General features: G+C 68.8%; 56 protein-coding genes and 2 pseudogenes. 18 read left to right on the forward strand and 40 right to left on the reverse strand.

Annotated features, from left to right (window positions below; translation table 11 throughout):
* From DM816_RS06950 to DM816_RS06965, 4 genes and pseudogenes are all read right to left on the reverse strand, one after another.
* A pseudogene (locus DM816_RS06950) lies at nt 1–181 on the reverse strand (hypothetical protein); the annotation flags it as partial.
* Between the two features lie 102 nt (nt 182–283).
* Nucleotides 284–658 (reverse strand): hypothetical protein, encoded by a 375-nt coding sequence (locus tag DM816_RS06955; protein ID WP_117209316.1) that lies wholly within the window; start codon nt 656–658, stop codon nt 284–286.
* A 97-nt stretch (nt 659–755) separates the two neighbouring features.
* Entirely contained in the window at nt 756–1283 is a 528-nt protein-coding gene (locus DM816_RS06960; protein WP_162907195.1) for a hypothetical protein, read from the reverse strand.
* Nucleotides 1284–1317: 34 nt separating this feature from the next.
* Entirely contained in the window at nt 1318–1662 is a 345-nt protein-coding gene (locus tag DM816_RS06965) for a hypothetical protein (RefSeq protein ID WP_117209318.1), read from the reverse strand.
* A 338-nt stretch (nt 1663–2000) separates the two neighbouring features.
* Between DM816_RS06965 and DM816_RS06970 the strand changes: the two genes are divergently transcribed.
* Nucleotides 2001–3575, forward strand: a complete 1575-nt coding sequence (locus DM816_RS06970) for an MrcB family domain-containing protein (RefSeq protein ID WP_117209319.1) — start codon at nt 2001–2003, stop codon at nt 3573–3575.
* Nucleotides 3576–3680: 105 nt separating this feature from the next.
* Nucleotides 3681–4775: a hypothetical protein gene (locus tag DM816_RS06975; RefSeq protein WP_117209320.1), complete on the forward strand. Its 1095-nt coding sequence runs from the start codon at nt 3681–3683 to the stop codon at nt 4773–4775.
* On the opposite strand, the gene DM816_RS06980 is transcribed toward DM816_RS06975, so the two are convergent.
* Nucleotides 4757–5776, reverse strand: a complete 1020-nt coding sequence (locus DM816_RS06980; RefSeq protein ID WP_117209321.1) for a 5'-3' exonuclease — start codon at nt 5774–5776, stop codon at nt 4757–4759. The two genes, DM816_RS06975 and DM816_RS06980, sit on opposite strands and share 19 nt — an antisense overlap.
* A 409-nt stretch (nt 5777–6185) precedes the next feature.
* On the opposite strand from DM816_RS06980, the gene DM816_RS44235 reads away from it, so the two are divergent.
* From DM816_RS44235 to DM816_RS06995, 3 genes are read left to right on the forward strand one after another with little or no spacing between them, the layout of a single operon-like run.
* Nucleotides 6186–6332: a hypothetical protein gene (locus DM816_RS44235; protein ID WP_246001660.1), complete on the forward strand. Its 147-nt coding sequence runs from the start codon at nt 6186–6188 to the stop codon at nt 6330–6332.
* Nucleotides 6319–7470: a purine-cytosine permease family protein gene (locus DM816_RS06990; protein WP_117209322.1), complete on the forward strand. Its 1152-nt coding sequence runs from the start codon at nt 6319–6321 to the stop codon at nt 7468–7470. The genes DM816_RS44235 and DM816_RS06990 overlap by 14 nt, the downstream gene beginning before the upstream one ends.
* Nucleotides 7442–8089, forward strand: a complete 648-nt coding sequence (locus tag DM816_RS06995; protein WP_117209323.1) for a phosphotransferase — start codon at nt 7442–7444, stop codon at nt 8087–8089. Before DM816_RS06990 ends, DM816_RS06995 begins: the two co-directional genes overlap by 29 nt.
* 357 nt (nt 8090–8446) lie before the next feature.
* Here the strand turns inward: DM816_RS06995 and DM816_RS07000 are convergent, their stop codons facing one another.
* From DM816_RS07000 to DM816_RS07010, 3 genes are all read right to left on the reverse strand, one after another.
* Entirely contained in the window at nt 8447–9031 is a 585-nt protein-coding gene (locus DM816_RS07000) for a hypothetical protein (protein WP_162907196.1), read from the reverse strand.
* Nucleotides 9032–9333: 302 nt separating this feature from the next.
* The gene (locus tag DM816_RS07005; protein ID WP_117209325.1) at nt 9334–9555 is read right to left on the reverse strand and encodes a DUF397 domain-containing protein; all 222 of its coding nucleotides are present in this window, start codon (nt 9553–9555) and stop codon (nt 9334–9336) included.
* Between the two features lie 29 nt (nt 9556–9584).
* Entirely contained in the window at nt 9585–10511 is a 927-nt protein-coding gene (locus DM816_RS07010) for a helix-turn-helix domain-containing protein (RefSeq protein ID WP_117209326.1), read from the reverse strand.
* A 249-nt stretch (nt 10512–10760) separates the two neighbouring features.
* Here DM816_RS07010 and DM816_RS07015 point away from each other — a divergent pair, with 249 nt between their 5' ends.
* On the forward strand, nt 10761–11222 hold the full coding sequence (locus tag DM816_RS07015) for a DUF6232 family protein (protein WP_117209327.1): 462 nt from the start codon (nt 10761–10763) through the stop codon (nt 11220–11222).
* Here DM816_RS07015 and DM816_RS07020 read toward each other — a convergent pair.
* The gene (locus DM816_RS07020) at nt 11183–12571 is read right to left on the reverse strand and encodes a hypothetical protein (protein WP_117209328.1); all 1389 of its coding nucleotides are present in this window, start codon (nt 12569–12571) and stop codon (nt 11183–11185) included. The genes DM816_RS07015 and DM816_RS07020 overlap by 40 nt on opposite strands.
* Nucleotides 12564–14402 (reverse strand): M48 family metallopeptidase, encoded by a 1839-nt coding sequence (locus DM816_RS07025; RefSeq protein WP_246001661.1) that lies wholly within the window; start codon nt 14400–14402, stop codon nt 12564–12566. Before DM816_RS07025 ends, DM816_RS07020 begins: the two co-directional genes overlap by 8 nt.
* Before the next feature lie 246 nt (nt 14403–14648).
* Here DM816_RS07025 and DM816_RS07030 point away from each other — a divergent pair, with 246 nt between their 5' ends.
* Nucleotides 14649–15542, forward strand: a complete 894-nt coding sequence (locus DM816_RS07030) for a hypothetical protein (protein WP_117209330.1) — start codon at nt 14649–14651, stop codon at nt 15540–15542.
* Here DM816_RS07030 and DM816_RS07035 read toward each other — a convergent pair.
* Together DM816_RS07035 and DM816_RS07040 are read right to left on the reverse strand one after the other, a co-directional pair.
* Nucleotides 15521–16375, reverse strand: coding sequence for an amidohydrolase family protein (locus DM816_RS07035; RefSeq protein WP_117209331.1), 855 nt, complete (start codon nt 16373–16375; stop codon nt 15521–15523). The genes DM816_RS07030 and DM816_RS07035 overlap by 22 nt on opposite strands.
* The gene (locus DM816_RS07040) at nt 16372–17316 is read right to left on the reverse strand and encodes an aldo/keto reductase (RefSeq protein WP_117209332.1); all 945 of its coding nucleotides are present in this window, start codon (nt 17314–17316) and stop codon (nt 16372–16374) included. The genes DM816_RS07035 and DM816_RS07040 overlap by 4 nt, the downstream gene beginning before the upstream one ends.
* A 117-nt stretch (nt 17317–17433) precedes the next feature.
* Here DM816_RS07040 and DM816_RS07045 point away from each other — a divergent pair, with 117 nt between their 5' ends.
* Both DM816_RS07045 and DM816_RS07050 read left to right on the forward strand, forming a co-directional pair.
* On the forward strand, nt 17434–18237 hold the full coding sequence (locus DM816_RS07045) for a helix-hairpin-helix domain-containing protein (RefSeq protein WP_117209333.1): 804 nt from the start codon (nt 17434–17436) through the stop codon (nt 18235–18237).
* The gene (locus DM816_RS07050) at nt 18234–19217 is read left to right on the forward strand and encodes an OmpA family protein (RefSeq protein WP_117209334.1); all 984 of its coding nucleotides are present in this window, start codon (nt 18234–18236) and stop codon (nt 19215–19217) included. Before DM816_RS07045 ends, DM816_RS07050 begins: the two co-directional genes overlap by 4 nt.
* A 165-nt stretch (nt 19218–19382) precedes the next feature.
* Here the strand turns inward: DM816_RS07050 and DM816_RS07055 are convergent, their stop codons facing one another.
* The gene (locus tag DM816_RS07055) at nt 19383–19670 is read right to left on the reverse strand and encodes a DUF1905 domain-containing protein (RefSeq protein ID WP_117209335.1); all 288 of its coding nucleotides are present in this window, start codon (nt 19668–19670) and stop codon (nt 19383–19385) included.
* A gap of 22 nt (nt 19671–19692) precedes the next feature.
* Entirely contained in the window at nt 19693–20610 is a 918-nt protein-coding gene (locus tag DM816_RS07060; RefSeq protein ID WP_117209336.1) for an AraC family transcriptional regulator, read from the reverse strand.
* A gap of 134 nt (nt 20611–20744) precedes the next feature.
* Here DM816_RS07060 and DM816_RS07065 point away from each other — a divergent pair, with 134 nt between their 5' ends.
* Nucleotides 20745–21530, forward strand: a complete 786-nt coding sequence (locus DM816_RS07065; protein ID WP_117209337.1) for an SDR family oxidoreductase — start codon at nt 20745–20747, stop codon at nt 21528–21530.
* 304 nt (nt 21531–21834) lie between these two features.
* Nucleotides 21835–23157: a C39 family peptidase gene (locus DM816_RS07070; RefSeq protein WP_117209338.1), complete on the forward strand. Its 1323-nt coding sequence runs from the start codon at nt 21835–21837 to the stop codon at nt 23155–23157.
* Between the two features lie 8 nt (nt 23158–23165).
* On the opposite strand, the gene DM816_RS07075 is transcribed toward DM816_RS07070, so the two are convergent.
* The 16 genes from DM816_RS07075 to DM816_RS07150 all read right to left on the reverse strand — a co-directional run bounded on the left by DM816_RS07075 (nt 23166) and on the right by DM816_RS07150 (nt 36532).
* Nucleotides 23166–23903, reverse strand: a complete 738-nt coding sequence (locus DM816_RS07075) for an ABC transporter permease (protein ID WP_117209339.1) — start codon at nt 23901–23903, stop codon at nt 23166–23168.
* A 2-nt stretch (nt 23904–23905) separates the two neighbouring features.
* Nucleotides 23906–24766 carry an ABC transporter ATP-binding protein gene (locus DM816_RS07080; protein WP_117209340.1) on the reverse strand — a complete coding sequence of 287 codons (861 nt, stop codon included), beginning with the start codon at nt 24764–24766 and terminating at the stop codon, nt 23906–23908.
* A 9-nt stretch (nt 24767–24775) separates the two neighbouring features.
* Nucleotides 24776–25075 carry a winged helix-turn-helix domain-containing protein gene (locus DM816_RS07085; protein ID WP_117209341.1) on the reverse strand — a complete coding sequence of 100 codons (300 nt, stop codon included), beginning with the start codon at nt 25073–25075 and terminating at the stop codon, nt 24776–24778.
* The gene (locus DM816_RS07090; RefSeq protein WP_117209342.1) at nt 25068–25715 is read right to left on the reverse strand and encodes a transporter; all 648 of its coding nucleotides are present in this window, start codon (nt 25713–25715) and stop codon (nt 25068–25070) included. The genes DM816_RS07085 and DM816_RS07090 overlap by 8 nt, the downstream gene beginning before the upstream one ends.
* A gap of 22 nt (nt 25716–25737) precedes the next feature.
* Complete coding sequence (locus DM816_RS43650; protein ID WP_211588577.1) at nt 25738–25935, reverse strand: hypothetical protein; 198 nt, start codon at nt 25933–25935, stop codon at nt 25738–25740.
* Between the two features lie 42 nt (nt 25936–25977).
* Nucleotides 25978–26982 carry a LacI family DNA-binding transcriptional regulator gene (locus DM816_RS07100; RefSeq protein WP_162907197.1) on the reverse strand — a complete coding sequence of 335 codons (1005 nt, stop codon included), beginning with the start codon at nt 26980–26982 and terminating at the stop codon, nt 25978–25980.
* Nucleotides 26979–27929 carry a 1-phosphofructokinase family hexose kinase gene (locus tag DM816_RS07105; RefSeq protein WP_117209344.1) on the reverse strand — a complete coding sequence of 317 codons (951 nt, stop codon included), beginning with the start codon at nt 27927–27929 and terminating at the stop codon, nt 26979–26981. Before DM816_RS07105 ends, DM816_RS07100 begins: the two co-directional genes overlap by 4 nt.
* Entirely contained in the window at nt 27910–28494 is a 585-nt protein-coding gene (locus tag DM816_RS07110; protein WP_117209345.1) for a P-loop nucleotide/nucleoside kinase family protein, read from the reverse strand. The genes DM816_RS07105 and DM816_RS07110 overlap by 20 nt, the downstream gene beginning before the upstream one ends.
* Nucleotides 28470–29432, reverse strand: a complete 963-nt coding sequence (locus DM816_RS07115) for a hypothetical protein (protein WP_117209346.1) — start codon at nt 29430–29432, stop codon at nt 28470–28472. Before DM816_RS07115 ends, DM816_RS07110 begins: the two co-directional genes overlap by 25 nt.
* A gap of 2 nt (nt 29433–29434) precedes the next feature.
* Nucleotides 29435–30400 carry an ABC transporter substrate-binding protein gene (locus DM816_RS07120; protein WP_162907200.1) on the reverse strand — a complete coding sequence of 322 codons (966 nt, stop codon included), beginning with the start codon at nt 30398–30400 and terminating at the stop codon, nt 29435–29437.
* Between the two features lie 19 nt (nt 30401–30419).
* Entirely contained in the window at nt 30420–31406 is a 987-nt protein-coding gene (locus DM816_RS07125; protein WP_117209348.1) for an ABC transporter permease, read from the reverse strand.
* Complete coding sequence (locus DM816_RS07130) at nt 31403–32155, reverse strand: ATP-binding cassette domain-containing protein (RefSeq protein ID WP_117209349.1); 753 nt, start codon at nt 32153–32155, stop codon at nt 31403–31405. Before DM816_RS07130 ends, DM816_RS07125 begins: the two co-directional genes overlap by 4 nt.
* The gene (locus tag DM816_RS07135; protein WP_117209350.1) at nt 32152–33048 is read right to left on the reverse strand and encodes a hypothetical protein; all 897 of its coding nucleotides are present in this window, start codon (nt 33046–33048) and stop codon (nt 32152–32154) included. The genes DM816_RS07130 and DM816_RS07135 overlap by 4 nt, the downstream gene beginning before the upstream one ends.
* A complete protein-coding gene (locus DM816_RS07140) occupies nt 33032–34396 on the reverse strand; it encodes an FGGY-family carbohydrate kinase (RefSeq protein ID WP_162907201.1) in 1365 nt (454 codons plus the stop codon). The genes DM816_RS07135 and DM816_RS07140 overlap by 17 nt, the downstream gene beginning before the upstream one ends.
* The gene (locus DM816_RS07145) at nt 34396–35397 is read right to left on the reverse strand and encodes a class I mannose-6-phosphate isomerase (protein WP_117209352.1); all 1002 of its coding nucleotides are present in this window, start codon (nt 35395–35397) and stop codon (nt 34396–34398) included. The genes DM816_RS07140 and DM816_RS07145 overlap by 1 nt, the downstream gene beginning before the upstream one ends.
* A gap of 571 nt (nt 35398–35968) precedes the next feature.
* Nucleotides 35969–36532, reverse strand: a complete 564-nt coding sequence (locus DM816_RS07150; protein ID WP_117209353.1) for a TetR/AcrR family transcriptional regulator — start codon at nt 36530–36532, stop codon at nt 35969–35971.
* 102 nt (nt 36533–36634) lie between these two features.
* On the opposite strand from DM816_RS07150, the gene DM816_RS07155 reads away from it, so the two are divergent.
* The 3 genes from DM816_RS07155 (at nt 36635) to DM816_RS42275 (ending at nt 37842) form a co-directional block, all read left to right on the forward strand.
* Nucleotides 36635–37078 (forward strand): nuclear transport factor 2 family protein, encoded by a 444-nt coding sequence (locus DM816_RS07155; protein WP_117209354.1) that lies wholly within the window; start codon nt 36635–36637, stop codon nt 37076–37078.
* A 101-nt stretch (nt 37079–37179) separates the two neighbouring features.
* Nucleotides 37180–37671, forward strand: coding sequence for a YfbM family protein (locus DM816_RS07160; protein ID WP_162907202.1), 492 nt, complete (start codon nt 37180–37182; stop codon nt 37669–37671).
* Between the two features lie 9 nt (nt 37672–37680).
* On the forward strand, nt 37681–37842 hold the full coding sequence (locus tag DM816_RS42275; RefSeq protein WP_162907203.1) for a Clp protease N-terminal domain-containing protein: 162 nt from the start codon (nt 37681–37683) through the stop codon (nt 37840–37842).
* 8 nt (nt 37843–37850) lie between these two features.
* Here DM816_RS42275 and DM816_RS07165 read toward each other — a convergent pair whose 3' ends face one another.
* From DM816_RS07165 to DM816_RS07175, 3 genes are read right to left on the reverse strand one after another with little or no spacing between them, the layout of a single operon-like run.
* The gene (locus tag DM816_RS07165; protein WP_117209356.1) at nt 37851–40553 is read right to left on the reverse strand and encodes a non-ribosomal peptide synthetase family protein; all 2703 of its coding nucleotides are present in this window, start codon (nt 40551–40553) and stop codon (nt 37851–37853) included.
* Nucleotides 40550–43258 carry a condensation domain-containing protein gene (locus DM816_RS07170; RefSeq protein ID WP_117209357.1) on the reverse strand — a complete coding sequence of 903 codons (2709 nt, stop codon included), beginning with the start codon at nt 43256–43258 and terminating at the stop codon, nt 40550–40552. Before DM816_RS07170 ends, DM816_RS07165 begins: the two co-directional genes overlap by 4 nt.
* Nucleotides 43246–44490: an SGNH/GDSL hydrolase family protein gene (locus tag DM816_RS07175; RefSeq protein ID WP_117209358.1), complete on the reverse strand. Its 1245-nt coding sequence runs from the start codon at nt 44488–44490 to the stop codon at nt 43246–43248. The genes DM816_RS07170 and DM816_RS07175 overlap by 13 nt, the downstream gene beginning before the upstream one ends.
* Before the next feature lie 205 nt (nt 44491–44695).
* Between DM816_RS07175 and DM816_RS07180 the strand changes: the two genes are divergently transcribed.
* The 3 genes from DM816_RS07180 (at nt 44696) to DM816_RS07190 (ending at nt 45707) form a co-directional block, all read left to right on the forward strand.
* Complete coding sequence (locus DM816_RS07180) at nt 44696–44842, forward strand: SapB/AmfS family lanthipeptide (protein WP_117209359.1); 147 nt, start codon at nt 44696–44698, stop codon at nt 44840–44842.
* A gap of 87 nt (nt 44843–44929) precedes the next feature.
* Complete coding sequence (locus tag DM816_RS07185) at nt 44930–45367, forward strand: SRPBCC domain-containing protein (protein WP_117209360.1); 438 nt, start codon at nt 44930–44932, stop codon at nt 45365–45367.
* Entirely contained in the window at nt 45354–45707 is a 354-nt protein-coding gene (locus DM816_RS07190; RefSeq protein WP_246001662.1) for an ArsR/SmtB family transcription factor, read from the forward strand. The genes DM816_RS07185 and DM816_RS07190 overlap by 14 nt, the downstream gene beginning before the upstream one ends.
* Before the next feature lie 200 nt (nt 45708–45907).
* Here DM816_RS07190 and DM816_RS07195 read toward each other — a convergent pair whose 3' ends face one another.
* The 5 genes from DM816_RS07195 to DM816_RS44240 form a co-directional block, all read right to left on the reverse strand.
* Complete coding sequence (locus DM816_RS07195) at nt 45908–46918, reverse strand: serine hydrolase (protein ID WP_117209362.1); 1011 nt, start codon at nt 46916–46918, stop codon at nt 45908–45910.
* Nucleotides 46919–47059: 141 nt separating this feature from the next.
* Nucleotides 47060–48016, reverse strand: a complete 957-nt coding sequence (locus DM816_RS07200; protein ID WP_117209363.1) for an ArsR/SmtB family transcription factor — start codon at nt 48014–48016, stop codon at nt 47060–47062.
* A 164-nt stretch (nt 48017–48180) separates the two neighbouring features.
* Nucleotides 48181–50160, reverse strand: coding sequence for a peptidoglycan recognition protein family protein (locus tag DM816_RS07205; protein WP_117209364.1), 1980 nt, complete (start codon nt 50158–50160; stop codon nt 48181–48183).
* A gap of 364 nt (nt 50161–50524) precedes the next feature.
* On the reverse strand, nt 50525–51238 hold the full coding sequence (locus tag DM816_RS07210) for a Gmad2 immunoglobulin-like domain-containing protein (protein ID WP_246001664.1): 714 nt from the start codon (nt 51236–51238) through the stop codon (nt 50525–50527).
* The gene (locus DM816_RS44240) at nt 51184–51492 is read right to left on the reverse strand and encodes a HAMP domain-containing protein (protein WP_246001666.1); all 309 of its coding nucleotides are present in this window, start codon (nt 51490–51492) and stop codon (nt 51184–51186) included. The genes DM816_RS07210 and DM816_RS44240 overlap by 55 nt, the downstream gene beginning before the upstream one ends.
* Here DM816_RS44240 and DM816_RS45675 point away from each other — a divergent pair.
* A pseudogene (locus DM816_RS45675) lies at nt 51491–51688 on the forward strand (AMIN-like domain-containing (lipo)protein); the annotation flags it as partial. The gene DM816_RS44240 and the pseudogene DM816_RS45675 sit on opposite strands and share 2 nt — an antisense overlap.
* Before the next feature lie 14 nt (nt 51689–51702).
* On the opposite strand, the gene DM816_RS07220 reads toward DM816_RS45675, so the two are convergent.
* Together DM816_RS07220 and DM816_RS07225 are read right to left on the reverse strand one after the other, a co-directional pair.
* Nucleotides 51703–52560 (reverse strand): hypothetical protein, encoded by an 858-nt coding sequence (locus DM816_RS07220; RefSeq protein ID WP_162907205.1) that lies wholly within the window; start codon nt 52558–52560, stop codon nt 51703–51705.
* Nucleotides 52561–52584: 24 nt separating this feature from the next.
* Nucleotides 52585–53271 (reverse strand): MATE family efflux transporter (locus DM816_RS07225; RefSeq protein WP_246001667.1); only part of this gene is annotated, 687 nt, incomplete at its 5' end.

Consider the following 53271-nt stretch of genomic DNA (forward strand, 5'->3'; position numbering starts at 1 on the left):
CGCTCGTGACGGACACGCCGTCTTTGAACACGACGATGTAGCTGTCGGGGATGGCGTTCGGGTTTTCGGCGCCTAGAATCTGGGCCGGTGGTGCAGCAGAGGCCGGGCTGCCCATGCCCAGCAGGACGGTGGCGACCGCGGTAGCGATCACACCTAACGAACGAATAGCATTCATGCGCATCTATTAAAGGCATTGCATCGCCACATGTCAATGTGCACACATGAAGACGGTGCGCTTCGCCGGAACACCGGCGAAGCGCACCACCCCCGTGATCTCACGGTTTCAGCATGAGACCGTGTTCGGCGAGTACGCCGTGAGCGCGCCCGCAGTCGCCTTCGCCCGGCAGTATCCGCGCTGTTCCGGATCCAGGAAGTAGGCGGTTGCCCGCTTCCCGTCGGACGACACCGACATGTAGTCCGCCGGGTAGGTGACCGTGAACGGACCGCCCGGCGTGGCCGCCCATTCCATCTCGATGCCGTCGATGCGTTCGCTACTGCACCCGTAGAGACCCGCGGACGAGGTCTGCATGGCGATGGACATGTAGAAGTCGCTGACGGTCAGTTGGCAGGATTGGGTTTGCGAAGCGGCGGCGGGCGTGGCCGTGGCGAACAGAGCACAGGCCAGGGCAGCTACCGCGAGCAGCGTACGGGCAAGCAAAGGTTCCTCCGTGGGTCGGATGTAGAGAAGTTCCCTACAAGGGTTTGATTCTGGCGGAAAGTTCCACCACGTGGAAGGGATCAGCGGTGACCGGGTCCTACGCCGGCACGCATCCCACATGCCTGTTGCATCGCTGAGTCCAGCCACTGGCCACGTGCACCCACTGGGCACCGTCCCAGTAGTACACGAAGCCTGCGCCGCGGAACGTGACGCGAGAGCTTGGAGCGTAGATCAGCGGGGTCACGCACCAGGTCTGCCCGGGGAGCACGTGGCCGTTGCCGCCGGAATCATCACAGCTGAAGCGGTCGACGTAGACACCGTCGAGGTAGCGATAGAGCCACGCGTTGGCGAACTCGCCATCAGGCATCGGGCCCTGCACGGGCTTGTTTGGCTCTCCCGGGTCATACCCGTAGTTGATGTAAATCGCAAAGTAGTGGTCTCCGCTCCGGCAGAGCTGGATAGCGCCATAGCGATACCCAGTCGAGTCTCTGACGTAGTTCGCGGAAACCAGCGTGTGGCCGTTGCAGTTCGCCACCGCGGCTTCCACCGTCGCCGATGCTGGACCGGCGACCGTAACGATGCCAACCATTGCCAGCGTGCACGCCAGCAACACCATTCTCTTCATGCACCGAAGATTGGGCCACGGCTCTAACAAGTCGCTAACAACGGTCCGGGTTGTGCTCGGCCGATGCGCCTTGCCCCACCATCGAAAGCAGTGCCCCCGCGTAGGGGTTTCTGAACAAGCCGCAGCCGGCGGTCTCGTTCCAGTGGAGGTTCCCGGAAACGTAGATGTAGTACGTCCCGCCGGCCTGGGCTATGTAGTCGTAATTGAGGGAGGCGCGAGCGCAGCCGTTGGCGCTCGTACGGGTCAGCGGCGCGGCCGAGGCCGGCGCCGCCGTTGCCGTGACGATCAGGGCGATCACCGCCGCCGCCAGGGCACCCGCGCGAGTGGCACGTGCGACCGCTGGAGCGCTCAGGAACAGGTTGGATCGGAAACGCCGCATGCCTACCTCCTGGGGATTGGTACCGGTACCGACAAATTCCTCATGAATTAGAGCCAAGGCTCGGACAACTTCCTTATCAAGGCATCGCGATGTTCGAGTCCGTACGGAACTGTCCGGCGCCAAGGTCGCCAGTGGGGTAGACAGAGGCGGCTACCCTGCGGGGCATGCTTCTAAAAATCTTGGCAGGTTTCGGTAGGTACGGCTACCGTGGTCCAGGTTCTTGTCGAGTCAGGCCGTAATAGCGGTAAGAACAAGACCCCAAACGCGAATGGATTCCCACCCAGATCGCGGCTTTCCCAAAACCCCCAAGCACGCGATCGATATGGGAGGAGTCCGGCGTGCGGCTGCGCAAGCTGATCGGCGAGATCGGTGCCAGGTATGACCGGCTGCTGCCGATGTCGAGCCCGGCACATCGTTTGCTGCGCAAGGCCGAAGGCGAGTTCGAGCAGTGGATTCCGCCTGGCCATCTGGTTGAGGGCAGCGGCGGCAACGACGCACCCGCGATCACGCCAAGGATCGCCGTCTTCCACCGGGACGAGACCACGACCATCCGGCACGGCATGTATGTCGCCTACCTGTTCGCCGCGGACAACAGCACCGTGACGCTCACCCTCAACCAGGGCATAGGCGAGATGGCCGAACATCTCGGGCGGGCCGGGGCACGACTGGTGCTCGCGCTGGAGGCCGCCACGATCCGCAAGGCGTTGCGGCCCACGGACATCGCCGATCTGGACGTCGCCTTCGACCTGCGCACCACGGAGCCGTCGTCGGTTGACTACCAGCACACCAACATCGTGTCGCGGACCTACCGCGTCGACAGCCTGCCCGGCGAGTCGGAGATGGTGGCCGACCTGCAGCGGTTCGTCCAGCTCTATGCCCTGGCGCTGCAGGCGCGCGAGGTGGCCCGCCGGCACGGTCGCCAAGAGCTGATCATCCCTGCCCGGCCCGCAGCGGTCACGATCGCTGCCGAGACAGCTCCCGAGCCGCAACCCGAGCCGCCGGCCAAGGAGGCGCAGGAGTTCGCGCCCGAGATCGGTGTGGACCGCAAACACAAGACGCTGACCGGCTCGATGACGCGTCGTGGGCTGCTGGCCGCTCTCGTGGTGGCACCGATCGCCTATGTGACACCCAGGGCAGTCGCATCACGGGATCAGGACGTGGTCACGCAGGAGTCCGTCCCGCCGCTGCCCGCGCCGGTGTTCACGATCGACGTCAGCCAGCACGACTGGAAACGGCGTGGCGGAAACCTCGACTGGGTGGGCATTCGCCAAGCCGGGATCGCCGGCATGTGCGCCCGCGCGACCTACGGCGATCCAGCCGGATACCAGTGGCCGACTCACCATTTCGGTGACTTCGCCCGCGCGGCCAGACACGCCGGGCTCGGCATACGCGGTGGCTACCACAACCTCGTGCGCGGCGATCAGGCTTCGATCAATCGCCAGGTCGACTGGCTCCGCGCCGAACTCGACAGGCACTCCGCCAACTGGGCCATGCTCGATGTCGAACGCTACGCCGAACTGGTCAAGGCCGACATGTGGCCGCGTTGGGAGGACGTGCGCCGCTTCGACGACCGATGGGCCGAGGTCGAGACCCGGGTGCTGGTGGGATACATCCCGCCGTGGAACTGGAGCAAGTATCTCGGGCAGCCCGACCTGCGCGAGTTCCGCGGGCCGCTGATCGCGTCGAACTATCCGCTCAAGGACGCCAACGAGGATTTCAAGCGGTTGTACGAGCGGGTCGGCGGCAATGACGGGCGGGGTTGGGCGGTCTACGGCAGCCGCGTCCCCGAGGGCTGGCAGTACAGCTCGCGGGCGAAGGTGCCGGGCGCGCCCTACATCTGCGATGTCAACGCGTGGCGGATGAGCTCCGAACAGTTGAAGGCGCTCCTGCTCGGCTCACGCCACACCGGCTGACGAAACCACTGCTCACCGGATCTCGGCCGAGCCGATGACCAGCCGCTCGCCGACGGCCCGCTGGATGATCCCGAAGCAAAAGACCGATGGTCGCACTATCCATCGATGACGATCATGGTTAGGCTCTTTGTCGAGCACGAGTTTGGGGTTGATGCCGTGACCGCGCAGACGCATCGTCCTGCCCACCTGGTCGGCAGCTTTCCGGCGGCAGACGCCCGCGCCGCGATGCGCCAGTTTCTCGACGCCGTCGGCGATCGGCTGCCGGTGCTGCCCGACGGCGAGACCGGCGAGCGCCACCACTGGATCGTGCACATCGTGGAGGGGATGCGCCGGCATCCCGATCTCGAGGTCAAACGGGACGGTGGCTGGTCCGATTACGACGACGTGCCGGTGTTCAAGGTCCGTGGCGGGCACACGCTGACCGGTGACAGTCTGGACTTCGGGCACGTGGCCGCGTTTCAGGCGAGCTACCCGATCTATCGGGAGTTGCGCGGTGCGGCCCAGACCGGGTTCCAGGTCGGCGTGCCGGGTGACTTCGACATGGCGCTGTTCGTGCTCGGCCCGGTCGGCGCGCTGCGCAACCGCCGGCCGTTCACCGACGCCACGATCGCCGAGGTCCTCGCGATCCACGCCGAGGCCGGCAGTGATGTGCTGTTCCAGATCGAGATTCCGGCCGAGCTGGTCATGGTGGCCCGGATGCCGCCGCCGCTGCGGCCGTTGGTGGCGCGCAGGCTGGGCCGCGTGGTGGCAAACCTGGCGCAGCAGGCTCCCGAGGGCGCCCGGTTCGGCGTGCACCTGTGCCTCGGCGACATGAACCACCGCGCGCTCGGGCGGATGTCCGACACCGCGCCGTTGGTGGCGTTGACCAACGCGATCGTCAAGGCGTGGCCGGCCGGGCGCCCGCTGGAATATGTGCATGCGCCGTTCGCGGCCGCCGAGAAGCCGCCGCCGACCGACCCGGGTTGGTATGAGCCACTGCGCCAAATGCGTCTGCCGGACGGCACCCGGTTCGTCGCCGGCATGGCCCACGAAGACCAGGAATTGGCCGTGCAGCAGCGGATCGTCCAAATGATCGACGAGCTGACGGGCCGCCGCGTCGGTGTGTCGACCAGTTGCGGGCTGGGCCGGCGCACCCCCGAGGCGGCCGCCCGTGCCTTGGAGCGCATCAGCGAGTTGACGGGTCAGAAAAGCGTCAGCTGACCGGGGATGCGGCTTGGCTGGCGGGCTCCCCTTCGGTACACCCAAGGCTTTATTTCAAGCGGATGCCGTACGTCGCTGTCGGGCGCGGTGAGCCCGGTGAGCGCCCACAGCGACGGGCCGAAGTTGATGCCGCGCGCCGAAAGGGCCTGGCGCATCACCCGATATTGCAGGGGCAGGCGCGCCGACGCGAGCTGCGGCATGGCCACGTCGGTGCGCATGCGCATCAGGCTGCGGTTGCGCTCCACCAACTCCCGCGTCCCAGGCTGCGCCAGCTGTTCGGCCGCGATGTCGCCGACCGCCTCGCAGACCTTGGCGAAACCACCGTTGTCGATGGCCTCCCAGGCCGCGTCGACCGACCCGAACGCGGCCAGCAGGCGGGCCGCCCGAGCCGCGCCGAACTGGCGCACCCCGCGCAGGTTGTCCGACGGATCACCGCGCAGGGCCGCGTAGTCGCGGTATTGCCAGGGCTCCACCCCGCACACCGCGCGCAGCCCAACCGCGTCGACCATCACCGCCTCGTCGAACCCGCCGTTGCGCACGCGCAGCACGGTGGTCGCGCCGTCGATGAGCGCGAACGCGTCCCGGTCGCTGGTCATCAGCACGCACCGCCAGCCGTGCTCACCCGCCAGCGCGGCCGAACTGGCCAGCACGTCGTCGGCCTCAAGCGCGGGCGGGACCACCGTGCAGACACCGGCCGCGCGCAGCAACTCGGGCGCACCGAGAATCTGCTCGGCCAGGTCGGCGGGCTTTTCCGCGCGCTGCGCCTTGTAGCCCGGATAGTCGGCCTTGCGGGCCGAGTCGACCGGGCAGTCGAACCCGACCACGATCGCGTCGGGGCGCAGGTGGGCCGCGGCCCGCGCGAGATATCCGACCAGGCCGCGCAGCGCCCACACGGGCCGTCCACTTTGGTCGACCCAGCCCTCCACCGAGGCAGCGTGGTATGCGCGGTGGAGCAGGCTGTTGCCGTCGAGCACGAGGAGCAGCGGGCTGGGGGACGCCACACCCTTACCCTAGCCGGTGGGCGCGGGGAGTCCGATCAGGTTGTAGTCCGGAATATCGGCCTATGCCGCCCCGCGCCGGCGATCAGGCCGGCAGCGTCGGTCGCGTCCCGCCATAACCCGCGCGGCCCGAGCGGATCGCGGCCAGGTGACCATGAAGTTGCGGAAACGACACACCGTCGAACATGGACATGACTTCATGATCGACGCGGGGGAAGGGGGTTGTCTCATAGAGAGACATCATTTACTGTGCGGAAAGCGCTTCCCCCCAGTGCGCGGGCCGCCGCGCGCCCCGAACTGCCTGGTGGTCCTATGAAGATAGTCGAAGATCTGGCGGGAGACCGGCACGACGATCCTGCTGGTCACCCATTCCATCGCGAAAGCCGTTTTTCTTGGGACCAGGGTGGAGGTCATGAGTCCGAGACCCGGGCGGATCCTGCGTACCCTCCCCGTCGACCTGCCGGCGGAGCGGCGCTACGCAAAGGTCATGTCCGACACCCGGTTTGATCGGCTGGCCAGCGAGGTGCGCGGGCTCCTCGGGTCCAGTGCCGCGCACTGAGGGTCGGCATTGGACCGCCGCTGTCGGGCCGTGGCTCGGGATCGGAGCGGCGCCCGCGACGCTGACGCTGGGCGCCGCGATGGCCGAGCGCAACGACGGGGCCGTGCCGGTGCCGACGCTGGTGCTCGGTGGGCTGCTGATGGCGGCGCTGTTGTTCGGGCAGGGCATGCTCGGGCTACGGCCACCGCACGGGACGGGCGGCACGCTGACGTCAGCGGTACCGTCCTATTTAGATCAGAAGTCTCGGGTGCTGCTGGGTGTGATGCTGGCGCTGGCGATGGTCGGCTGGAACGGGTTCAACGTCGGCCTGGGCGGGGCGTCAGTGGCGACGCTGAGCGGATTGCCCGGCCCGGCGGGTGCCGTTCTGCTCGGCGCGCTGGTGTTCGCGGCGTCGTTCGCCACGCCCAAGCTGGGCAACCGGATCGGTGTGGTGGCCACGTTGTGCGCCATCGGGTTGGTCGCGTTCTGCGTTTATCGCCTTTCGCCGGACAGCTCACCGGTTTCGGCTCGGGTTTCGGCCAACGCGTTGGACATCGCGGCGCTGGGCGGATACATCGCGGTGTTCGCGGTGCGTGCGCCCGACTTCAGCCACGGGTTGCGCCGGCGCCGAGATCTGGCGTGGTGTGTGGCCCTGCTTGTCGTGCCCGCGGTGTGCGCGACCATCGCAGGCGTGGGCATTTGGCTGCGCACCGGGCAGTCGGACGTGGTGGCGGTGCTCGCGCAGACGCAGAGCGTAGGCAACCTGTTCGTGGCGCTTGCCGTGTTCACGCCCGCGCTGACCACGACCTACTCCGGTGCGCTGGCCCTGCGCTCGGTCTGGCCCCGCCTTTCGACGACGGCCGGCATGCTGCTGATCGCCGTGCCGGGCACGGCTCTCGCGGCCGCCCGGTTCGACAACCACCTGCTCCCGTGGCTGGGCGTGCTCGCCGCCCTGCTGCCGCCGCTGGTCGTCCCGATGGCCACGGAGGCGTGGCGCCGCCGGCGAGGGCTCGCTGTCGCGAACATTCCACTGTGGACATGGGCGACGCCGGGCCTCATCGCCATGATTCTCGGTCAGCCGATGATTGGATTAGGGTTGGCCGCTATCACCACGGTTTGGAGGTACCGCAGTGACATCGCCAATCGCATCCGGGCGTGACGCCGACGTCTACGCGCTCGACGACACCCGCGTGCTGCGCCGCTATCGCAAAGGCGGCGACGTCACGGGCGAGGCGGAGGTGATGTCGCACGTGGGATCGCTCGGCTATCCCGTGCCGCAGATCTATGCCGCGGGCGGCGCCGACCTGGTGATGGACCGGGTGCACGGGCCGACCATGCTCGAAGTCGTGCTGGCGCAACAACTCTCGCCGATCGAGGCCGGGGAGGCGCTCGCCGAGCTGCACAACCGCCTGCACGCCCTGCCGCCGCTACGCTCGCGCGAGCCCGGCCACACCGTGCTTCACCTGGACCTGCACCCGGCCAACGTGATCCTCGCCGACGACGGCCCGGTCGTGATCGACTGGCGCAACAGCACCGACGGCCCGCCCGGCTTCGACTGCGCGGTGTCGGCGGTCATCATCGCGCAGGAGTCGGTCCTGTCCCCCACCGTCGCCAAGCCCGCACGGCACATGCTGCGCGCCTTCACCGCGGGCGTGCGCCATCCACTCGCCCCGCACCTGACCGAGGCGCTCGCCTATCGCGCCGCCGACCCGGCCCAGGACCCGCACGAGATCGCCGCCCTCGACCGGGCCCGCCAACTCATCAACGCCGAGCTTTGAACCGAGGTGCCGGCATGTCCGCGCCTATTCATCATCATCGTCGTCATCTGCGTTTATGCGATGACTCTCGTCGTGTTGCGCCAGGGGAGGGGTGAGGACGCTCACTTCGGTCTCGCAAGATTCATATTTGTCACCGCGTCATGGGTGAAGTGGACAGGGCGAACTGATCGGCCGAAGTTCCGCGGGTCAACGTCTTGCCGGGCACGAAACCGCACATCGACGCGGTTGACCATCTGCTCGCCCCAGGCCCGGCCGAGGCCCTCTCCTACCGCGCCACCGACCCGGCCCAGGAGCCGCACGAGATCGCCGCCCTCGACCGGGCTCCCCGACTCATCGCCACGAGCAGGAATGACCGCGCTAGTCAGCCTGGCCCGTGTCCACGCATTCATCCATTCCGACGATCATTGAATCGACAGGGAAATCCGTTGATGTCCCGCAAAGACTTGTGTCGGTGGGCGAAGCACTGTTGTAGGTGATTTTGCCCGACTCTTTGGCCTCAGTTTGTCTGCCGACCCGTTGGGTGGTGTGGCGGGACTCGCCGGCGGGGCCGGCGACTCGTTTGGACGTCCATTTGAACAGCGTTTTGCCTGTCGCCTGCTCGGTGACGACCACTTTGCGCTCGGCGACGAGCTCGCCTTCGGCCAGGCCAGTGCCGGAACAGGTGGTTTCATAGTTGATCGCGCCGCCCGCGGTGAGCGGCTCGAAGTCGAGCTTCGGTGCCAGGGCATCGCAGCTGCCGCCCGAGGACGGGGTGACCGTCCGGCTGAACTCAATCTTGATCAATGGGCAGGTGATGGTCGCCACGGCTGTGACTGCCCCGTTGTCCTTCTGGCGAGAGGATTCCCCCTTGCATGGCGCCGCCTGGGCGGGACCCGGGCTGTCCGGGTCGAGAGCTTGGGCCCCGCTGACGCCGGCGTTGAGGAAGACCGCCGTTGTCGCCATGGCCGCCACTGTCGTGATTGACCGTCGAGAAATGCGCATGGTGTTCCCCCGTTTCGCTGGCCGGCCTGAGCTACCGGCCCAACGCAAGGTTAATCGGGATCTTGTGCTTCTATGGGGCATTTTGCGATCAAAGCGCCCAATGGGAGCGCGCCTGGCGCGACCACGCTCGCACCACCGGCACACGGCACGTCAGGGCCCGGCGACATCGGCCAGCCGGCTTGTCGCCGCTGGCGCCCGTTTTCCGGGCGCCGACGGCGTGCCGGGCCGAGGTTCGGCTGAGCCTTCGTCCTCGCGAGTCGGCGCTAACCGGATTGCGCCGGGCCGTCGAAGCGGCCGGCGCGGATGTCGGCGACGAAATCGCGCCAGATCTCTTGACTGAACACGAACCGTGGCCCGGCCGGGTCCTTCGAGTCGCGCACGGCGACCCCGTCACCGACCTGGGCGACCTCGACGCAGTTGCCGGCGGAAGTGCTACGTGAGCTCTTCCTCCAGCGCAACCGTTCTGTTTCAGGCGCATCGCTCATCGGCGCGCCACATCCTCTCGTAGTGATGGTTACTTTTCACCCTGTGCAACGGCGGCGATGAACTCGACGGAACACTGTGGATCCATTGACGCCGCCCGCAACGACTCGAAGCTGTCCCGGTATCTGCTCACCTCGTCCGGCTTGCTGCGGAACACGCCGCCGGTCATGCCCTCGCAATAGACCAGCGGATGCTCGGTCGCGTTTGGAAACTCCAGTAACACAAACGATCCGGCGAGCGCCCGGTGCGCGCCCACCGACATCGGAAGCACCTGGATGGTGATCATCGAGAGCTCGCTCACCTCGACCAGGCGCATGAGCTGGCGCCGCATCACATGCGGGCCGCCGATCGGGCGGCGCAGCACGGTCTCGTCCAGGATGGCCCAGAACTGTGCCGCCGGGTCGCGCGTGAGGATCTCCTGGCGCGCCATCCGGACGCTCACCCGCTGCGACACCAGATCCGGGTCGTCGGGGTAGTCGACCCGGATCACGGCCTTGGCGTACTCGGCGGTCTGCAGAAGGCCCGGCACGATCGTGGGCTCGAACGTCCGGATCGACGATGCCTCGGCCTCGAACCCGATGTAGGTCTCGTACGAACTGAACAGCGTGTCGCCGTAGACCTCCCACCAAGCGCGCTGGCGCGCCTGCTGGGCCATGGAAATCAGCCGGTCACGCTCCACATCGGACACGCCGTAAAGCGCGAGCAGGCGCTCGAGGTCGGGCCGGCGGATGCCGATGTGCGCCGTCTCCACCCGGCTCACCTTGGATTCGGACCACCCGAGCTGCTCGGCGGTCCAGGCCACGGTGCGCTTCGCCTGCTCACGCATGCGGCGCAGCTCCGTGCCCAGTTGGCGACGCAACACCGTTGGGTTCGCCTTGGTGGTCACTTGCACACCGTAGACCATCATCGCGCCGCCGGAGTGCAACAACATGGCATCGAACTGCACTTGCAGATTCATTTTGGATATTGCTTAATGAGCGTTAAGGATTCTGCTCCGGCCGAACGTCGTAGTCGCCGGCTTGGGGCTTCCCCGGCATAGCGGAGCGGAGCGTTACGGGGAAGGCCCTTGCCGCATAGTCCCGCCAACGACCCCCGGTTCGCAGTGCTGCGGACGATCCCATCCCCACTCCCAACGCCTCCAGGCGCCGACCCCGCCGACCCCGGCGCAGGCGCCGGTCACAGACCCCCACGACCTGGGAGGAGCATCATGAGTGCCAACCACCTCCGGCACCCCGAAACGTTGCACTACAGGCACAACGGCGTCGTGGTCACCAGCCGCTACTTCGCCGTCGGGCCCGCGCGATACAACGTCAGCGACCTTTCCGACCTGTCGACCGCGCAGGGATCGAACCATCCGGGCGTGATGGCCGGCGTGTTCGCCGCCACCGGACTCCTGCTGGTGATCGTCCCCATGCTCATCATGCACCGGTTCGTCGCGCTCGCCGTGACGGTGCCGATGCTGCTGGTGGCCGGACTGACGAGCTACGTGAGCGCTCGCCGATGGCCTGCCCAGAAAGAAATCATCGTGAGGTACCGAGGCCGCCTCGTCACCATCTTCAAGACGCGCGATGCGCGGGAGTTCGGCCAGGTGGCCCGAGCCTTGCAGCGCGCGGTCGAGGCCGCGCGCCCCTACGGCCGCGCGCTGCCCGGGGAGCCGTTGTCCCCGTAGCGTAAACGCTGCCACACCAAGGCTCCCGCGATGCACACGAACGGCAGCGCGGGAGCCGCGTACCGGGGCTCATACATCGACACGAACACCGGCCCGACGGTCAGCACGGCCGCGATCGCCACGCACAGCACGGCATCGCGCGTGGCGGGCACGCGCAGGAAGGGCCGGCGCAGCGCGGCAAACGCGGTAAGCAGGAACACGGCCAGGACCGCGAGCACGGGCACGCGCGCCCAGCGGGAGTACGCATTGAGCGCCACGGTGAGCCCATTGCCCGGCGGGTTGGCCGACGATGGTGAGGGCGCCGCCTGGTAGCCGGGCCCGGCGAGCTCGGGCCGGCAGTGCGAGGGCGCCGCCGGCTCGTCGGACGCGGTGACCGGGAGCCAATAGCGTTGGCGCAGACACCAGTATCCCGGATCCCGATCGGGCAGCGGCACGAAATGCTGTGCCGCCTCCCGCCCCACCACACGCAGATAGTCCATCGGCTGGCGCCGGATGACCTCCATCGCGAACCCGTTCATGACTTCCGCGTCGACCGGTGGTTCGAGGCTTGACGCGGGCCCGTTCCACACATACCAATCGCCGCGGGCCGAACGCCGGCCCAGCGGCTCGGCCGGGCACAGCGCGCGCTGCTGCGGCGTGAGCTCCAGCCGCGCGCAATCGGCGATCGGCGCGACCCGGCCGAACAACGACCGCGCCGACCAATAGCTGCCATATGCGCTCGGCTGGTCGCCGACCACGAACGTCATGAAACCCACATAGGGCACGGCAAACGCGGCCACGAACGCCAGGACCGGCCGCCACCCGACGCGCCGTAAGAGCAAGTACACCAACAACAATCCGGCCAACGGCACCGCGACCGGCCGCACGAACCACGCCACGAACAGCAGCAGCCCGCAAGCCCCGGCAGCCATCCACCCCAGGCGCTCAGGCAGCATCAGTGCCAGCACGCAAGCCACCAACAGGGGCATGAACACGAGCTCCGAGAGCACATAGTGCTCAAGCGTGATGAGGAGCGAGTCGAACAGCAGCACGCCCGCCGCCACGGTCGCCGGGCCTTTGGCCACCCCGCGCCACAGCAGGAACGCATAAACCCCAACGGCGATGGCGACTCCCGCCAGATGCTGCACGAGCGCGACGGCAAACAACGTGCGCGTCGGCTGCAACAGCTTGAGCACCATGACGTAGCCCAGCGCCCGCGTCGGATCGACCGTCAGCGGCACCTTGGCCAGGTTCAGGTATGCGCCGCTGTCGCCGTCGTACCACAGCGCCGGCTGATACGCGAGCATCACCAGCCCGCGCAGGAGCAGCCCGACGAGCACCAGGACGGCGAACCAGCGATGCTTAGACATCGTTGATGCGCTTGAAGATGTCGAGCATCATTTCGCGGCTCTTCTTGTGCAGCTCCTCGCCCGTCCACGACTCGCGCAGCTCGAACTTCTGTCCATTGTGGAGCTCCAGCTCGGCCCGCAGCGGGATGGTCTTGACCACGTTGACCGCCCGGATCTCCTCGAACGGCAGGAACCGGTGCATCCGGGCGAGCTCGTGCACGGGCGCGCTGTTGATGATTTGGATCAGCCGTTCCCGCCCGTGGTCCTTGTCACCGGATGCGCCGACCATGATGAGCCCGTTGTCCAACACCAGCACGTCGGTATCCTGCCCGCCCACCTTGAGGTTGGCCATGCCCGCGATGACGTCCGCCCCGCGCGCGGTCGCGGTCTGCTCGACCACCGCCGCCGACTCGATGAGGATGCCCATGCCCGCGAGCTTGGCGAGCGCCTGCGGCAGCGTGTCGCGCACGACTGCCAGCGAGGCGATCTCGCTCAGGTCGAGCTCGCCCCCGTCCGGGCCGACGAGCATGGTGTTGGCCGCCATCGACGTCTTCCAGAACGCGCGCCCTGACCGCACGGCGGCCAGGTCGAGCAGCACGGTCAGCGGCTCGGCGAACCTGGCGGCGGCCTCGCGCCGGGTCGCGTTGGGGAAGAACGGCTCGCCCATCTCGCCCGCGCGCCCGGCGTCCAGCGCGGCGATCACCTGCGGCAGCCCCATGTTGGGCTGCCCGAGCCGCCGGGACAGCTCGCGGAAGATGGAGTCGGCCTGGGCCTGCAGCCGCGCGGTCAGCGTCGCCGCGGTGAAGTCGTCCCACGGCAGCACCGTGCGCCCGTCGGTCTGCACGACCATCTGATGCAGCATCCGCCCGATCATCTCGATGTCGGGCAGCAGCTCGGTCGCGGGTCGCGGGTCATTGCCCACATTGGACTCGGGCAGCGCCTGGATGGCCGCGATCCGCACGCCCAGCGGCGGATGGGTGTCCCACACGCCGCCCTTCTGCTGCGCGGGCACTTCGGCCCGCAACCGCACCAGCTCATCCTGACGCGCCGCGACCAGCGCGCCGAAGCGGCCGAACACGTTGTCGGGCAGGTAACCGAACTCCGCGCCGGGTGCCACGTACCGTCCGATATAAAAGTCATAGGCCATGGCCGCGACGCTCACCTCGGTCAGCGCGCCGACGGCGGCCTGCTTGCCCGCCACGCGCACCGCCGCCGCGTCGGCCTGGAGCTCCTGCCGCCGGGAAACCGCGTTGTCCACCAACAGATAGAGGCGTGCGTAGAGATTGAATATCCAGCCGGTCGGGTTCCACTTGCCGATGCGCCCGAGGGTGCCCACGATGGCGAGCCGACCGCGATAGGCGACCCCGCCCAGGCGGGTGTGCGCGCCGGAGTAGTGGCCCATCTCGTGCGCGAGCACGGCCCGCGTCTGAGACATGGAAAGCGCCTGCAGCAGCGGGAGTCCGATGTAGAGCATGCGGCGGCCGGGGATGAGGCCCATCAGTTTGGCGTTTTCGGACACCGCGGCGTTGACGTCGCCCACGATGCGGATCTCGTCGGGTGCGCGCGCGCCGACCGCCTTGGCCAGACCCTGCACCTCGGCCCACAGCCGGGGCGCCTGGTTGGCGGTGAGCGTGACGCCCGGCATCGGCTCGTCCTTGGCGCGCATCGCCTTCCACATCGCCACACCCGCGCCGCCGACGAGCGCGATGAACAGCGGCAGGGTCAGCTTGATGGCGATCCCCGCGGGCATCATCGTGCCCAGCCAGAACGCCAGGGCCGCGGCGCCGGCGAGCTGCAGCAGGCCCACGACGAAGAAGCCGAACAGCATGATGACACTCAAGAAGGCGCGCACACTTGCCACCACCGGAACCGTCCTCCCGTCACTTTCCGTAGCGTCCCAAGGCTGTGCCATCCGGCCTGGTGTCGCCTCGCCTCGGCCACCGCCGGGCCCGTGGCTGTCTCACCGGCCGCGCGGCCTCCTCTCGCGACCCCTTCTGCGCCAAGGCACCCTACCGTGACAGAGCTGAATTGGCTAGGCTGGCCCGCTATGTGGCCCTTCAGCAAGAAGAAGCAAGCGACATCCCCTTCGACACGAATAGTGAGCGACCCGTTTCTCGGCGACGCGACCGCCCGGCGGCTGCGCGAGGCGCTGACTGCCCGCAATTGGGGGGTTGCCCGCGACATCCTCACCGCGCCGATGAGCAACGACGATCGTGCTTTCTATTTTGAGATTTCAGCCGGTACCGACGGAGTCCAGGATTGGATCGAGGGCCCCATCCGGGACGAGCCCCATTCGACCCTGCCGCTGCTGGTGCGTGGCACGCACGCGGTCTTTTGGGCGTGGGACGCGCGTGGCGGCGGCCAGGCCGACACCGTGGGCGAGGACCAGTGGAAGGTGTGGTTCCGCCGGCTCAAGCTCGCGGAGGACTGCCTCGACGAGGTGACCGAGCGTGACCCGAAATGTGTTGAGGCGTGGTGGTTCCTGACCATCCTGAGCCGGGCGCGCCAATTGCCCAAGGATGAGCTCTGGCGGCGGTTCAACCGGCTGCTCGAACTCGACCCGTATCACCACTACGGGCACGACCAGATGCTGCAGGGCCTGTGCAAGAAGTGGAGCGGCAGCCACGAGGAGATGTTCGCCTTCGCACGCAGCCGGGCCGCCGCCGCGCCCGGCACCGCGTTGCCGGCGCTGATCGCGACCGCGCACCTGGAGTTCCGGTTCGACAACGGCGGGCATGAGTATATGGAGCGCCCGGAAGTCGGCGACGAGATCGTGGCGGCGGCGCACCAGTCGATCTGGCATCCGTCATATCGGCCGACGCCCGCCTCGCCCCACCTGTGGAACCGGTTCGCACTCGCGTTCAGCCTGTCCGACCGCTTCCATGAGGCCGAGCGGTGCTTCCAGCTGATCGGTGACAACCTGCACACCGACGGCACATGGGATCTGGACTATTTCCTGAAGCTGCGCGACTACGTGCGGGGCAATTTGTAGGCGCGGGTGGCCGTTTCGGTGAAGACGGCCTGGTGCAGGGAGGGGTCGAGCAGCTCGCGCAGGGTGTCCAGCCAGCGCTGATAGGTCGAGGCCAGCAGGCACACCGGCCAGTCGGAGCCGAACATCAGCCGGTCCGGGCCGAACAGGTCGAGCGCGGTGTCGACAAAGGGTTTGAGGTCGGCCGCGCGCCAGGAGTCGTGGTCGGCCTCCGTGACCAGGCCCGAAAGTTTGGCGAAGACGTTGGGCTGCTTGGCGAGCGGCTCGATCGCTGCACGCCACTCGGCGAGGCCGCGGGCGCCGTCGCGAATGGACGGTTTGCCGAGATGGTCGAGCACGAACGTGAGCTCGGGCGTTGCGGCGGCCGCGGCGGCGCACGCCTTGAGCTGGTCCACCCGCACGACCAGATCAAACGCGATGCCCCGGCGGGCGAGGGTCCGTAGGCCCGCGAGAACCGTTGGGCGGTAAAGGTATTCGGGGTCGGACTCGCCCTGAATCTGGGAGCGGGCACCGACCAGGTAGCGATTGTAATTCTGTTCAGGCGAAGCCGTGCTCTCGGGATCACCGTCGTCAGGCAGGCGCGGGTCTTCAATGTCGCACCAGCCCACGACACCCGCGATCTGGTCGTGCTGTGCGGCTAGGGTCAGAAACTCGTCCACTTCGGACTCCTGGCAGCGGCCCCCCTCGACCAGGATCGTGCGCGTGACACCGGTTTCGGCGAGGATCGGGGCGAGGTCGGCCATGGTGAAGGTGCGGCGGATCGCGGGGACCTCGTCGAGCCATGCGTAGCCTTTGGACAGATCCCAGAGGTGGTGATGGGTGTCGATGATAGTCACGTCAGGCGCTCCCAGAGCTCGGCGGGAATAGGGTGGGCCATCATCGCCACGGCGTCATCGACCTCGGCGGCGGAGCGGACGCCCACGATGACGGACGTGATGGCCGGATGGGTGAACCCGAACTGGATCGCGGCAGCGCGAAGCGGTACCCCGTACTCGATGCAAATGGTTTGCAGCTCAAGGGCTTTGACCAGGCGGCCGGCCGCGACGGGCGAGTAGTTGTCGGTTGCTCCGGGTCTTGGATCGGCCAGCAGGCCGGACTGGAACACGCCCGCGGCGATGACCGCGATGCCGCGTTGGGCGCAGAGCGGGAGCAGTTCGTCGAGCGCGGAGCGGTCGAGTAGGGTGTATCGCCCGGCGAGCAGGAAACAGTCGAAGTCGCCGGCGTTGGCGAAGCGCACCAGCATGTCGGCCTGGTTCATGCCTACGCCGATCGCTCCGATGACGTTGCTGCTTCTCAGCTCGGTGAGCGCACGACAAGCCCCCTCGATCGCCTCGTCGAAGTGGTCGTCGGGATCGTGGATGTGCAGGATGTCGATGCGGTCGAGGCCGAGGCGGGCCAGGCTCTGCTCGAAGCTGCGCATGACACCGTCATAGGAGAAGTCGAAGCGCGGCACGATGCCCGGCTCGAGCCCGGCCCAGATCGGCTGCGCACCGTCGTCACCCTCGGTCAGGAGTCGTCCCACCTTTGTGGACAGCACAAAGTCGTCGCGCTTTGTCTGGGCGAGCACCGCTCCGGTGCGCCGCTCGGACAGGCCGTGTCCGTAGAGCGGGGCGGTGTCGAACAGGCGCAGGCCGTGGTGCAGCCCGCGCGCCACGGTCCGCGCGGCGTCGTCGTCGGACACGGGCGCGTAGAGTCCCCCGATCGGGGCAAGCCCGAGACCGAGCCGGGTGACGTCGAGCCGCGTCCGTCCTAACGGGACGCGTTCGGCCGGGTCCATGGGCCCTCCATCGAAAGGTCGGATGTCTCGACCCTACATGGTAACTTCCGCCGAAGTGTGGGATGCTTTCCGGCCGGAGCTGGCACGCAGGCACGGGGTCGCGGAGGGCAGTAAGCAGTGGCTTGGTTCATCGGCCAGTCGATCCTGATGATCGCGGCGGCATTTCTGTTGGGATTGTTGGTCGGCTGGATCATCTGGGGCCGATTGTCAGTGGGTCGTCGCAGCGCCACGACGGCGCCGGTTGCGGCCATCCCCGAGCCGCGTACCTCGCCTGAGAATTCGGCACCCGACGACGACACCGGTGAGCGGGCCAAACCCGTCGCACCGGTTGCCATCGCCGAAGGCACCGAGCTCGTCGTTGCGCCGTCCACCTCGCCGGAACCCTCCGCTGAGCCGTCGACTGAGCCGGCCGCCGAGCCCTCTGCCGAGCCGGAGCGAGTCGCAGCGGTCGCCGTCGCCGAACCGCAACCCGCCGCCGAGCCCTCCGCCGGGCCTGCCACTGAGCTGTCCGCCGAGCCGGAGCCCGTCGCAGCGGTCGCCGTCGCCGAACCGGAACCCTCTATCGAGCCGGCCCCGGTCGCTGCCGCTGTCGTGGCGGCGAAGCCGCCCAGCAAGCGGAAGTCCCGCAAAGCGGCGGCGATGCCGGAAGACGGCGTCGAACCGGACGACTTGGAGCGCATCGAAGGCATCGGGCCGGCGATGTCACGGGCGCTGATCGCGGCGGGCATCAAGACATACGGCCAGCTGGCCGATGCCGGCGAAGACGCGTTGCGCGACGCTATCCAGGCGAAAGGGCTGAAGTTCGCGCCGAGCCTGGTGACCTGGTCGCGGCAGGCGCGGCTGCTCGCCGACGGGGACGAGGAGGGCTTCGCCGAGCTGACCCGCCGTCTGGTCGCGGGCCGGGACGAGGGCCGCGAATGAGCAGGCGGCGCCTCTGGATCGCGGCAACGACGGCGGCCGTGGGGTTGGCCGCGATCGGTGTGGCCCAGGGCATCCCCAACCGGCACTCCATCGAGGCCGACCTGACCAGCCGTTCGTCGGCCGCGCTTGAGGCGGCCGGGGTGGGCGCCGCGGAGGTGAAGTTCGTCGGGCGCGACGGCTCGGTGGTGGTGCGCGACGCGTCCCATGTGGACCGTGCGCGCTCGATCGTCGAAGGTGTTCAGGGCGTGCGCGTGGTGGCAGTCACCGGCCCGCAGGCCCTGCGACGCGCACCATCGGTCACCGTGACCGTCGACGGTGGACGGACCAGGGTCGCGGGCGTGGTCCCGTCGGAGGCAGCGAAAGCGACGCTGCTGACGACGTTGGCCGCACAGGGCGAACTGACCGTCGATCCGGGTGTGAGCGACACCCACCTGGCTGACCTGCCCGACGTCGTGCGCGCACTGGGCACCACCGCCAAGGGCGTGACCATCGAGCTGCGCGACGGCCGGATCACGCTGGCCGGCACGGTCGAATCGGCGGCCGCACGCGACGCGGCCGTGGCTGCGGCGGGCCGGATCGCGGGCGCCGCCAACGTGACGAGCCGGCTCGAAGTCGTGGCCAAGCCGCCGGAGGTGGTGCAGCGCGCGCTCACCGACCTGCCGCAGATCACGTTCGAGAACAACAGTGCCACGCTGACCGCCGAGGGCCAGGCGGCCGTGGCGAAGGCCGCCGACATCCTGCGTGACAACCCCACCGCGCGGGTGCGCATCGAGGGCCACACCGACTCCAACGGCACACCCGAGTCCAACCTGAGCCTCAGCCAGGCCCGTGCCCAGTCGGTGCGCGATGCACTTGTGGCGCTTGGCATCGCGCCGGATCGGATGACGGCCGAGGGATTCGGCGAGAGCCGCCCGCGCGTACCGGATGACAGCCCGCAGAATCAGGCGCTCAATCGCCGGGTGGAGTTCATTCTCCTTTAGGCTCTGGTCTTTGCGGGGGTCGATTGAGTGCAGGATCCCGGATATTGCGTCGGTTTCGCGTGCGCAGCGACATTAATCCCGGATGTTGTCGTGTGGTGCCGCGTGGGCGACAACGTTATCCCGGATATTGCGGTGAAGGCCGGATTCTGCTGGGCGCTGAGGCTGTCAGGCGTCGACGGTCAGGTGGATGGTCACCGTGTCGCCGACGTCGAGGCGTTCGGCGTTGCGGACGGCGAGCTTCACCGGCACGATGTAGCGGCCGTCCTTGGGGAACAGTGAAGTCGTCCACCGGGAGCGGCCTATCCGAGCCGTCACCGGGATCATCCCCCAGCCGTAGCTTACGGACGCGGCTGTCTGTTCCAGGTCGCGGCACTGCTCCTCCGGCACGGTGAGGAAATGCCAGGGCGCCGGGCCTTTCCAGAACCACATCTCACCGCTGAACTCCAGATCCATCGCCACAGGATAGTGCCGCCGCCTACCTACGGGCCCGGGCGTCGGCTCGGTAGCGGCCGGGTGGTTGTCCGTGGGTGCGGCGGAAGGTGCGGGCGAAGGCGAACTCGGAGTCGTATCCGACCCGGTCGGCGATGACCGACAAAGGCTCGGTGCTGTCGCGCAGCAGCAGTGCCGCCGTGGTCATGCGCCAGCGCGTGAGGTAGGTCAGGGGTGGCTCTCCGGCCAGCGCGGCGAATCGGCGCGCGAACGCGGCGCGGGACAGTCCCGCTTCGCCCGCCAGTTGGGCCACGGTCCACCGGCGCTCCGGCGCCTGATGGATCAGTGTCAGCGCCTTGCCGATCTGTGGGTCGTGCAGCGCGCCGAACCAGCCTGCCATGTCGTTGCCGTGCCGCCCGTGCCACGTGCGCAAAATGTAGACCAGCAAAACGTCGACGAGCCGGCGGGTGATGTCTCGTGTGCCCGGGCTGGGCGCGTCGAGTTCGGCGGTCACCAGCCCGACCGCCGCCTCAAGCGCGCCGCCGTGTGCGGCGGGGAGATGCACCACCCGGGGCAGGGCACGCAACAGCGGGTGGCTCAGGCCGGCCCCGAAATCGTAGGCCCCGCAAACAACCACGGTCTCCGCGCCGCTTCCGCCGAGCGTGATCGTGCGGGATCCGTCATGCCGGCCCGGCATCCCGGCAAACGGCTCACCCACGCGGCCCGGCTCGTCGCCAACGAAGTATGGGCCGCTGTGCGGCAGCAGCGTGACATCACCCTGCCTGAGCTGTACCGGATCGGTGCCGTCCTCGACACGCAGCCAGCAGGAACCACGCACCACGATGTGGAAGCAGGCCGCCTCGGACGTGTCGTTGCGCAATCCCCATGGCGCGCGGGCGATCAGGCGGCCGGAGATGCCACCGCCCAGGCTCGTCGCGGCCAGCACATCGCTGAGGATATCCACGGCCCGAGCCTAGAGCCCGATGAGACGATCTGCTAGAAAACCGAGAGCCTTCATCATGGCCCGTCTCAACCGGTCGGGCATAGCCTCGCCAACAGGCCGCGAACAGGCGCGGCCCAAGTCAGGGGGAGGAAACCATGCCACAACTGCCACTTCCGCAGTCCTTGGCGGGCAGCACCGTGGTCGTGGCGGGCGGCAGCTCGGGCATCGGCCTGGCCGCGGGCGTCCTGCTGCGTACCGTCGGAGCCAGGGTTGTTGTTGTCGCTCGCGACGAGGCAAAGCTTGCCGCCGCTGTGGAAAAGCTTGCGGCAGCGGGCCCGGACGCGAATCAAGCAGTGGTCGGCCGGACGGCCGACGCCTGCGACGAGGACGAGCTGCGCCGCGCGCTGGAGCCGTTCGACGCCATCGATCACGTCATGGTGACCGCGGGCACGCTGATAATGGGCCCACTCACCGAAATTGACCGCAAGGCCGGCAGCATCGTCGTCGACAGTCGATTGTGGGCGGCCTACTCGGCAGCGCGGGTGACCGAATCACGCCTTCCCGAGGGCGGCTCGCTCACCTTCGTCTCGGGTGACTTCGTGCGACGCCCCGTGCCCGGCACGGCGTTGGCCGCGGCCGGGCTCGGTGCGATCGAGGCGCTCACTCGCGGCCTGGCCGTTGAGCTGGCTCCGCGCCGGATCCGCGTCAACTCGATCCGAGCCGGTGGCACCGACACCCCACTGATCCGTTCGTTCCTGGGCCATGGCGCCGACCCGACCAGTGAGTCCGCGGATGCCGCGATCGCCGCGATGGGCGCCGCGTCGCCTTTCGGGCGGCTTGGCACCGCCCAGGAAGTCGCGGCCGCGGCGTTGTTTCTCATGGCGAATCCCTACGTCACCGGGAGCATCCTTGCCGTCGACGGCGGCCAAACCCTGGCCTGACTGTCGCCCTCGCCGTTGCCGGGCAAGCGAAACGCCGCCAGTGACTCGGGTGGCACCGGTGAGCACTGGCGGCGCGGGCGGACTTCCCGCGCCGTTGGCCGGGATCGAAGCGGGCCTGGGTGATGGTCTGCGACCAGTCGGGGCCACGCTGGCGATCCGGTTGGCTCGGACGTCCTTGGCGCTAAACGATACATCACCCGAAACCCACGCGCGAATTGACCACATTGGACCGGACGGCGTGGCCCGACGCATGGAGAAAAGTTTCAGTCTTCTGTGATTGTTTGACAAGAGTTATATTCACGGTGTGAAGATTTCACACCTCTCTATCGCCGCGCTCTCGCTGGCGCTGCTGGCCCCGGCAGCACCCGCGCAGGCAGGCACGCCCGTCGTCGAGCACGACGAACAGATCACCTTCCAGTCGTGGGAGTCCTATCGGGACTGGCGCGGCGGCACACACGAGGGCACGTTCGCGATCCCCGGGGTGCGCACGGGCATCACGATGTCGCGTCCTATGGGGACGGTGGACTACGCCGACCCGCACAGCGGCATCACGAAGACGTGGGCTTACTCGACCTGGACCTCACCGGTCACCCAGGTCGGGTTCCTCGCCAGCGAGCTGGTCCCGTCGTGGAACGCGGACACGCCCGAGGGCACGTGGCTGCAGATCGAGATGCAGGGCACGTACAACACCGGCACGCTCACGCCGTGGTATGTCATGGGCCGCTGGGCATCGTCCGACGAAGACATCAAGCGCACCAGCAAGAACCGCCAGGGCGACCCGTGGTCGACCATCTGGACCGACACGTTCTCGATCGACGACGTGGCCAATGGCGTGATGCTGCAGGCATACCAACTCCGGGTCACGCTGTATCGCGCGCCTGACCGGTGGCAGGCGCCGCGCATCTGGATGCTCGGCGCGATGAGCTCCTCCGTGCCCGACCGGTTCACCGTGCCGCTCAGCCGTGGCGGCATCGCGTGGGGCAAGGAACTGCCCGTGCCGCCGCGCTCACAGATGATCCACCGCGGCAACTACCCAGAGTGGGGTGGTGGCGGACAGGTGTGGTGCAGCCCGACCTCGACCACGATGGTGCTCGAATACTGGGGCAAACGACCGTCCGAAGAGGACACGTCGTGGGTCGCGCCCGGCTACACCGACCCGCAGATCCCCCACGCCGCACGGATGACGTGGGACTTCGAATATGAGGGCGCGGGCAACTGGCCGTTCAACACGGCCTATGCCGCGACCTACGCGGGCATCGACGCCCGCGTGACCCGGCTGCACTCGCTCGACGAGGTGGAGCGGTTCATCAAGGCCGGAATCCCGGTCGTGACAAGCCTTTCGTTCCTCGCCAGCGAGCTTGACGGCTCCAACTACGGCACCTCGGGGCATCTGTTCGTCATCGTGGGCTTCACCGACAACGGCGACGTCATCGTCAACGACCCGGCGTCATCGTCCAATGCGGAGGTTCGCAACGTCTACAAGCGCGACCAGCTGGAGACGGTCTGGCAGCGCACCAAGCGGATCAACTCCAGCGGCGGCGTGTCATCCGGTTCCGGTGGCATCGTGTACCTGATCAAGCCCTGGTGGAAGCCCTGGCCACACGTGCCGGGGTCCAGCAACTGGTAAGAACCGCGCTATCGGTAGCGGCGGCCTTCGTCTCGGCGATAGGCCGCCGCACCGGCGACCGCGAGCACCACTGTCCACACGGCGAGCATGACCACCGCCGTGGTGTTGGGCTGCCACCCGCCGGCCGACGCCCACAGCAGCTCAGCCGCGCCACGGGTGGGCAGGAAGGGCGAGATCGGTTCGAGCCAGCCGGGCGCCTGCCCGGGAGCCGACATGAGCCCGCCGCCGAAGGCGAGCGGGAAGAACAGCAGCTGCGCCACTGCCAGCGCCGCCTTGGACGGCAGCGCGTAGCCGATCGTCAAGCCCAGCAACGTAAACGGGATCGACCCAGCCAGCAGCGCGCCCGCGGCGAGGGCGAGCCGGCCCGGTGTCGCGGTCGCCTCCGTGGCCACCGCCGCGATGACGAGCACCGGCAGGAACGAGAGCACCAGGAACCCCGTGCCGTTGAGAATCCGACCGGCGAAGCGGGGGAAGGAACCCGCCGGGAGGGTGCGCACATAGGGATCCCAGGGTTGGGCCCGGTCCTCGGCAACGCCTATGCCGTAGCTGAAAATGCACGTCGTCGATGTCGCGAACACCACCATCGACGCCGTGGCGTAGGTGGCCGCCGCGGCATTGTCGCCCACAATGGGTACCACAAAGAAAATCATCGCAGCGGCAGGGAAGAACATCGCGCCGATCACGGCGATCGGGATGCGGATGGTTTCCAGGAATTGATATCGCGCATGGGTGATGACGAGGGACATGCTCAGCTCTCCTTGGACGTCAGCGTGAGGAAGGCTTCTTCGAGCGAGGCCGCGTGGATCTCAAGGTCGCGGAAGGCGACACCGGCCGTCACCAACTGGCGCACCAACGCATCCGAGTCGGGCGTCATGAGGTGGATGCGGCCGTTGTCGCGATGCTCGGAGACGACCGCGTCGAGCCTGGGGACATGCTCACCGCTCAGGCTCACCCGGCGCAGCGCGACAAGATTGCGCACCGCGTCGATCGTGTCGTCGGCCAGCACCCGGCCACCGCCGATCACCACGACCCGGTCGGCCAGCGCCTCGATCTCCTCCAGGTAGTGGCTCGTGAGCAGGACCGAGCCGGGGAACTCGCGGATCGCCTCCCACAGCGCCCGGCGGGCGGAGACGTCGAGCCCGGTGGTCGGCTCGTCCAGAAACACCAACCGGGGTCGGCCGACGAAAGCGAGCGCCACGGCGAGGCGGCGCTTCTGCCCGCCGGAGAGCCCGCCGGTCTGTCTGCGCGCCAAGTCCGACAGGCCGAACCGCGCAAGCAGCTCGCCCCGCGGCACCGGGTCGGGATAGTGCGCCGCGACGAAATCGACGCACTCGCCGACCCGCAGCGTGGACGGAAGGCCCGTCTCCTGTGGGGTCACACCGATGCGCAGCCGACGCGCCGGGTCGCCCGGATCGCCGCCGAACAGCTCCACCCGGCCCGACGTCGCCCTGCGCAGGCCGATGAACAGGTTGAGCAGTGTCGTCTTGCCCGCGCCGTTGGGGCCGAGCAACCCGACGATCTCTCCATTGTGGACATCGAGCGAAACCTGGTCGAGCGCGAGCACGTCGCCGTAGCGGCGGCTCACGTCGATGGCCCTTGCGAGTGGCATTTTGCACTCCTATGTGGATGGTGGGGGCAAGAGCGCGCGCACCGCGGCCGTGTATTCCTCGAAGGCGAGCCGGCCGCGCCGGCTCAGGCACACCAGGGTGGTCGGGGTGCGCCCGGAAAAGGTCTTGGTGACCTCGACATAGCCGGCGTCCTCAAGCTTGCGCAGGTGCACGGAGAGGTTGCCGGCGGTCATGCCCAGAATCTCCTGCAGGCGTGGGAAAGCCAGCTGGTCACCCTCGGGCAGGGCGGACAGTGCTGCCACCACCCGCAGCCGGGCCTGGGCATGGATCACCGGATCAAGCTCACTCATTTGGCCGCCCGGCGGGGCGCCGGCGGAGCACGAGGCCCAGCAAGAGCATGACCGCGCCACCGGCGAGCGAGATGACCAGCGAGTGCCAGCCGGGCCCGAGCGCGGTGCCCACGACGTTGACGAGCGTGAGCCAGACGCCCAGCCCGAAGAGCAGGCGATCCTGCCAGACGGCGCCACCGGCCATGTGCAGGGCGCCGGTGAGCCCGACCGCGACCGTCGCCCACAGCAGGCCGACGTTTGGCGGGGACAAGCCGTCGTCGAAGCGCTGCAACGTCAGGCCCATGCCCGCGAAGGAGACGAACCACGAAAAGCCATACATCGCACCCTGCACCGAGGAGCGGCCACGCACGTGACGAGAGGTGCGGCCGGCGAGCACGCCCGACACGATCGCGGCGCCGATGAGCAACGTGAACAGCACTGCAAGCGGCAGCCAAGCGGGCATCGCCACGAGGACCGTGCCGCCCGGACCGTGCCGCAGGAACATCACGCCGAAGCCGACCAGCCAGGCCACTCCCCATGGGCCGTGGTAGACCAGCGGATCGGGCGAAAGCTGCCGCTCGGCCGCCTCGCGCTGCTCCGCGATCATCCGCAGCGACTCGGCGGGCGACGGTGGTGGCGGATCCTCATCGATGGGGGTCATGCCAACTACTTTAAACTACAAACTAGTTTGCCGCAACGACGGCCGGTAGCGGATGCGACCGCCGACGGTGCAAGGTGATCGACTGGTTCTCCGGGGCAACGGCCAGACCGCGCGTGCGCGTGCAGTGCACCTGCAGCTCGTGCCGATACGGCTCGACCAGCCGGCGGAACGCCTCACCGTCCCCGTCCCGCGCCTGCGCCACCAGCTCCTGATCCCTCATACATGGTTAGACACCGCGAGGGCCGGAAACTGGTCGGCCTGTCTAGGGAGCGGGCGGAAGTTCCCCGGAGCCGCGCACGATCAGCTTGACCGGGAGCACCACGCGCCGGGGTGGGCCCTCGCCACCGGCGATCCGGTCGAACAGCAGCGCGGCTGCCTGCTGGCCCATCCGGCGCGGGTCCTGGTGCACGGCCGTGACCGGCGGGCTCAGCGATTCGGCGCCCTGCAGGTCGTCGAAGCTCACGTGCGCCACGTTCGTGCGGTCGCGCTGGTGCAGCGCCCGCACCACGCCCAGCGAACTGCGCGCGTTGGCCGAGAACACGGCGGTCGGCCCGTCGGACAGGTCGAGCAGCTCGGTCATGGCCGCCGTGGAACTCTGCTCGCCCATGACATCGACCCGGATCCACTTGTCGTCCGGCGGGATGCCCGCGTCGAGCAGGGCCGCGCGGAACCCCTGATAGCGCAGCCTTGTGGTGTAGACGTGCAGCCGGTCGCCGACGAAGGCGATGCGCCGGTGACCGTGCTCGATCAGATGGCCGACCGCGAGCTTGGCCCCGCCCTCGTTGTCCACCAACACGGTGTCCGACTCGAACCCGATCGGCGGCCGGTCGACGAACACCGTGGGCACGCGCACCGGCGACTGCGCCAGATAGGAGTGGTCGCCCGAGGTCGGGGTGATGACCAGGCCCGCAACCCGCCGGTTGGTCAGTCCATTCACGACGGTGCGCTCGTTCTCCGGGGCGTATCCGGCGCTCGTGATGACCACGAACATGCCGCGCTCCCGGGCGGCCTCCTCGACCGCGCTGCTCACCTCGGCGAAGAACGGGTCGGCGATGTTCTCCACGACGAGCCCGATCGCGTCGTCGCGGCCCACGCGCAGCGAGCGGGCGGCCGCGTTGGGGTGGAAGCCCAGCTGCCGGATGGCCTCGCGCACCCGTTCGGCCGTGGCCGGTGCGACCGCGGGATCGGCGTTGATGACCCGCGACACGGTCTTGGGGCTGACCCCCGCCAGTTGCGAGACCTCCCGCACCGTCGGCCGCCGTGTCACGCCACCACCACCTGCGCCGCGATCTCGTGCGCCCGCCCCGGGTCCACTCCCCCGGCGAGCTCCTGCTCCACCGAGGCGCTCGCCGTGCCGACCGCGAAGGCGATCGCGTGCAACGGCTCGCTTCCGGATTCCAGCGCCTCGGCAAGGCCGCCGACAAACGAATCTCCGGCGCCGATGGGATTTTTGACATTTACCGGTACGGCAGAAAGCCAGAACACTTTTTCGCCGTCTCCAAAAGCGGTCCCAGCGGCGCCCGCCGTCACGGCAGCGGCGGCCGCACCCCGCGCGCACAGCAGCTTCACCGCCGCGCGCGCTCGGTCCGGCACATCCGGGCTGTCCTCGGCGACCGACTCGTCCGGATGCCCGTGCAGCACGCCCTCCGCCTCGGCCAGGTTGGGCGTCACGAAGTCGGGCCCCGACGGCAGTGCGGCCGCGAGCGCGGCGCGCGCCGCATCGACCACGACCCGCACGCCGGCCCGGTGCCCGATCGCGACCAGCCTGCCGTAGCCGTCATCGGGCGCACCGGGCGGCAGGCTTCCGGTGCACACCAGCGTGGCGTGCCGGCCCGACGCCAGCTCGGCCTCGATGGCCCGCTCGTAGGCGGCCCAACCATCGGCGGGCACCACCGGGCCGGGCTCGTTGAGGACGGTCACGCGACCGGATTCTTCCAGATAGATGGTGGCCACCCGCACCTCCCCGGCGACGGGCACGCCCACGAAGTCCAGCGGCTCGCGGGCCAGCAACCGGTCGAGCTGCGCGGCGTCGACGTCGGGCAGGAAGCCCACGAGCGTGGCCCGCTTGCCGAACGCTGCCCGCACGCGGGCCACGTTGATGCCCTTGCCGCCCGCGGTCACGACCGCGTGCTGCGGGCGCAGCACGTGGCCCGGCCGCAGCTCGGGCAGGCGCACCGTGCGGTCAACCGTGATGTTAGGCGTGGCGATGAGCACCTGGCGTCTCCTTCAGCACGAGATCCACCTGATCGGCAAGGGTAAGCGTGGTGTCGACGGAGATGTGCGGCACCACCGGCGGGTCGAGCGCGCTCGATGCCAGGAACGCCTCGATATCGTCCAGCTTGCGGCGGTCGCGTGGGGCGTCGCGGCGGGCGAGCCTGCGCATCAGCTCGCCGCGCGGCACGGACGCCCACACGAGCACCACACGATCCTGCAGCCGTTGCGAAAGCCCCCGCCACGCGTCCGCATTGGACCGCTCCGCGGTGAACGGCGCGACGAGCACGACCGGCACACCGACGTCCAGGCAATCGGCCGCCACACCGAGCAGTGCCTCATACGTCGCGTCACGCGTGGCCGCGCGCACGCGCGGGTCGTCCAGGTCGCCCGGTGGCGCGCCGACCAACCGGGCGATCACGGACGTGAGTGGTCCCGTCAGCACGTCCTGGTCGAGCAGCGCGGCCCGCAGGCGTCGCGCCAGGGCCGCGCCGAGCACGCTCTTGCCCGCCGCAGGCGCCCCGCACACGACCCACGCCTCCGTCATCGCCGGAACGACTCGTACCATGTGGCGGGCATGGCCTCGGCCACCTCGCCCACCGGGACGGCATCGCGCCACGGGCGGCCGTGCCTGCGCACGATTTCGTTGAGCGACACCAGCCTTTTTTGTGCGCGCGGCAACGCTTCCGCGTCCGACAGCGGCCCGACGGCATCGCCCCACACGGCCCGCCCGGCGATGTATCCGGACGCACCCGCCCGCGCGGCGATTTCCATCTGCTGCTCGAAGTCGGCGTACCCGGCGCCCTCGCTGAGCAGGACCCACGGCACGCCGCCCGCGGCCGAGTCGAGCTCCTCGCATGCCTGCGCCGAACCCGGGAACTGCATCTTGAGGATGTCCACCCCGAGCCGGGCGAACTCCGCGGCCGACGCGGCGATGGCCGTGGCTCGCGCCCGTTGCACCGCGGGGTCACCCGGGTCTTCACCCTCCAGCGGATACCAGATCGGCTCGACGATCAACGGCACCTGCCAGTGTTCGCACTGCACCGCCAGCTCGGCCACCAGCTTGCGCTGACCCTCGGCCACGTCGGCGAGCTCCGCCCGGTAGAACAGGAACAGCTTCACCCCGTCGGCGCCGAGGGCCGCGATCTTCTCGACCGTCCACTGCGGACGCAGGCGGGTCTCCAGCCCCCAACCCGTTGGGGTGTAGCTGAGTTGCTCGATGGGCGCGATCATGCCCACGCCGCCGGGCAGGGTGCGCGTGGCCACACCCTGCCCGAGCGACCACATCGGGTCGACCAGCACTGCGCTCGCATGCCTCGACAACGCGGCCAGGAGCTCCATTTTGGACTCCACGACGGTCGCATGCGGTACCAGAGAAATGTCTTTGTCAAAGAGTTCCAGGTAGTTTTCCGGATGGTCCATCGCGGCCACGAGGAAGAAGCCGTCGTCGCTGGCGAGCCTCGTCATGCGGCGGAGCTTGCCGAGCCGTTGCAAGTCGACGTTCATGTTCAGCAACTGCTCTTGTAGATGTACTTGCTCACGGCCGGGTCGGACATGTTGTCCTTGGTGACGATGAGCGACTCGGTGGCGATCTGCTTCTCGACGGTCGTGCCGCCCAGCGCGGCCGCCGCCTGGGTGATGCCCTGCACGCCGATGTCGTAGGGCTTCTGCGCCACGAGCGCCTGCACGTCGCCCGCCTGCAGCTGCTTGATCTGGTCGGGCCCGGCGTCGAAGCCGACGACCTTGACCTGGCCGCCCTTGCCGGCCGCGCGCACGCCGGTCGACGTGCCCTGCGCCGAGAACAGGTTGGTGGCGAACACGCCGATCAGGTCGGGGTTGCGCTGCAGTTCCGCCTGAACGATTTTCGCCGCCTCCTGCGGGGAGTTGTGCGAGTATTGCGTCGCGGCCGCGAGGGTGAAATTGGTGTACTTCGTCTTGACCGCCTCCTCGAAGCCCGCCACGCGAGCGTCCACGGAGGACACTCCCGGGTCGGTCGAGATGACGAGCACCTTGCCGGACGCGCCGTTGACCAGGGTGTTGAGCGCCTCGGCCGCCTTCGCGCCGCCGAGCTTGTTGTCGGTGGCGATGCGCGACACGCCGATGTTCTGGTCGTCGACGACCGTGTCCACGAGCACCACCTTGCTGCCCGCGTCCTGGATGCGCTTGAGCGGCGTGGCCGAAGCCTTGACGTCGTTGGGCGCCACCAGAAGCGCGGCCGGCTTGCTCGCCGCGACCGCGTCGATGAGCGGGTTCTGCAGGGTGGCGTCGAACTTGTCCGGCCCCTGCACGGTCAGGTTGAGCCCGAGCTCCTTGGCCTTCTCCTTGGCGCCGCACTCCATCGAGATGTAGAACGGGTCGCCCTTGACGCCGACCATCAGGACGACGTTCTTGTTCGCCGCGCCGCCGGTCGTTCCGGCCTCGGCGCAGCCCGCCAACAGCAGCAGGCCCGCCGCGACTATCGCGAATTTCTTCACTTTGTCCTCCTTCGTTGGACTAACCGCGGTTGCGGGAGCGCCGCCGCAGTTGGTCGAGCCATACCGCCACGATGAGCACGAGGCCCACCGCCACGTCCTGCCAATAGGGCTGCACCCCATTGATGACAAAGCCGTTCTTGAGCACGGCCGGGATCCAGACCCCGATGAGCGTGCCGATGATCGAGCCCACGCCGCCGAAAAGGCTTGTGCCGCCCAGCGCGACCGCCGTGACGGCCTGGAGGTTGTCGGTGGAGTGGCCGCCGATACTGGTGGTGCTGAAATACGCCACGGAGAGGAACCCGGCGAACCCGGCCGTGACGCCGCCGATGAGGTACACCTTGAGCAGATGCCGTTCGACGTTGATGCCCACGCGGCGGGCCGCCTCGGGGTTGGAGCCGATCGCGAAGGTGTGCCGGCCGAAGACCGCCATGTGCAGCAACACATATCCGGCGACGACGATGATGAGCGCGATCGGGATGAGGTTGGGCACGCCCGCGATCCATGAGCCGTGGCCGATCGGGTCGAGCGCGTAGGTGGACGTGTTCACTCCATTTTGGAGGATCAGCGCGACGCCGAGTCCCGCGCCGAGCGTGCCCAGGGTGGCCAGCAGCGGTGGGACCTTCATGTATGCCACGACGATCCCGTTGATGGCGCCGATGGACAGCCCCGCGAGGATGGCCCCGCCCAGCGCCGCGAACACGTATCCGATGTGGACCTCGCCCGGCTGGGTGTCGAGCCCGCCCACCATCTCCAGCGCGTGCACGGCGAACACCTCGCCGAGCACGATGCCGCTGGGGATCGACAGGTCGACACCGGCGGTGATGATGACGAACGTCGTGCCCACGCTGACCACGGTCAGGATCGCCACGTTCTGCGCCAGCTGGAGGAAGTTGCCGGGCGTGTTGAACAGTCCCGGCGCCATGATGGAAAACGCCGCGATGATGAGCAGCAGCGCGCCGAACGTCACCATGGTCGGCGTGCGCAGGATTTCCTTGGCCCGCGTCATTTTTGCGCCTCCTCGTTGGTGTACGCGCCGGAGATCGCGGCGATCAGGCGGTCCACATCGGACTCGCCGCGCCGGAAGCGCGCCACCCGGGCGCCGAGGCGCAGCACCTCGATCCGGTCGGCGACGTCGAGCACCTGCGGCAGGTTGTGCGAGATGAACACGACCGCCACCCCCCGATCCCGGATCCGGGCGACCAGTTCGAGCACCTTCTCGGTCTGGATCACCCCCAGCGCGGCGGTCGGCTCGTCCATGACGATCACGTTGGAGGCCCACATCGCGGCGCGGGCGATCGCCACGGACTGCTTCTGCCCGCCCGAAAACGCGGCCACCGGCTGGCGCATGTCCTGCACGAGCCCGACGCCGAGGTCGGCGAACGCGGTCGCGGTGCGGCGGCGCATCTCCGCGTGATCGTGCAGGAAGCGCAGCCTTCTCAACTCGCGGCCGAGGAACACGTTCGCGGCGGCGTCGAGGTCGGGCGCGAGGGCCAGGTCCTGGTACACGGTCTCGATCCCGCGCGCCTTGGCGTCCTGCGGGCCCGTGAGGTGCACCGCCTCGCCGCCCACGCGGACCTCGCCCTCGTCGGCGATCAGCGCGCCGGACAGCACCTTGATCAGCGTCGACTTGCCCGCGCCGTTGTCGCCGACCAGGGCCGTGACCTCGCCCGGGTACGCCTCGAAGGAGGCACCGCGCAGCGCTCGGACCTGACCGAAGCTTTTCACTATGTTGTACGCGGCGAGCGCAGGTGTCATTGGACTACCTCCCGCCAATCACGGCCGCGGCCTTCGATCGCCTTGTTGAGCGCGACCATCCGCTCGACCGCTGTCGTCGCCAAAAATTCGCGGCGGGCCTCACCGGTCAGGCCCGCGGCCTCGCCCCAAAACGCGCGCCCCGCGATGTATCCGGACGCGCCGGCGTCCATCGCCGTGAGCACCCGCTCGGTGAACTCCTCGGCCTTCACGCCGGCCGACAGCAGTGCCCACGGCACGTTCCCACACACCTGGCTGACCTTGCGGCAGCCGTCCGCGCCGCCCGGCCATTCGAGCTTGAGCAGATCCGGCCCCAGCCGGGCCAGCAACTCGGCGGAGCGGATCACCATGTGCGCGCGCTGCTCGTCGGTCCACTTCTCGCCCGGAAGTTTGGTCACCAGGGGCTCGATGACCGACGGCATGCCGGCCGCGCGGCAAGCGGCGATCGCCTGGCCCACCGCGTCGATCGCCTCCTGCGCCAGATCCGGCTCCCCATCGGCGGCCGGGCGGTCCGGGCGCCAACGCACCAGGAACTTCAGCGCCACGCCCCCGTTGGCGCGCACGAACTGCGGCCCACGCTCGGGCGAGAACTCCGTGCGCTGCTCGCCGTTCCACGTCGGCTGGGGCGAAAGCTCGCTAGCGATCAGCAGTCCGGCGTGCGGCGCGAGGGCACCGGCCGCACGCACCGGGCCGACGCCGAACTCGACATCGGTCAGCACGCCGGAGGCCAACGGGGACAACGCCTGGATCACGTCCACTTTGAACTGGCGCATCGCGTCCTCATCGGACGGCATGCCCGCCTTGTCGAGCATCGACTTGAGCGTGCCGCGCTGATCCATCGCCAGGATGGCGAACCGCCCGGCATCATTGGCAATCTGGTCAAGGCTGTAGGACATCCTGTTTACCTTTCGTGGGGGTACCTAGCCCAGCCGCGCGGGCGGCCATGAGCGCCGCTCCATAGGCGCCCGGCTCGGCGATCGCGGTCGTGCGCATGCCCGGGAACTGGCGTCGCTTGGCCTCCAGCACGCCCGGGTTGTACAGCCAGCCACCGGCCGCGACGACCGTCCGATATGGACCGGCGATCGCCTCGATGCGGGCGAGCGCGGCATCGGTCTCGGCGATGAACGCGTCGATCGCGGTACGCCAGAGCGCCGCTGGCGTCACACCGTCGGTGATGCCCGCGAGACCGAACTCCTCGTCGCGCGGGTTGACCAGGCGCAGTGTGGTCTGCTGGCCGTGGCCCTCGCCCTGGCCCTGCTCGGCCAGCGCGATCGCCTGCGCACCGAGCTCGGCCCGGGTGGCTGCGTCCATGGCGCCGACCATCGTGGCGATCCGGTTGAGCGTGAGCCCGGTGGGCAGCCCGACCAGGACGGACAGGTGACCTTCTATCACGGCCCGGCCCACCGACATGCCCTGCCCGGCGAGCGCGCCGATGCGTTCCGGCGCAAGCGATCCCTCGATGGTGCGCACGAGCGCCTCCGCCGTGCCGAGCGAGTCGAACAGTGCCCCGTCGACCGCGGCGCCCACGGCGTATGCGGCCACCTGATGGTCGTGGCCCGCGACCGTGAGCACGGCGCGCTGGAGCCGGTGCGGCACATGCTCTCCGGTAGCGTGGCCCACGGGCGTGCCCGCGACGACGGGTTCGCTCAGCAGGCCGGGCCGGCCCAGCAGGTCCAGCGGTGCGGACCACGGCTCGGCGCGCGCCACGTCGAACAGCCCCGTGCGGCTGGCCAGCGACAGCTCCGACACGGGTGCGCCGCCGAGGCAGCGGATGGCCCACTCCGGTACCGAATAAAAGGTTTTGGCTTCTTGGGTTTCCGGGACGTGCCGGCGCAGCCACAGCAATTTGGACAGTGACGGCAGGGCGGTCAGCGGCAGCCCGGTGGTCGTCTGGAACACCTCGGTGCCCAGCTCGCGCGCGATCGTTTCGATTTCGCCGCGCGGATCGTGCCACGCTATGGCGGGAGCGAGCGGGCGGCCGGACCCGTCGGTGAGCACACCGGTCTCGGCCATGCCGGTCACACCGATGCCGAGCACGGGAGTGTCCACTCGTGACACCGCTTCGGCGCAAACCGCCTTCACCGCATCGGCCAGCGCCATCGGATCGGCCTCAGCGTGCCCGGCACCGTCGCGCCGCCACGGCGTCTGCCGCTCGGCATCACCGCACGCCCGTCCCAGATGATCGATGGCGACCGCTTTGATGCGTGTCGTCCCGACGTCGACCCCGACCAGCAAGCCTTCCACTAGTCCTCCCCTCTGGGTGGCCGGCAGGCAATTGCCTCGATCGGCCCGGCCAGACTCCACCTGCCGGACGCGTGCGGCACCACCGCCGCATCCCCTCGGTGCAGCGCGAGGCGATCGCCCGACTCGGCGACGAGCATCCCCTCCCCCGCCAGCACCACGACGATGGCGAAGCCCGCGTCCACTTCGGACTGTCCAATCCGGTGCGCACGGAAGTACGGCCCGGCAGCGGGAGGCAACAGATCCGCAGTCTTGTGGTCCGCCCGCACGATCAGCTGGTCGAGCTCGTCGTCGGTGACCGCCTCGCAGCGCAACGGCTCCAGGGCCGTGTCGAAGCCGAGCCCCAGATGCCCGCCCGCTTCTATGTCGACGGCCAGATCGGCGCCCTCCAGCAGGATCGACAGGTCGGTCGGCTCCTGCAGTTCGAGCACGAAGATGCCGGCGTCGATGCTGTGGGCGAACCCCGCCGGGACGAGCACGGCATCACCGGGCCGCACTTCGACCTCACGCAGCGCGCCGAGCAGCGCGGCCGAGTCGCCCAGCATCGCGCGGACATCGAGCGCGCGCAGTGTCTCGGCGAACCCGAGCCGGACCTTGGCACCCTCGTCGGCGTGCAGCACGATCCAGGCCTCGTTCTTGCCGTGCACGAGTCCGAGATGGCGCCGGGCGAACGCGCGGTCGGGATGGAAGTGCACGGGCAGGCGCTGCCCCGCGTCGAGCAGCTTCACGAGAAGCTCGGTGGACGCGCCGAAGCGTGCCGCATGCTCGGCCCCCAACCAGCCCACCGGATCGGCCTCGATAGCCGTGCGCAACAGCGTGCCGTCCGCGAGACGGGAAAGCCCCTGCCCCGGCGCTGATGTCATCGTGGTCATCGAACCGAGCCACTCCTCGGGCCGGTTCGGCGCGCCGTCGGGACTCCCGCCGCGCAGGGCCGCAATCCGGCGCCCGCCCCGGTAGAAATGCTCGACCTGGTTAAGAGGCAGCAGTTGAGGTGCTATGCCCATGACGCACACCGCCCGCGCACGACGCCGCGCTCGATCGAGTCCTGTCGCGACGTTCGGTATTCGCCAACCAGCACGGCGCACCTCCCGGCATGCGTTCTCGTCTATGACATCGATGTCATAGCGACTTGATCTCAAGCTAGCCCTCACGACATCCACTCGTCAATAGCCTGCGACGCCCAGGCCACACATCCGTTACCGAGCCGAAACCTGACATCGTGGTCAGCACCCCGCGGCAGGAACGTTCGTTCGCGCCCGCTACGTCTCTGCACCGGCAGCTCGGAGCAAGAGACAACGCCACCAAAAGCAATCCCAGCGCGGGCCGGCGACCTACGTTCACGCGCGCTACAACTCTGCTCCGACAACTCGGAGCAAAGACGTAGCGCCACGGAAAGCCAGCCTGAGCAGGACCGCAGCGAGGCGGAAACCGACCGAACCAGAGACTCTGCGCGACCGGAGGCCACTCGACCGGAGGCGCGCCATGACGACCAACGCGGCGACGGCGCAGCAATGACGGCGCGGCGGTCGCGGCGGCGGCGGTCGAGGCGGTCGAGGCGAGTATTGAGGGCGCGTGTCAGTCTCGGCGCGAAGCTGGCCTGAGACCGTCGAAGACGATGGCGAGCACCCGCGCCCGTACCTCATCATCGAGGTAGGCGTATGCGGCAGCCCGTGACGTGCCGACTAGCAGCGCGTAGACCTCGGGCAACTCGATGTCGTCTCGGACGGCGCCGGCTTGCTGGGCCCGCAGCAGCAGCGCGCCGACGGCTCGGCGCAGCCGGTTTGACGCCTGGGCGGCCTCGCCCTCGCCGTCACCGCCCGCGGCGAGAAGCGCCTCCCCGATGGCGATTTTCGTCGTCGCGTCGGCGACGAGCCGGTCAAAGAAGTCGAAGAACGCCTCGCCGGGATTCACGGCGCCGATCAGCGCTTCGGCCTGACCGTGCAGACGGTCGAACCGCCGGGTGAGGACGGCCTGCAGCAGTGCCGCTTTCGTGGGGAAGTGGCGGAACACCGTCGCGATGCCCACCCCGGCCTGGCGGGCCACCTCCTCGGTCGACGCGGACTCGCCGCCCTTGCCGAACACTTCTTCGGCAACGTCCAGGATGCGGGCGCGGTTGGTTCGCGCATCGGCGCGTTTCATTACTGCCTCTCGTTGGCATCCGAAGTCTCCACTCCGTATATTCGGAGTCTAGACTTCGGAAACTCGGTCCCCGCACGTGTAGCGCGACGATAGGAGAATCGTATGACCCATGCCCTTAGCCCACGAGAGGTCTTCCTCGCGCTGGTCAGCGGCGTTGCCGAGGGCCGATGGGAGGAACTGCCCGACCTCTACGCGGAGCAGACCCACGTCGTGCACCCCTTCGACCCGCGACGTGCGGCTGCCCTGCGCACCCGCGATGAGCTTCGCGAGCACTTCAGGCCCAAGGGCACCGGACCAGGTCTGCAACGCCGGGCAACCAACATCACCATCCATGAGACCGCCGATCCCGAGGTCATCGTCGCCGAGTTCGAATATCAGGGCACGGTGACCGACACCGGGGAGCCCTTCTCCCTGCCTGGAATCTTCGTGCTCCGGGTGCGCAACGGCGAGATCGTCAGCTCCCGCGACTACTTCGACCACTTCACGGCCGCCCGCATCCGCGGCCGGCTCGATACACTCATGTCGCTCGCGGGGCATGATCGATGAAGCGCGGGAGCCCGGATATACGCGAACGGACGCGGCCGGGCGGGTGTGCGAAGATACCTCGTCGTTCGCATGAGGGTCGTTCGCATGAGATTGGATGGGGCATGGGCAGTCTGGGCGTGCACTACGCGATCGAATCCGACGTGGTGGCCGACCTTCTGGCCGCCGACGATGACGAGGAAGTCGCGGCCGTCATCGAGCGGATCGAAGAGGAGATGATCGGTGTCGACCACTGCGACACCGACAAGGCGTGGGACGCCATCCATCGCAGCCTGACCGACGGCTACCTGGCCTACGACAACGGCGGCTACCCGCTCAACGCGGCCATCCTGGGCGGCCGGCAGGTGTACGAGGGCGACGACTACATCGTCAGCCTGCTATCCCCCGAGCAGGTCGACGACGTGGCCGCCGCCCTGGCCGACGTGTCGCGCGAGCGCCTTCGAGCCGGCTACGACGCCATCGACGCCGGCGACTACGGTCCCGAGTTCGGCGATGACGATTTCGAGTACACCTGGCACAATTTCCGCGACCTCGTCGACTTCTTCCAGCGTTCGGCCAAGACCGGCGCGCACGTCATCTTCACCGTCGACCAGTAGCTGCCGGCGATGCCGATGTTCGGGCAGGCGGCCCGCGATCTTGTGGACAAGGCCTACGCCACCGCGAAAACTGCGGGTGCCGGCTCGGTTGAGATCGAACATCTTCTCATCGCCATCATGGACACGGACCCGAGCGGCGACGCGGCCGTGTGCCTGGCGGACGCGGGCTGACCAGGGTGCTATGTGCCTCGGGTTTGGCTCGCGGCCGCGAGGGCCGAGATGGTCGGGGTGTCGAAGAAGATGTGCAGTGGGAGGTCGATGCCGAGGTGTCGGCGCATGCGGGCGGCGATTTTGGTCACGGTCAGCGAATGGCCGCCGAGGTCGAACAGGTCGTCGTCGGGGCCGATGTCTTTGCGGCCCAACACTTCGCACCAGATACGGTAGATCTGCTCGGCCACGCCGGTGTATCCGTCCGATGTGGAGTCCGGCTCCGGCTCGGGCAGCCGTGACCGGTCGAGCTTGCCGTTGGCGTTGAGCGGAAGCTCTGGAAGGAAAACATATTTTGTCGGTACCTGGTGCGCCGGCAGCACTTCGGCCATGTGTTCGCGCAGATCGGTGGCATCCCCGACCACATATGCCACCAAGGTCTCGCCGTCGTGCGTCATCGCCGCCGCGGAGCGGATGCCGGGATGTTCCAGCAGGCGCGCCTCGATCTCGCCGAGCTCGACCCGGTACCCCCTGAGCTTGATCTGATTGTCAAACCGCCCGATCCATTCGAGGCTGCCATCATGCCGCAGGCGCACGCGATCGCCCGTGCGATAGGCGCCGTTGACGAAGCGTTGCGCCGTGAGTTCGGGTTGGCCGAAATAGCCGCGCGCCACGCCTGCCCCGCCGATGCACAGCTCGCCGGGAATTCCCTGCGGCACAGGGGAAAGCGAGTCATCGACGACTGTGACGGTGGTGTTGGGCAGTGGGCGGCCGATGGTGACCGGGCCATCGTCCACTTCGGAATAGGTGGACCAGACCGTGGTTTCGGTGGGACCGTAGAGGTTCCACAGGCGTGCGCTGCGGCCACGGATCTGCCGCGCGATCGGCTCGGGCAGCGCCTCGGCGCCCGAGATGGCCACGACACCCGGCTCGTCGAATCCGGCCTCCAGCAGACGTTGCCAGGTCGACGGCGTGACGTGGACATGTGTCACGCCCTTGGTGCGGATGAGTTTGAGCAACCGTTCGGCGTCGCGGGCCTCGTCCTCGGTCGCGAGCACGACCGTGCCGCCCATGACAAGCGGCAGCCAAAGCTCCGGAATGGACATGTCGAACGCGAACGAAGCCACGGCGAGAAACACCGGCCGCGGCGGGATGTCGAGGCAGTGGCGCAGCCCGGCGAGCAAATTGGACAGCGAGTCGTGTCCAACCGCGACGCCCTTCGGGCGGCCCGTCGAACCGGACGTGTAGATGACGTAGGCCAGGCCCGGATTGGACGTGCCGCTCCATTCGAGCCCGACGACGCCGTCCTGGGTGAGCACGGCCCGCGGTCGGGCGTCGGATAACAGCAGGCTCTGTCGAGCGGGCGGATAATCGGGGTCGAGCGGGACGTATGCCGCGCCTGCCTTCCACACACCGAGCAGCGCCGCGAGGAGTTCGGGCGTGCGGCGCATGCGCACCGCGACCCGGTCGCCCGGTCGTACGCCCCGGTCGCGCAGCGCCACCGCGATGTCTTCGGCAGCCGCGACGAGGCCGGCGTAGGTGAGGTCGAAACCCGATCCGGTCACGGCGATGCCCGTGCCCGTGATCTGCTCGTCGATGTGGCCGGGCGGGACGGGCATGGCCGCGCCCGTGAGGCCGGTCAGCTCGCCGGGCACGAGCATGGGCCGGGCCGGGTCGCCCGCGAGGAGGTTCTGGAAGTGGGCCGCCATGCGCTGCACGTCTTCGCGGCGCAATTGCGAAGGGGCGTACTGGAACCGGACCCGTGCCTCTCGCCCGTCATCGACGACCTGGACGTGCAACGCGTTGCGTGCCCAGCCGTGGAAGCCCATCCACTCGACCTCCGCCTCAAGCCCGGCGAAGGGTGGCACAGGCCCGCGCCTGCGGTAGCTGATCGAAACGGGTGCCAGCGCCAGCCTCGGATTGCCTTGCAGCTCCACATTTCTAAGCCGGTACAGGTCGCGCAGGCGGGCCAGCACGGATTGCGGGGCGGCCTGCAGCGGGAGCTCGTTGACGTACAGGCCGATGCAGTCGCGGTCCTCCCGGCGCCGCGTCCCGAGGTCGATCGCGACCGTGGGGTCCGCGTTGCCGTACCGGAAAAGCAATTCGAAGAGCGTGCTGAGCAGGAGCTCAAATCGGGTGAGCCCGGCACGGGTCTGTGTCACGGTGAAGTCGACGCATTCGCCCGGCAGCGCCCTGGCCGACACCGCGCGCAGGCCCGGGAGCGTGACGTCCGACCACGCGGGCGCCGGTGCGTCGCCGACCGGTGTCCTCATCGGAGTGTCCTGCGGTGGAGGCGGCGGTGCGGTGAGCCGGCCCGAACCACCCGAGTTGTACGCGGCCGCGAGATCGCGCAGGAACAGGTCTTTGGACTGGCCGTCGAAGACCAGGTGGTGCGCGACCACGTGCAGCAGGTGCCGATCGGGCCCGTCCGGTGTGAGATGGAACCGGATCAGCGGGCCGTTTTCCAGATCGAACGGTGCGTCGGGCGCGTCCGCGGGCTCGAACGACACCCACGGCCGCCGCCTGGCGCGGTATATGTGGAGTTGCTCGTCGCGCTCCTCGAACGCGCAGCCCAGGATCGGGTGCTGCGCCACGACCTTGAGGCACGCGTGCGCCATCCGGTCCCGGTCAAGCGGGCCGGTGAACACGATGGACATGGGCATGTGATAGACGGCGCCGGCTATCCCAAGACGTTCGTTGAGCCACATGGCGTGTTGGGCAGCGCTAGCCTTCATAACAAACTCTTCCTTAGCTCACGTGCTATATCGTCCATTGTGGACCTGTCGAAGGCGTGCTGGTTCCACAGCAGCCAGGCCGACAGGGTGCCATCCTGCTGCTCGACCACCGCGAGTTCGGGCGACTGGCGGTCGGGTTGGCCGTCCGCCGTGGGCCAGTCGGCCTCAAGCGCGCGTGGCAACTCATGTGGCTCGGACTCCAGGCCCGGGAAGTGCGCCGGACCGGCCCAGTGCTCGACCCGCAGAAACGATGCACCGCTGTGTGCCTGGTAGAAGCGGGCGAAGGGGTGGTACTGGTGTTCCAGCGCGTCCAATGTGGACCGTTTCACCCGGGCGAGCAGTTCGTCAAACGTGCACTCCGACGCGTCGATGCGCAGGAGCACCGACTGCACGAGGCAGCCGATGAGGCGTTCGCTCCCCGGCCGGGTGCGGCCCTGCAGCGGCACCAACAGCACGATGTCGGCAGAGCCCGTGAATCGGGCCAGGGTGGAAGCCCAGCAAGCGGCGATCACCATGAAGGCCGTCGCATGGTGCGCGTGCGCCAGCTCGTGCAGCCGCGCGGCCGGGCCGAAGTCGAAGCGCAGCGAGGCGTGCCTGATGCGCATCACGTCTTGCCGCCGCGCCGGGAAGTCCAGATGCGAGGGAGCTCCGGCCAGGGCCTGCGTCCAGTACGGGGTCGTGCGCTCCCACTGCGCACGCGTCCATGCCACGTGCGCGCGATACCCGAGCGGCAACGGCTTAAACGGCACCGGCGAACCCGAACGCAGCGCCGAGTAGACCGCGCCGAGCTCGTGCAGCAACACACCCATCGACGCGCCATCGAACACCAGGTGATGCACGGCCAGCCCGAGCACGTAGTCGTGATCGTCGAGCTGCGCGATCGCCGCCCGCACGACCGGCCCGCGCTCCAGGTCGAACCGGCCCTCGCGGTCGGCGAGCACCTCCTGCGGCGTGTCGACGAGCGTGACCGCCGGTGCGAGCCAGTCCAAAACGACGGGCCGCCGGTCGCGCAACACCATGCGCAACGCTTCGTGCCGTCCGATCACGACGCCGAGTGCCTGCTCGAGCAGCGCCGCGTCGAAGGTGTCGCGGATGCGGATGCCCACACTCACCGGACCGGCGTCGCGCGGCGGATCGGTCTTGTGCATCCACACGAGCAGGCTCTCCTGTGTCGCGGTGAGAGCCACGTCGTCGGTCTCCACGATCTCCGGGGCGGTCGGTGTCATGTGCCCCGCCATTTCGGCCAAATTGGATGATCCAAACACGACCTCCAGCGGGAGGCCTGCCTGCTCGGCCAGGCGCGACGCCGTCAGCGAATCGCCGCCCAGGGCGAAGAAGTTGTCCCCCGGCCCGACCTCCGGCACGCCGAGCACCGATCGGCAGACCGACAGCAGCGCGGCCAGCTGTCCTTTGAGGACCTTGCCCATCTCGTTGCGCGGCAGGGCGTTGGTCACGTCGATGCGCGCCGGGATCTCGTACGGTGCGAGCCGATCAGCCAGAAACGCCCGCAAATCAGGCACTTCGCAGGAGAGCACGACCGACGCGACCAACATCGTGCCCATCGTGGGATGCGGCAACCCGACGACGGTCGCGTCCGCCACCGCCGGATGCTCGTGCAGCGCGTGCTCCACCCGGATCGTGGACACCCGGTGCCCCGCGACCTTGACCACATCGGACGCTCGATCGAGCAGATGGAGGTACCCGTCCGGGTCAAGGTAGCCGACGTCCCCGGTGCGCACCCACCCACCGGCGAACGGCGCCTGCCCGTAATAGCCCCGCGCGTGCGGCGAACGCAGCCACACCTGCCCGGCACCGTCCACCCACACGTCCGGCGACCGGCCCAGCGCCGTGGGCCGGTCCGGGTCGAACACCATGCTCACGAACGCCGGCGCCGCCTCGGTGGACGTATAGGAATTGACGATTGTCACGTCGGGCAGGACTTTGGACAGGCGCAGCGCCACCGCCGGGGGCAGCGGAGCGGCCGACGATGCCACCAGCTCCACGGACTTGAGGTCGTCGGCGAACGGGAGCAGGGCCGTCACCATGGTCGGGACGACGAAGACGGACGTGGCCGCGTGGCGGCGCACCAGGGCCGCGAAGCCCGCGGGCTCGAACGACGGCGCGACCACGAACGTCGGCCGGGCCACGAGCGAGGCCATCAGCATCGTCTGCGCGGCATTGGTACCCAACGGAAAAGCATGGACCACATGCCGGGAGTGAGCCAGCCGGCCGAGGCCATGGGTCAGGTTGGCATGGCTGGCGAATACTCCCTTGGGGGTACCGGTCGTGCCCGACGTGTAGATGATCTGCGCCCGGTCGTCGGGCGAGACCGCCGGAAGCTCGCCGTGCAACACAAACTCCAGATTGGACGGTCCTAACACGACAGCTGCCCCGCAGTGGTCGAACAACTCCGCTGCCCGCGCACCTGGCAGCGACGCCGACACCGGCACGGCGGTCGCGCCCGCGGCGGTGACCGCCACGAACGCGACCGCGTAGTCCACCCAGTCCGCCCCGCCGAACACGAGCCCGACCCGTTCCCGAGGACGCACCCCGCGCGACACGAGCGCCCTCGCCGCAGCTTGGGAACGCTCGTGCCACTCGGCCATGGTCAAGGCGGGTCCGCCGTCGACCATCAGCGCGACGTGGTCGGGCTCGGCCGCGGCCCGCGCGGCAAGCAGACCGGGGATGGTGCTTAAAGCTGCCACAGCGGGATGGCGTTGGCCAGCGCCTCCGAGCCGGCGGCGTTGGGGTGGATGTGGTCCCCGCTGTCGAACTCCGGCTTGAGCTTGGTGGGCTGGGCCGGGTCGCGCAGGATCGCATCCATGTCGATCAGATAGTCGAACTCCGTGCCGGCGCGCAGGTACGCGTTGACCGTGGTGCGCGTGGCCTCCTTCTCGGGGGTCCAGGTGGTGTATCCCTCGAACGGCCCGATCGTGCACACGAGCGCCCGGATCCCGCGCTCCTTGAGTTGCGCGGCAAGCTGGCGCAGCCCGGCGATGACCCGGTCGGGCGCGGTGTTCACGAAGTGGATGTCGTTGACGCCGAGTTCGACGATGACCGTGCGCACCCCGGTCTGCCCGTACACGTCGTCGTCCAGCCGGGCCATGCCGGACAGGCCCGCGGCCGCGAAGTTGATGGCCGCGGCGGCGTCGTGCGTGGCGAAGTTGCCCGACAGCGCGAGGTTGAGCACGCCCGGGTCGCCCAGATGCGGATAGGTGTTGACGATGCGTGTGGCGAGCGCGTCGGTCCACCGCTGGTTGGCGTTGAGGGGCGAACCGAACCCGTCACTGATCGAGTCGCCGAGCACGACCACGGTGCCGTGGGCGGTGCGGCTCGCGACATCGACCCCCGCGAGGAAGTAGAAGGAGTTGAACGTGTTGGTCGGCCCGGCCCCCGACGGGTCACCCGCGCGGTCGCCGGCGTACACATAGGACGTTTGCCGGGCCTGCCAGTGCCACGACGTCTGGCCCGTGGCCTCGGGCAGGAAGATCGTCACGGCGAGCTCCGACAGCGCGGGCACGGCGAGGTCGAGCGGGTCGCTGATCACCTCGGCGCCCTTGAAGATGGTCACGCCCGCGTCGCCGCCGTTGAACGTGAGGCCGCGCAGCGATCCCGGGACGAGCTCGGGCGAGCCGGGCGCCGACGGGATGCCGACCGAGGCGTGGCCGACCCTGATCGCCTGCGCGCCGAACTCGTTGGAGAGCCGGATGCGCATCTTCTCGCCCGCCACGGACGTGCGCACGATCATGCGCAGCGACTGGTTGTTGAATCCGGCCAGGGAGTTTGCGGTGTTGCCCGCGCTGGGCGCGGTGAGCGCCGTCGCCCACGTGCCCGTCCACCTGGGCTTGAACGTCGCGGTCGCGGGCTGCGTGCCGACTACGCCGAGTGCGGCCGCGGCGATCGCCAGCACGGCGATCTTTTTATGTAACCGGATCACAGTGTTTTACCTCCATTTATGGATGGACGTTCGAAAGGATGCCGGACCGGTCAGCGTCGCCGTATCAGCCTCAAAGCCAGTCCTCGGTGACGTCCGTGGACCGTCCACTGCCGACACGGCGGGCCGATTCATTCATTTGGTACCCCGCTTGCCACCGCCAAAAGTGGGGTAGAGGCACGCTCGTCTATGAGGAGGTTGGTTGACCATGGCACTTCTCGATCTGCAGGCGCTCGACGCCCGTCCGGTCCCGACCGGGCACCCCTTCAGCGAGATCAGCTTGCTCCTGTGCCCGTCGGAGAACAGCATTCACCTGTGCTGGCGCAGCGAACTCAGCGTGACCTTATGCGCCTGAGCGGCCAATCCCATGGTCGGCTTGACGCAACCAGTCAGTTGCGATAGTTTGGTTAGCAACTGACCGGTTGCTATAGAGGAGACGACCATGGGATTTCCCGATCGCATCGAGCGCACCCTGCAGCTGACCCAATCGCCCGAGCGCGTGTGGCAGGCGCTGACCACCGCCGAGGGCCTGGGCACCTGGTTCGGCAACAGCGCCGAGGTCGACCTGCGGGTCGGTGGTCTGGCTAAAATCAGGTGGGACAGCGGCGACACCGCCACCCTCACGATCGAGCGTCTGGAGCCACCGCGCGTGTTCGGCTACACCTGGGGCATCTACGGCCTGCCCGAGGGCGACCCCCGCCGCACCTATGTGGAGTTCACTTTGGAGCCCAACGATTCCGGCACCACGCTGACCATGGTGGAGTCCGGCTTCGCGCAGCTGCCCGAGGACGCCGGCTACAAGCCGGCCTTCGCCGCCAACACCGAGGGCTGGACCAGCGAGCTGGGCGAACTGGTCGCCTACCTCAATGCCCAAGGCTGAGCCGGAAGCGATGGCCACGCCCGACCTGGAGGCGGTGGCGCAGGAGGTCTTCACCGCACTGGCCGACCCGAGCCGGCGAGGCATCCTCGCCGCGCTCGCGGCCGGCGGGCCGGCCACGGCCACCGATCTGGCGGCCAGGCTGCCCATCACCCGGCAGGCCATCGCCAAACACCTTGCCCTGCTGGCCGAGGCGGGGCTGGTGGTGGCCGAGCCCGGGGAGCGGCGCCGGGTCCGATACCGCGTGGACTCCGCGCCCATGATGGTGGCGCAACAGTTCCTGGCCGCGCTCGCCCGCGACTGGGACGGCCCGCTGGCCGCCCTGCAGCGCGGGCTCAAGTGACCATCTCAATGGGCAACGCGCCGCGAGGATCGCCGGCGACGGCCGGCTCCCCCCATCTTGATCGGTGTCTGACGCGCGGCCTGCGCGCGGGTGTCGTCACCGCTTGCCGAAACGTCCACCAAATTCCTGAACGTCCATCGGACGCGAGACTACCGGGGCTCGTGCGGCGCCCGATCCGGCCGGGCGCCGCACATCGAAAATCAGCCGCCGTTCACCGGCTCGAACTTCGGCACGAAGTGGCGGGCACCGCTTGCCGCCACGCCCGCCGGCGGGGTGTATTTGTTGACCACGTTTAGCATGACCCGGCCCAGCTTGGCGTGGGCCTCGACCCCTGGGTGCGTGGCGCCGTAGTTGTCGAGATCGCCCAGCCCGTTGGCGAACATCGCATAGGTCAGCACGGGCCTGCCGTCCGTGCCGAACATGATGCCCGCCTCGTTGCGCGTCGCGCCCATGGTGTTGAAGTCTGCGCCGTATTTCGAGGCGACCCGGCTGCGCTCGGCCGACGACATGTTGCGCCGGACGCCGTCGTTGTAGCCGAGGATCCAGCGCATCTGCCGGAGCAGGAAGTCGCAGGACGCGGTCGACAGCAGCGTCTTGTTGGCCAGCCGCCACAGCAGGTCGTGCATCTCCCGCGGCGTCGTCACGCCGAGGAAGAACCGGTTGGGGTTGGCCACCGGCTGCACGCGCGTGTGCACGAAGCCCTTCGCCGCCAGGATCTCGTTGATCTCCAGCGCCGGCGCCACCAGCCCGCACAGCCGCACAGCCGTGTTGTCGGAGGTCACCAGCATCGCCGTGAGGAAGTTGGCGATGGTGATCTGATCGCCCCACACGCCGTGCAGGTGGTAGATCCCGCTGCCGCCCAGGATGATGCTGGACGTCAGCTCCAGCTTCTGGTCCAGGGTGAGCAGTCCCCGATCGACCTTGTCGAGCACCGCCGTGGCAACCGCGAGCTTCTGCACGCTGTAACCGTTGACCACCCGGTCGGCCTCGTCCTGGACCACCGGCTGCAGCACGCCACTGCCGTCGAGCATGGCGATGTGCGAGCTCCAGACGCCACCTGCGATCACTTTGCGCTCTTCATAGACCCTTTGAATTCTTCCGGTACCCGAACCGTCCACACCGGACGGTTCGGCCGCCGCGGCCGGTTTCGCCACCGCGAGCGCCGCCGCGGCCGCACCCATCCCGATCGCCGCTCTGCGCGAAATAGCCATAGGTCACGTAGTCCTTTCCCCGTAAGACGACAAAACTTCACGCGAGCCTATGCGCGAATCAACACATTGACAACCGATGAGATATGCTGCAAATTGCATGGGACACAAAAAGGTTGGCCAAGATTCGGCCAAATTCTCGTGCTATTCCAACAGCGACAGTGCGCGGGCGGTGCGCAGGTGCAACGCGGTGCGGCCGTCGCGATGCGTCGCGACGAGGCCCGCCTCGCGCAGCACGGTGAGATGCTGCGAGACCGCGCCGGCCGTGATGTCGAGGGCGTGGGCCAGATCGGTGGTGGTGTGCGGGCGCGCCAACTGCGTCAGGATCGCCGCGCGAGTGCGGCCGATGAGGTCGGCCAGCGCCGCGGGGGTCGGTTCGGCGGACTCCCACAGCGTCGCCACCCCGCGCGCCGGATAGCGCAGCGTGCCGGCCGCGACCGGGCGGACACCCGCGGTCACACGCGGCCAGCAGAACGCGCTCGGGCACAGGATGAGCCCATGGCCGCGCAGGGCGACCCGGGCCTCGGCAGTCCTTTGTGGATGGACGACGAGTTCGCCTTCGCTCCAGGCGATTTCGGGGTGCAGGCCGGCGAACAGCCCGTCGAAGCCGTGCTCGGCAAGCAGTCCGGCGCGGTGTGCGATGTCGGCCTCCAGCACGCGGACGATGCGCTCCCAGTGTGGCTCGAGGATGCGCTCGAAACACTCCCGCAGCGCGTGGGTCACGCGCGGCAGCCAGCGGCGCGGATCGGCGGCGAACTCCGCGACCGCATGCGAGTGCAGCCGCGCGACATCGCCGCGGGCACGCGTTGCGGGCGTGGCTGTGACCCTGCGCAGCTCGGTGTCGAGGTCGGGCAGGCGCGCGTCGGGCGGCGGCATGAGAAACGAGGGCTTGAAGTCGTCGCGCGCGGTCAACGCCAGCAGCATGGGCAATCCGTCGATGTCGCGCAACCGCGGTCGTGCCCATGTCGCCCATGGCATGTGCACCGCGTGGACACCGGGCCGGCGCAGCACTGCCAGCGCCATGACCGTCTCATAGACCGGTGAGACGGCAAACCTGGTCCGGGACAGGTCGGCGGCTCCCAGCGGAATGCGCAGCCTCACGATGGCGCGCCCGCCGTGTCCAGCAAGCCCATCACGGCCGGGATGTCCGCCGGCCCGCCCGGCCGGATCACCACGTCAGTGCTCATGCAGCGACGCTACATCTCTGTTCCGAGAAACCGGAGCAGAGATGTAGCGCTGGCAAAAGTCCCCCGACCAGGGGTGGGTCAGAAGATCGACGGCAGGATATCGACGTCGTCCAGGTTGACGTACATAATGCGGTGCCCGAATTGGATCTGGACGTACCTCATCTCGCCCTCGACCACCGTCCGGTCGCCCGGTGACGATCCGTCGAACGTGACGGCCCGGTAGTACTCGCTGGGCAGGATGTCACCCACCACATAGCGCTGGCCCGCCGCGAACGTGTACTGCAGCGGCGCGAGCGGCTGATACGGCACGTTCGCGGGATAGGCCGCCTGCTCCGGATAGGCCCGCCCGTAGACCGGGATCGTGGCCCTGCCCTCCTTGGGCCGGGCGACAAACCCGAACGACCACAACGCGTTGCGCGCACCGGGCGGGTTGTGCAACCACGCCTTGCGGCCCAGGTACCAGATCGCCGTCCACTCGCCCCGCACCTCCGCGATGGCGAACTTCTGCCCGGCCGAGGCACGGGCGCCGTGATCCTTGACGTTCATCGTGTTGGGCGTGCCGTCCGGCCGGATGCCCAGATCGTTGATCAGCGGCGCGTCGTGCGCCGGGTCCTGCCGCAGGATCACCGACGACGACCCGCGCGACGGGCACGGGCCGGGGATCGGCAGCCCGCCCGGGTTGGACGCCGGCGGGCAGTGGGTGAACGCGGGCCGGTTGGTGGTGAAGTCGGGATTGATGGTCACCAGGCCGGTGTGGTGCGTGCCCGTCCCGTGCCACGGCGCGCGCAGCAGTTCGAAGTAGTGCGCCCAGTTCCAATACGGGCCCGGATCCCAGTGCATGCCCCCGACCCGCGCCGGCGTGATGCCCGGGATGTTGTCGTGCCCGATGATGTGCTGCCGGTCCAGCGGGATGCCCAGCGCGAAGGCCAGGTGCCGCACCAGTTTCGCCGAGGTGCGATACATGATTTCGGTGTACCAGGTGCCCTGCGCGGCGAATCCCTCGTGCTCGATGCCGACGGCCTTGGCGTTGAGGTACCAGTTTCCGGCGTGCCAGCCCACGTCCTTGGCCTTGATGTGCTGTGCCGTCTGCCCGTCGACGGAGCGCATCGTGTAGTGCCAGCTGGCCGGCCAGTTCACGTCCTGCCCGAGCCGGGTGGTGCCCGTGTAGTAGCCCTCCGCATCGTGGATCACGATGTATTCGATGCGCTGCTGCTGCGGGCGGTTGCCCTTGTCGTACTGCCCGTAGTTGCCGGGGTTCGATCCGTTGCCGCGCAACGCATATGCCGCCGGGAGCCACTCACACGCGATGTCGACCGGGCACTCCAGCCCGTCGGGGCGTTCAAGCTTGCGCAGCCGCCAGCGGTCGAGCCATCCGCGGTCGGGAGCGAGATTTCCGTGCGCTCTCAGCGTCACGGTGTGGCCGTCGTCGGTTGTGCGGTTCGCGCCCGCGCGCAGCGTCGCGTAGACCTCGTCGGCGAAACCGGCCGCGGCGTCATGTGTCTCGGCGCCCGAATATCGGGCCACCGCGCCATACCAGGCGGCCGGGTCGGTTGCGCTTCCCACCGGTCCTTGAATCTCTTCTTGGTACCGCCGAAGCAGCGCAGCCCCGCCGCGGATGTTCGCCGCCGGGTCGGACCGCAGGGCCTGCTTTGACTCGCCGCTCAGCGCGCTGGCCGGGTCGATGGTCTGCAACGCTGCGGCCGGCGGCCCGTTGTCGGGCACACCGTGCGGCGCCTGCTCGCTCGCCCGCGAGTCGTCGCCGCGCCGGTCGTCGCCGTGGTCGGGCAGCGCGTCCCGCCCCGCGCTCAGCAGCGCCGCATCGGTCAGGTGCATCGGCCCGAACCCGCCGCTGGTGCTGGGCGTGCCCGCGTTGACGTCCCAGCGGGACTCCAGATAGGACACCGCGAGCAGCACGCTCTCCGGCACACCGAACTCGGCCGCCGCCCGCGCATAGGCCTCCTGACGCTCATCGACCGCCTGCGCCGGGCTGACCGGTGTGAGCACGACCACCCCGGCGAGCGCCGCGGCCAGCAGACTATTCCTGGTGTATCGAGACATCGAACCTCCATCAGCTGTCTCCATCCCGGCCACCTTCGCCCCACCCGCCACCCCGTGTCAACGGTTTTCATGAACATCGTCACGGTCGAAAATGATTCACGACGTCTCCCCGGTTGGTCGCGCCTTCGGACGGATTCACCAATGTCTTCACGCGCGAGACGATTCACTTCATTCACACACGCCCCCGCTGGACCGCACGGTCAGCGTGAGTGAATCAAAACGCGGCACACGAAGTGAACGAAGGGAGTGAGCATCTTCCGTAGACTAGGCGCACTCTCCATGATGTCGGCGGGCCTGTCGCGCGCACCGCGGCCGTCCTCTTCCTACACCCGGGACGGCCGCGGCCCGCCTCACGCGACCCGCCTCAGCATCCGGCCAGTGTCACCGGGATGCGCACCTCGTTGACCCTCGTGCCGTCCTCACCGGACACCTCGAACACCTCGACCGTGCCGCGCTGCTGCGCGCACGGCTGGTACGGCAAAGTCATCGAATAGGTGCCGCGGCAGCCCGAACCGCACGTGGCCGTCGTGAAGCGGGCGCCGATCTCCTGGCCCGACGCGTCCAGGACGCGCGCGTTGACCGTGGCCTCGCGGGTGCTCGCCGTGCCGCTCACGGTGACCGGGCTGGTCACCCGCTGCCCGAGCACCGGCTGCAGCACGAGAATGGGCGGCAGCGCGCAGGCGAGGTCGGCCCGCCCGTACGGCTGCTCGAACGGGTCGTTGTTGTGCAGGAACCGCACCCGCGACACGGTCGGGAACTGGGTGAGCGTGTGGACCACCTGTGCCTGGCGCATGCGCCGCAGGTCTCGGCCGCCCGCGAACAGCCCGGATGAGAAGGCCACCGTGGCGGTCCCGCCGGCGATGCCCTTGATGTCAAACGTCGTGCTGTCGGTGACCGCGTTGGTCACGCCCGCCTCGCGCTCCTGCGCGGTCGGCCCGGCGAACAGCTCGGTGAGCGCGAGCCGCGACGTGGCCAGGGTCGCGGGACGGGTGCGGCTGGTGGCGAAAAGCCTGCCCTTGTAGGTCAACCAGACCTGGATCGTGGTGACGTCCGCCGGTTCGGGTGACTGTATGTGCAATGTGGACGGTGTTGGCGCGGTGGGTGGCGGCAGCGCGGACGGTCCCGGGCCGAGCGAGCCGGAGCCCTCGGGCCCGCACCCGGCCGCCGCTCGTGCGCGACATCGGCCGTGAACTGGCGTTCGCGCGCGATCTTTGACTCCAGCGCATCGGCCACGCGGTTGAACGACTCCGCCCACGCGCCGAACTCGTCGCGCCCGTGCACCGGCAGCCGCGTCGCGAGCAGTCCCTCGGCCACCGCGTGGGAGGACGCCATGCTGAGCACGGCCCCGCGTGCGCTCGACCCGAGCCAGGCGCGGCACTACATCGGCCCGAGCCGGATCGCGCCCGAGCTGCCGCTGATCCGGGAGGTCGCGGTGGCCGGCGACTTCGAAGCCGTGCTCAGCTTCGGCGTCGGGCTGAGCCGCAAGGCCGAGGTACGCGTGCAAACCCTGACCGAGCCCGCCCGGGTCGTCTTCGACTTCGTCTACCGATCCGGGGTCGGGCCGTCTCGCCCCGCCCTCGGCGGGTCCACGGCCACGGCCGTCTCGTCACTCTCGCTCGCGGCCCTTGCGGCGGCGAGCGATGGGAGGGGCCTCGTTGCCTCGGCGGTGACCTCCGCGACCCGCTCGACGTGGTCGCCGCCGAACATCGACGCCTCGCGCACGCGCAGCAGCAGGCAGAAGGTCGGCCGCTCGCGGAACTCGCGCTCCAGCCGCCGGCGCCTGCCGGTCAGATAGCGCGCCGCCGCGTGATTGGTGCGCGCCGTCTGTCCGATCAGGAGGAACACCGGTCGGCGCGCCTCGGGCGGCACGGTCCGGATCAGCAGCACGTATTCCTCGCGACCGGGAGTGCGCGTGAACACCCGCTCGCCGATGCGCACGGGCAGCTCGTCATCGATGCCCTCGCCCTCGGCCAGCTCCATCCGCACGCCTGGGAACAGCAGCCGCAGGTAGGCTGCCGTGCGCGGGTTGGTGATCGGCCCGCCCACGCAATACTCCGTCAGCCGCCCCGACTCGCGCCGGGCATCGCCCGCCACGACCAACGTGGGCTCGCCGCCGCAGTCCTTGATCGCCGAAGCGAGCTCGATCAGCGTGGCCACGTCCTCCCGGTGCACACTGCTCGGCCGCGGCGACGAATGGTGCTTGGCCACAAACATCAGCACCTCGGCGCCCGGCTCGACGCCGAAGAACGCACGCTTGCGCCCCGCATCGCGCAGCCTCACCAGCCGCTGCGCCGCCCACACGGCCACGCCGGCGATGACGCTCGCCAATAGGTTGATCGCGAGATCATGCATCCGCGCCAGCCCTCCCCACCACAGTCCAAAGCAGACTCTAGTGGCCACCCCGCCCGCCCCGCACTCGCGACGTCATCGCGCGGCCGGGGTGACTTGGGCGCCGGTGATGGCCCAGCGGCCGGAGCGGAGGCGGAGCACGAGTGCGGCCAGGCGGATGACGATGAACAGGGTGAGGCCCGCCCAGACGCCGTTGAGTCCGAGCTGGAGGATGTGCGCGGTCCATATCGCGGGCAGGAACCCGCCGAGCGCCGCGGCAAGGGTGAGGTTGCGCATGTAGCGCACGTCGCCCGCGCCGATGAGCACGCCGTCGAGGGCGAACACGATCCCGGCCAGCGGCTGCATCAAAGCGAACCACGGCCACGCCACCAGGGCCTGCTCCTGCACGGCCGGGTCGGACGTGAACCACCCCGGCACGACCCACGCCCCGGCCCCGATCAGCGCGCCGAGCCCGAGCCCGCACACGCCGCCGATGACGGCGATCCGGTTGGCCAGCGAGCGCGCCTCCTCGCCACGCCCACCCCCGAGTGACGCCCCGACGAGTGATTGTGCCGCGATGGCGACCGCGTCGAGCGCGAGCGCGCAGAACAGCCACAGCTGCAGCGCGATCTGGTGTGCGGCGAGGGCGGTCACGCTGAACCGGCCGACCACCGCGGTCGCCGACAGGAAGCACGCCTGGAACGCCAGCCCGCGCAGGATGAGATCTCGGCCGACGACAAGCTGGTCTCGCATCACCGCCAGGCGCGGTCGCAGATCCACGTG

Source organism: Allorhizocola rhizosphaerae (assembly GCF_003426775.1).
Taxonomy (GTDB): domain Bacteria; phylum Actinomycetota; class Actinomycetes; order Mycobacteriales; family Micromonosporaceae; genus Allorhizocola; species Allorhizocola rhizosphaerae.

Bases quoted from the DNA above. Each gene is read 5' to 3' on its own strand.
- DM816_RS06960 (WP_162907195.1), bottom strand. From the start codon at position 1,283: ATGAAGAGAATGGTGTTGCTGGCGTGCACGCTGGCAATGGTTGGCATC.
- DM816_RS06965 (WP_117209318.1), bottom strand. From the start codon at position 1,662: ATGCGGCGTTTCCGATCCAACCTGTTCCTGAGCGCTCCAGCGGTCGCA.
- DM816_RS06975 (WP_117209320.1), top strand. From the start codon at position 3,681: ATGACGATCATGGTTAGGCTCTTTGTCGAGCACGAGTTTGGGGTTGAT.
- DM816_RS44235 (WP_246001660.1), top strand. From the start codon at position 6,186: ATGAGTCCGAGACCCGGGCGGATCCTGCGTACCCTCCCCGTCGACCTG.
- DM816_RS07000 (WP_162907196.1), bottom strand. From the start codon at position 9,031: ATGGCGACAACGGCGGTCTTCCTCAACGCCGGCGTCAGCGGGGCCCAA.
- DM816_RS07005 (WP_117209325.1), bottom strand. From the start codon at position 9,555: ATGAGCGATGCGCCTGAAACAGAACGGTTGCGCTGGAGGAAGAGCTCA.
- DM816_RS07010 (WP_117209326.1), bottom strand. From the start codon at position 10,511: ATGAATCTGCAAGTGCAGTTCGATGCCATGTTGTTGCACTCCGGCGGC.
- DM816_RS07015 (WP_117209327.1), top strand. From the start codon at position 10,761: ATGAGTGCCAACCACCTCCGGCACCCCGAAACGTTGCACTACAGGCAC.
- DM816_RS07020 (WP_117209328.1), bottom strand. From the start codon at position 12,571: ATGTCTAAGCATCGCTGGTTCGCCGTCCTGGTGCTCGTCGGGCTGCTC.
- DM816_RS07040 (WP_117209332.1), bottom strand. From the start codon at position 17,316: ATGGACCCGGCCGAACGCGTCCCGTTAGGACGGACGCGGCTCGACGTC.
- DM816_RS07050 (WP_117209334.1), top strand. From the start codon at position 18,234: ATGAGCAGGCGGCGCCTCTGGATCGCGGCAACGACGGCGGCCGTGGGG.
- DM816_RS07055 (WP_117209335.1), bottom strand. From the start codon at position 19,670: ATGGATCTGGAGTTCAGCGGTGAGATGTGGTTCTGGAAAGGCCCGGCG.
- DM816_RS07065 (WP_117209337.1), top strand. From the start codon at position 20,745: ATGCCACAACTGCCACTTCCGCAGTCCTTGGCGGGCAGCACCGTGGTC.
- DM816_RS07075 (WP_117209339.1), bottom strand. From the start codon at position 23,903: ATGTCCCTCGTCATCACCCATGCGCGATATCAATTCCTGGAAACCATC.
- DM816_RS07080 (WP_117209340.1), bottom strand. From the start codon at position 24,766: ATGCCACTCGCAAGGGCCATCGACGTGAGCCGCCGCTACGGCGACGTG.
- DM816_RS07085 (WP_117209341.1), bottom strand. From the start codon at position 25,075: ATGAGTGAGCTTGATCCGGTGATCCATGCCCAGGCCCGGCTGCGGGTG.
- DM816_RS07090 (WP_117209342.1), bottom strand. From the start codon at position 25,715: ATGACCCCCATCGATGAGGATCCGCCACCACCGTCGCCCGCCGAGTCG.
- DM816_RS43650 (WP_211588577.1), bottom strand. From the start codon at position 25,935: ATGAGGGATCAGGAGCTGGTGGCGCAGGCGCGGGACGGGGACGGTGAG.
- DM816_RS07110 (WP_117209345.1), bottom strand. From the start codon at position 28,494: ATGGTACGAGTCGTTCCGGCGATGACGGAGGCGTGGGTCGTGTGCGGG.
- DM816_RS07115 (WP_117209346.1), bottom strand. From the start codon at position 29,432: ATGAACGTCGACTTGCAACGGCTCGGCAAGCTCCGCCGCATGACGAGG.
- DM816_RS07125 (WP_117209348.1), bottom strand. From the start codon at position 31,406: ATGACGCGGGCCAAGGAAATCCTGCGCACGCCGACCATGGTGACGTTC.
- DM816_RS07130 (WP_117209349.1), bottom strand. From the start codon at position 32,155: ATGACACCTGCGCTCGCCGCGTACAACATAGTGAAAAGCTTCGGTCAG.
- DM816_RS07135 (WP_117209350.1), bottom strand. From the start codon at position 33,048: ATGTCCTACAGCCTTGACCAGATTGCCAATGATGCCGGGCGGTTCGCC.
- DM816_RS07145 (WP_117209352.1), bottom strand. From the start codon at position 35,397: ATGGGCATAGCACCTCAACTGCTGCCTCTTAACCAGGTCGAGCATTTC.
- DM816_RS07150 (WP_117209353.1), bottom strand. From the start codon at position 36,532: ATGAAACGCGCCGATGCGCGAACCAACCGCGCCCGCATCCTGGACGTT.
- DM816_RS07155 (WP_117209354.1), top strand. From the start codon at position 36,635: ATGACCCATGCCCTTAGCCCACGAGAGGTCTTCCTCGCGCTGGTCAGC.
- DM816_RS07160 (WP_162907202.1), top strand. From the start codon at position 37,180: ATGGGCAGTCTGGGCGTGCACTACGCGATCGAATCCGACGTGGTGGCC.
- DM816_RS42275 (WP_162907203.1), top strand. From the start codon at position 37,681: ATGCCGATGTTCGGGCAGGCGGCCCGCGATCTTGTGGACAAGGCCTAC.
- DM816_RS07165 (WP_117209356.1), bottom strand. From the start codon at position 40,553: ATGAAGGCTAGCGCTGCCCAACACGCCATGTGGCTCAACGAACGTCTT.
- DM816_RS07180 (WP_117209359.1), top strand. From the start codon at position 44,696: ATGGCACTTCTCGATCTGCAGGCGCTCGACGCCCGTCCGGTCCCGACC.
- DM816_RS07185 (WP_117209360.1), top strand. From the start codon at position 44,930: ATGGGATTTCCCGATCGCATCGAGCGCACCCTGCAGCTGACCCAATCG.
- DM816_RS07190 (WP_246001662.1), top strand. From the start codon at position 45,354: ATGCCCAAGGCTGAGCCGGAAGCGATGGCCACGCCCGACCTGGAGGCG.
- DM816_RS07195 (WP_117209362.1), bottom strand. From the start codon at position 46,918: ATGGCTATTTCGCGCAGAGCGGCGATCGGGATGGGTGCGGCCGCGGCG.
- DM816_RS07205 (WP_117209364.1), bottom strand. From the start codon at position 50,160: ATGTCTCGATACACCAGGAATAGTCTGCTGGCCGCGGCGCTCGCCGGG.
- DM816_RS44240 (WP_246001666.1), bottom strand. From the start codon at position 51,492: ATGGCGTCCTCCCACGCGGTGGCCGAGGGACTGCTCGCGACGCGGCTG.